Below are 41401 nucleotides of genomic sequence, written 5' to 3'. Positions count from 1 at the left end.
AAGTTGTCTCCAACTTCTGGGGGTCAGTTCACACGCGGGAGAGGGAGTACACAAACGGTTTGTCCGGAGTCCGCAGCACTTGCCAGCCTGGCGAACGTTCGACCGGCTTGCCACCAGCCTGCTAAGCGCGGCTGAACATCGACTTCCTGATAATGGCATGCACTCCCCAGTTGCCATTCACCACCTGCGTGATGCCAAAATCCACCGCAACAGAGATCAGCGCGACCGCCTCGTCCTCACTCAGCCCCTTGACCGACATAAGGAAGCGGCGTGTCTTGCGGAAGGCGTCGCGCATGGCGTCGTCCAGGGTGGACTTCAGGTAGATGTGGCTCTGCGCCATCTGGCCCAGTTCAGCCAGGTGGTTCGGCGAGCTGAAGCCATGCAGGATCCATTCGTCGGCGGTTTCCACCAGCGGGTAGCTCAGGTCGGCGAAGGGAGCGTCGCGATCGATCATGGTGCTCTTGTGCAGGATGAGCTGGAAGTCACCGGTGAGTGAGCATTCGATGGCCGTGCCGCACAGCTCGGAGTCTCCCTGCGAGGCATGGGGATCGCCAATTGACAGCAGGGCGCCCGGTACGGCCACCCTGAGATAGACGCTGGCGCCCCGGGTGACGCGCCAGTTGTCCAGGTTGCCGGCGAAGCTGGAGGGCGGGATGGAGTCGATCAGGCCGTCCTGCGCCGGCGCCACGGCGATGACGCCGAAGTGGGGGCGGACCGGTATCTCGATATCGCGCAGCACGTCGTAGTTCTTGACGATGGTGTCGTGGTCGACTGGCACGCCGGGATAGTCGATGGTCGGGTGCAGCACGCCGAACGGATCGCGCTGCGGCGTCCAGCGGAAGTTGTAGACCGCGCGCGCACGGCTGTCGGCGCGTTCGCAATCGATCTCGAAGACGGTGACCACTTCGCGCTCGCGCGGCTCGGTCAGCATGTCGCGATAATGAAAGCCCCACCAGGTCGCAGCGTTGCTGCCGAAGGCCCTGCCGGCAAAGCGCGGGTTGCAGCACGGGCGCGGGCGCACGTCCAGGATGCGCACCTCCAGCACATCGCCGGGCATGGCGCCGCGCACCGCGACCGGGCCGGTGCAGATATGCACGCCAAAGCCTTCGCCGGCGCCGCGGCCATAGACCGAGGCGTCGATGGGGCCCGCGCCGCGCCGGTTGACGTTCTTCTGATCTGCGGTCCAGTGAAAGACGCTTTCGGCGCCGGCGTCGCCGTCGATCATGCGTTCCCGGTCGTCAGAGGCGTGCTGCGTCAGTGTTTCGATGGTGACGGTGTCGCCGGGCATGACCTCGAGCACAGGCGGCAGGTCGTGGCTGAGATAGCCCCAGTGCACGGTCTTGTCCGTGGCCTGCAGCCAGTGGTGCCGGCCTTCCGGGCGGGCGGCATGCGAGCGCGCCTGGGTGATGGGGACGATGGTGGGCGCCGCTTGCAGGCGCGCAGCAGAGCCATCGTTCGCGGGCGCGCCAGGGCTGGCGGGAGCGCGTTTCGCATGGGCCGGAAGCCCTCGGGAGACATTCTGCGGTGGGCGATGCTCGGGCGTGTTCGCCGTCTGCTCACGGTAGGCGCGGGGCGAAATCCCGAACTGTTCGCGAAACGCGTGGCTGAAGTGCGAAGGGTCGTTGAAGCCCCAGCGATAGCAGATGTCGGAGACCGAGAGCTTGTCGTATTGGTGGTTCGCCAGGTCGGCCCGGCATCGCTCGAGCCGGCTGGTGCGCAGGTAGGCGGAAAAGCTGCTGCCGGATTTCTCAAAGAGCTTCTGCAGGTAGCGGGCCGACATGCGCTCGTCCGCGGCGATGGCGGCGAGGCTGAGTTCCGGCTCGGCAAGGCGTGCGTCGATGCGGCTGCAGACGCGCGCAAAGACGGCCGCGCGCGAGGGCGTCATGTCAGGCGGTGCGCTGGGCTGGCTGTCGGCCAGCGCGGCGTCAAGGCAGGCAGTGATGGTGTTGTCGAAGGGCTGGATGGCCTTGGCGTTTGCGGACACGATGGTGTCGAAGCTGGCCGCCATGGACTGGAGCAGGCGGGCAAACAGTTCCGCGGCGTCGCCGCTCAGCACCAGCGCGGAGCGAGGCAAGGGGGCCGTGATGCGTGCGCTGAGCAATGCCTGGCCGATATGCACGATCAGCATCCGGAAGCTGGTGGCCAGGGCCAGCCTGCGGGCGGCGTGTTCCGGCACGCAGACCACCTGCCCCGGCCGCAGCGGTTCACGCAGTTCCGGCGCGGCGAGGTGCGCTTCGCCTTCGGTCAGCATCAGCAGCATCAGGCCGCGGCCGTCGCCGCTGGTGATGGCCAGCGTCTGGGGGACCGATGCAATGCAGGTCAGCTCGATGCCCGCGGGGGTGGTCCGCGATTCGATCGTGCCGTGCAGGGTGTGATCGGCGCACAGGCTTTCGCAATGCAGGCGTGCGGCGCGCAGTTCGTCACGCCAGGCTGCGCCGCGCCGGTTGCGTGGATAGGCTTCGGTGGAAAAACGCAAAAGGTGCAATTGAGCCTCCCTGGCATCACGCTGCAACAGCGAAAACGGGCGGACATTGCTGTCCGCCGCTCATCCAAAGCATTTCCTGCGAAGGCCAGGCCCTCCGCTAGCCGAACAGCAACTGCCCCCGCATCGCGGCCACCAGTACGAATCCGGCGAACGTGCCAAAGATGGCGAAGATCCCGCCGAGCACGTTCGGGGCCGGTATCGGCGCACGTACCGCAGTGTAGATAACGCCAGTCACCAAGCCAACGGCTGCGGCCTGCAGCTCGGTGCTGCCCAATGCAATTTCCACCATGGCATTCCCCAATCTCATGAATTGCGCGTGATTCAGCGGCTTTCCGGCGGCCGCCCGAAGGCGATGGTCCTGCGCCATGCGTGCACGATCAGATAGCCGATGTAGGTGAAGAGGATGGCGCAGATCCCGCCGGTGACGTTTGGCGCGGGGATCGGCAGGTTCAGCCAGGAATACAGCGTGCCGGTGACCAGGCCGACAATCAGTGCAACCAGTTCGTTGCGTCCTATGTAGACGTATTGCATGCGGCGCTCTCCCTTTGTATTGAGTTGATGGCTCAGCCCTTGTCCTTGGGCGGGAAGATCGAGCGCGGCATGGTGCAATGGATGCCCTGGGTGCCATCGACGACCTGCGTCACGCCGAAGTCAGCCGAGACGCTCATGAGCGAATAGGCATCGTCGCGCGAGAGTCCCTGTTGCTCGGTCAGCAGGTGGATCATGTCGCGGGCCGCGTTCTTGCCGGCTTCATCCAGGTCCTCATGGAAGCCATGGACGACCCAGCAATCCGGCGTTTCCAGCAGCGGCGACGGGAAGTGGAAGTCCTTGCGCAGCACGATCTGGAACAGGACGTTCAATGAGGCCTCGATGGCGGTGCCGCTGATCTCGCCGTCGCCTTGCGAGATATGCGGGTCGCCGATCGAGAACAGCGCGCCATCCACCTGCACCGGGTAGTACATGGTGGCGCCCGCGCCGATGCGCCAGTTGTCGATATTGCCGCCATGCAGGCCAGGCTCGACGGTGGTGACGCGGCCGCGCGCGTCGGGCGCGACGCCAGCGGTGCCCAGGTGCGGGCGCACGGGAACGCGCACACCGGCCAGCGCGGGCTGCCGGCAGCATTCCCGGTCATCCACGAGCTTGCCGGGGATGGTCATCTTGCCGGGGTAGTCGAAGGCGTACAGGGCATGCGCGGTGTTGGAGCGCTGGTCCAGTTCATAGATGGTGACCCGCTCCTTCTCGAACTCTTTGTACAGCTGGCCCCAGTGGGCCGCGGCATTCGCCCCGAAACGGAAGCGCGGAATCATCTGCAGGTAGCGCACCTCCAGCACGTCGCCGGGCTTGGCGTCTTCGACATAGATGGGGCCGGTCATGATGTGCACGCCGGGGTTGCGGTCGTCGTGGGGAATCGCCCGGAAGATCTCGCGAATGGCGTCGTCCATCATCAGGTCGGGGGCATCGCCGGCATGGTGGGTCACCGCTTCGGCGCGAATGAGGTCGCCGCTTTTCACGGTCAGGGCGGGCGCCTTGGCGGCATCGAAGTAGCCCCAATGGACGGTCTCGGGGCGGGCGGGCAGGTCGTGCAGCATGTTGTCTCCTATGTTTTCTTGCAGCCGTGTCCGCAGCCGTTCACCCGGTGAGCGGCTGGATTCGATGAGGTAATCAGGGACACTGGCTATGCGTGGCAGGCGGGGTATGCCTGGTACCGCGCGGCAGTCCTGCTGGCGCCGCGCGGTGAGTCAATACTAGGGACAGGGCGTTGCGGGGCAGTAGGGCGATTCACCCCAAACTCTTGTGTTGCTGCGTACTAAGGTAAACCCGCTGCACGATGCCGGGTCGCGGCGGACTGTTAATTCGAAGTTGACATCGTGTCAACGATCTATGGAATTGTCGACAACACCTTGACAGTGCGGAAGCCCGGCAGAGCCTGGGGCCGATGCTGAGGATGGCAGGCGCCCTGGGTATGGATGCCGCGCAGGTTGCGGGGCTGAAGGCCGCCGGGGGTGGTGCAAGTGGCTGTGCGGGGCCGGCGCAATGCCGGCGCCTGCTATTGCTATTGCGATGGCGCCTCGGGCCATTTCCCCTTGCGGGGGAAGCGCATATCGAACTCGGTGAACACGTGCTCCTCGGAGCGGCAGCTGATGCTTGCCCCCCAGCTGTTCAGCACCTTCTGGCAAAACGCCAGTCCGATGCCGGTGCCGCGATGCGCCGGGTAAGAGAAGAAGGGCTGGAACATCCGGGCCAGCACTTGCGGCGGCACGCCCGTGGCGGTGTCGCGGAACATTACATGGACGGCGTCGGGCCGGACCTCGCAACGGATATGGATGGTGCCCTTGCCGGCCCGCTTGGTCGCTTCCAGTGCGTTCTTCAGCAAGTTGGTCGTGACCAGCCCGAACAACTGGGCGTTGCCCATCACATAGGCGGGGCCAGGCAGGTCGACAGTGACCAGATCCAGGTCGCTGTGCTCGAACGGAAACCGGCCGACAGCGTCGCGGATCACGCCGCCCAGTTCGAACAGCTCCTGCGTGGCGTTGTCCGGGTTCTTGGAGTTGGCGACCAGCAGTTCAATGCTGTTGCTGATATGGGCCAGGTCTGACTCCATCCGGGCCACGGCCTGCATCAGGCCGTCGCGCTGCGGCGTGTCCTGGTCCAGGGCCGCCGGCAGCCGCGCCTTGAGGCCCCTGGCAGTCATGGCCAGGCTGGTCAGCGGCGTGCGCAATTCGTGCGCGACGGTGGCCAGCGCGGCGGCCATCCCGCGCCGCTTCTGTTCGGCCAGCAACTGGCGGTCCATCTTGATCACCACCAGCACCGCGATGACAAAGCCGATCACCGGCAGCTGCAGCAGTACCGGCTCCCACGGGATTACACCCATGGAGTTGCCCGCCAGCACGAACAGCGCGATGGCTGCGGCGGCCCCTGAGAACAAGGCAATGGTCGCGAACGCGGTGTTGAAGTGATACAGGATCACCACCGCGATGATGACCGATTCTGCCCACACCATGGAGCCGCCGTTCTCCAGGTAGAAGAAGATAAAGGCGAACGGCAGGCCTACGGTAATCGCAAAGAGCGCATAGGGCGGCAGCCAGCGCCGGTCCGAGAAGGCGGAGGCGAACAGCAACGGCACGAACAACGCGGTGCAGACCAGGCGCAGCCAGAGGTTTTCATAGGGCTGCGGGAAGATGTAGGACCAGATCACGTAGTACAGCGGGTGTCCGATCACGCCCAGCGCGCCCACCATCTGGATCCGGCGCAGCCGGATGACGCTCTCCTCGTCCAGCAGGGTGGCCCGCGCGGCGGTCTCGAACACGGTCTGCCACGCATGGCGGGCGACGCCGGCAAGTGAGGTGCGGCCGTCTTCCGCTTGCGCTACCTTTGCATCCATCTCCAGGACTACTCCTCGCGGGAGCCTGCCAGCGGCCCGCTTGTGGGATTTTGAGACTTGCGCCGGGCCCGGCGCGTCGAGGACCACTCATCCAGCCGGACTTCGTCGCGGATGCTGGCGAGCACGCCGACCAGGCGGTCGATTTCATTGGCGGCAAGTTTCGCATGCAGCGTAAGTCGCATCAATGCCCGATTCTTGGGTGTTGCCGGCGCACAGAATACCGCGCCGAAGATTCCGCGGCGCTGCAGCGCATCGCGCAGCACCTTGACTTGCGGCTCGGTTCCCGCCTCCAGGCCGATGATCTGCTCGGAGCCCTCGCTGATGTTGTAGCCCAGTTCGGCAATCGCAGCCCGGGTGTCGCGGGTGATGGCGTGCAGGCGCGCACGGCGCTCATCCGCCGTGGCGACGAAATCCGTCACGGCATCGAACCACGCAACCTCATGGCGCAGCAGCCCGGAACTGAAAATGGCCGGCCGGGACTCAACCGCGAAGAAGTCCTTGAAGTCGGTCGAACAGGCAACATAGCCGGCACGGCCGGCGAACGCCTTGGCCAGCGAGGCCGTGCGGAAGTGTACGCGCTCAGACAGCCCGAGCGCGCGCACCAGGCCGCCGCCAGACGGCCCATGGGTGCCGAGCGAGTGCGACTCGTCCACCACCAGCACGCAGCCCGATGCCTCCGCCAGGTCGACATAGTCCTCCAGCGGCGCCACGCTGCCGGTGGTGCTGTAGACCGAGTCCACCATGATCACGCCCGGGCCGAAGCGCTCAAGCTGGCGGCGCACGTGCTCGCAATCGTTGTGGCGCACCGGCACGGCCTGCGCGCCCGCGGCGATGATGCCCTCCCACAGGGAGGCATGCCCGTTCATGTCGATATAGACCGGAATGCCGGGGCCGGCAATGCACTGCACTAGGCCGACGTTGGCGGCCCAGCCGGACTGGGCGATCAGCCCGTCCTCGGCCTGCATCAGGTCTGCGATCTTGCGCTCGACCCGCCGCTGCGGGGTGTCGCCGTGCCGGAACACGGACGACATCAGCAACTCCGGCTCTTCATTGAGGAAGGCCCGCGCCTGCGCCTGTACCAGCGAGGATTCGCCGAGCAGGCAGAGATAGTCGTTGCTGCTCAGGTGCAGTGCATCGGGCCCGGGCGTGCGTCCGTGAAGCAGATGATCGCCGCCCCAGAGCTTGCCCATCCGCTCGTCGAAATGTTGTGCCATCCGCGCCGTGATCCATGGCGGCAGCGTGGGGGCTTTAGCGCGAGAGGCGTGGCGCATCGGGTGCGGAGGCTCGGCTTCGGAGAACATCGGCTTTCCTTCTACAGGTCGGGTAATTAGTGAGATCGGTGGCAAGGCTCTGCATGGCGGTTGCGGCAAAAGTTGCCGTCCGCGCGCGACGCGGCCGCACCCAGTCCTTCCGGCGAGGTGCCATTGCTGACAAGTCGGGGGAGTCCTGTTGACGTAGCGACCACTGTGCCAGCCTTACTCAGCGATTGTGACCGGACTTCCACCAATCCAACGTCCGTTTGGAGTGGGGGGTGCCGGGTTGAGACGGCCGCGTCGTGGCCACATCCTTCGCTGGTCGATTGGCCGATTTCTCACTAAAAAATGCCTTTTTCATCACTTATGTGATGCTTGCGCTACCTGTTGCGCCGGTCCTTGAGCCCGGACCGGGCGTGGCTTGCGCTTGGCGGGACCTTGTCAGGCCCGGGACTGCCGAATGCTCATCCTCAGTCTTGGTGAAGAACGTCCTTTTTGCACGCCCTGTTTACAGGCAGGCGGCCCCGGCAGCGCGCCATAGCCAGGAAGCGGTGCAACATTGGACTTGGCACCAAGGGCGGGAAACAAGGGGGACTGCCGGGTACGCAGGTTGCGGCCGGCGGCGATCGCCGCCAGCGTGAGGTGGCTGGCGGCGAGTGGGGGAGGGGATGGGGTGGCTTCGGAGAGGGGGCGCTGCCCATGGCGCTTCCAGGCTGGTGGCTTTGGCGCAGGGGTACAGGGCAGCAGCGTGCTGAGACGCTTGTGTCGGGGGCGCCTTACGCCTGGCCTGCCTCGTCGGTCAGCGCGGAAACGTCGACGATATACATCTGCCGCTCGGAGTCGTGGATCGAATCGATGCACACGTGCCGCCCGTCGCGGCTCCAGCGTGGATGCAGGTCGCAGCGGTTTTCCTTCTTCAGGTCCGGGCTGGTGTAGTAGCTGCCCAGGTCATGGCGCACACCCTGCGCCATGTCGAAGAGAAACAGCACGCGCTCGTTGGTGTGCGCGTCGGGATAGGTGTCGCTGAGCAGCCAGCGCTTGTTGGTGGGCGAGAAAGTCATGTGGCCGTTCTCGGTCAGGATGTCGTCGCCGATGACTTCAACCTTACCGCCGGGGCTGTCGTGGTAGAGGTGATAGTGGATGCTGCCCGCGTGCGGTCCCCACACGATGATGTGGCTGTCGTCCTGCCAGAGCGGATGGGAGATCTGGTACTCGGACTTCTCATAGTCGAAGGTGCCGACCGCGCTTGGATCGAAGTCTTCGGCCAGCTGCGGCAGCGGATGGTCGGAGCATTCGAGCAAACGCATGTCGCTGCCGTCCGGATTGATCGTGATCAGCCGGTGCAGGAAGCAGGTTTCGTCCTCGACCCGTTCGGTCCAGCGGTGCAGCAGCAGCACGCGCGAGGAGGACGGGTTGATTTCGATGTGGCTGACCCAATGGATGGCCTTGTCCATCGAGGCGCGCGGATGGAAATTGCGCAGGGCAGCGTAGCTCACGACCAGGCGCGTCTGGCCGGTGCGCAGGTCCATGTAGTGGATGCCGTCGTCGGCGGGAGCGTTGGCGAGCGCGGGCTGCGTGCCGTGGTCGCTGTAGCCGATGGTCTGGTGCGTGACGTAGAGGCGGCGGTAGTCCACGCACAGCGCGTAGCGGCTGTCCGGCGCGACCACATAGACGGGCATCGGCAGCTGGCGCGCTTCGCCGGTGTCGAGGTTGCAGATGGTGGCGCCCAGGTTGGGATAGAAGGCCTTCGCGTCCTGGGTGCGGCAGTTGTAGACAAGCTGGCGCTGCGCTTCGCCATCCAGCCATTGCAGCTGCGAGCCCATCTGCCAGTTCCACGCGGTGGTTTCCCCCACGCGATGGAAGCGGTCGTTGTCCTGCAGGTCGAAGTAGCCGATCTCTGCAACCAGGTCGGGGGTCAGGTCAGCATCGGCCACCGGCACGCGCTGCGCCAGCAGGTAGCGGCCCCTGCGGTCCCAGTTGGTCTTGTTGTAATAGCCGAAGAAGTGATGATGCTCGCCCGCGCCGACGCGGCGGCAGGGCAGCGGCGTGGCAATGATGCGTTCCGTTGACATGAAGCGTGTGTGTCCGTGTTGAAGCTGAAGTCTGGAAGGGTCAATGGCTGGCCGCGCGGCCAGCCATGAAGGGGAGTGTCCGTGCGCGGATGGAAGCCGCTTATTCGGCGGTGATCTTGCCCTTCTGGATCACCTGGTCCCAGCGCACTTTCTCCGCGGCGACGAACTTCTGCGCGGCATCGCGCGTATTGGCCACCGGGGTCATGCCCTGCTCTTGCAGTCCCTGCCGGAACTCCGGCGTGGCCACGATCTGGCGGATATCGGCGTTGAGCTTGTCCGCGATCGCATCCGGCACCCTGGCGCCAACCGCAACCGTGGTCCAGGAAGTCGCCACGAACGACGGGTAGCCGGCTTCGCTGGCAGTGGGCACATCGGGCAGCGCGGCCGAGCGGGTCTTGCCGGTCACCGCCAGCGCCTTGAGCTTGCCGGAGCGGATATAGGCCAGCGTGGTGGGCGGATTCTCGAACATCATGTCGATCTGGCCGCCGAGAAGATCCGTCATGGCCGCTGAGCTGCCCTTGTACGGCACGTGCGTGATCGGCGCATTGGCGTTGAGCCGGAACAGCTCGCCCATCATGTGCACCGAGGAACCGACGCCGGCCGAGCCGAAGGTTCGGGTATCTGGCTGCTGGCGCGCCAGGCTGGCCAGTTGCTGCAGGTTGTTCACCGCCAGCTTCGGGTTGACCACCACCACGTGCGGCATCTCCGCCAGCACCGTCACGACCTTGAGATCGGTGGCGGGGTTGTAGTTCAGCTTCTTGAAGGTGGCATAGGTGGCGTGCAGGCCCAGCGAGCCCAGCAGCAGCGTGTAGCCGTCGGGCGCCGCATCGACCACGGCCTTGCCCCCGATATGGCCACCGGCGCCGGGCCGGTTCTCGACCACCACCGATTGCTTGTAGAGCTTGCCCAGCCGGTCGGCCAGCATGCGTGCCTGCAGGTCCGAGCTGCCCCCCGCGCTGAACGGCACGATGATCCGGATCGTGTGGTCCGGATAACCCGGCTGGGCGAGCGCGCCGCCAGTGCCGGCGATGGCCAGCACGGCCGCAACGATCGCGCGTTTCCAAACATTCCGGGGCGAATGCCGCTTCATCACTTTTCTCCTTGGGTTCTGGTCCTGCCGTCTTGGAAGCGGCAATGCGAAGCGAGTGTAGAGGAGGGGTTGGCATTCTGAATAATTCTTTGTTCAATGCACCCTATGCAGATTTGATATACATTGCCCGACTCGCCCGTCCCTTGCCGATGCCATGTCCCGTCCCCTTAACTTCCGCCAGATCGAGGCGTTCCGCGCGGTCATGCTGACCGGAACCACGACCGCTGCCGCTGCCATGCTGCATACGACCCAGCCGTCGGTGAGCCGTTTACTGGCCCAGATGCAGGCGGCGACTGAGCTGAAGCTGTTCGATATCCAGAAAGGCCGGTTGCGGCCGACGCAGGAGGCGCGGCGCCTGTTCGACACGGTGCAGAACCACTTCCAGGGGCTGGCGCGCATCGAGCAGGACGTGGCGGTGCTGCGCAAGTCCGGCACCGGCGTGCTGCGTATCGGTTGCACGCCTTCACTCGGGCTGGGAGTGATGCCCAAGGTCATCCGGCCGTTCACCGAGCGCCACCCGGACGTGCATATCAGCCTGCAAACGGTCGGCGGGCACCAGTTGCGCGAAGGGTTGCTGCATGGCCTGTACGACCTGGTGCTGACCACCAGCGAGATCGATCATCCGCATCTCGATGTCAACGTGGTGCACCAGTCGGGGGCGGTGTGCGTCATGCACCCGGAACACGCGCTGGCAGCGCGCGACACCCTTCGCGTGCGCGACTTGCGCGGGCAGTTCCTGATCCTGCTGAACGCAGACGATGCGCTGCACCTGGCGGTGCAGCGGCTCATGCAAAAAGCCGGCGTCGAGCCGTCGGCGACCATCGAGACCACTTACTCAGGCACGATCTGCACGATGGCCGCCGAAGGGGCGGGCATAGGGATCGTCAATCCCTATGTCGCGGCTGTATTCGGACACGGCTTGCGCGTGGTGCCGCTCGCACCACGCTGCCCGGTGGAGGTGCGCATGGCGTTCTCCGGGCATTCCGCGCCATCGGAGATCGCAGAGGAATTCGCGGCGCTGCTGGCGGCGCATTTTCGCGTGCGCTCGCCGTTGGCGGAGAAGGCGGGGCGGGTGCGGGGCTGAAGGCGGCGGGCGGGTTGTAACGTCCCGGGCAGTCGTTCAGTCCAGCGACACGCCGAGCTTGCGGATCAGTTCGCCCCAGCGCGTACGCCCCGCGGCCAGCCATTGCGTTGCCGCTGCGCCGTTGCTCGTCTGCGGCCGCACGCCTTGTGCCAGCAGCTTCTTCTGGAAATCCGCGTCCGCGAAGACGGTCTTGAGCTGCTGCTCCCAGCGTGCACGGATGGCCGCGGGCGTGCCTGAGGGCAGGAACATGACGAAGGCGAACTCGGCATCGAAGTTGGCGATGCCGGTCTCTGCCACCGTCGGCACGTCCGGGAGCAAGGGGTCGCGCTTGAGGCCGGACACCGCAAGCGCGACCAGCTTGCCGCCCTTGATGTATTGCACGGCGGTCGGCGTGGCCAGGAATCCTGCCGGTACCTGACCCGCGAGCACGTCGCTCAGCGCTGGCGCATTGCCCTTGTAGGGGACATGGGTGCCCCGGATCTGCGTGCGTGCCTTCAGCATCTCGAACACAATATGGCCCGGCGATGCAACGCCAGCCGATGCATAGGACAGGTCTTTGTCCTTGCCGGCAGCCAGGAACTGCTTCAGGTCGCGGATTTTCAGGCCGGGATGCGTGACCAGCACCTGATTGAAGGTGCCGGCCAGGCCAACCGGCTCCAGGTCGCGGACCGGGTCGAACGACATCTTGCGATAGGCGAACGGGTTGACGGTGACCAGGGTGTCTGTCGACATCAGCAACGTGTAGCCGTCCGGCGTCGCATGCGCGACGGCTTCGGCACCGATATTGCCGCCGGCGCCGGAGCGGTTCTCCACCACGACGGGCTGCTTCAGGTCGCGCCCGGCACGCTCGGCAATGAGCCGTGCCACGGTGTCGAGCGGGCCACCTGCAGGAAAGTTGACGATCAGGCGGACCGGCTTGGCCGGGTAGGCATCCTGCGCGCAGGCGGGGGCCGCGGCCGCCAGCATGGCTGCGGCGATCAGCATTCGGAAGGGACGGCGTGTCATGGTTGTCTCCGTGGATATTGTTGTCATGGGGTGCTGCCGCTGGTGGTGCGGGCGGACCCGGTTCAGGCCAGCGCGGTCGGATTGGGGCTGGCGTCGCTGTGCGAGATCATCGTGGCCAGCAGCTGGTGCAGCAGCGCCTGGCGCGTGCCTGACAGCGCCGGCACATCCCACAGGTTGTGCGATTCGGTTGGGTCGCTTTCAAGGTCGTAGAGTTCGCCCCACGGCGCGCCTTCGTACACACTGAGCCGATAGCGCGCGGTTTGCAGCGTCCGCATGCGCGTGCGCATCGGGAAGCCGAACATGGTGCGCTGGTTCTCTTCCTCGATCAGCAGGGCTTCCCGCGGCAATGCCTCGCCGGCGATGGCGGGCAGCAGCGACAGGCCTTGCATGCCGTTGTAGGGCGCGCAGCCGGCGCGCGCGAGGATCGACGGCGCGATATCGATGCTCGAGCACAGTGCCTGGCTGCGCGCAGCGCCGGCATCGGTGGCCGTGCGCGCTGCGGGTTCCGACCAGATCAGCGGCGTGCGGATCAGGCCCTGGTAGTGCAGCGGCCCTTTCCAGAGCAGCTGGTGATCGCCGAAGAAGTCGCCATGGTCGCTGGTGAACAGGACCACAGTGTCGCGATCCAGGCCGAGCGCGGCCAGGTGCGTCATCACGCGGCCGATGGTGTCGTCGATATGCGCGATCGAGCCATAGTTCAGCGCCAGCGCTTCGCGGGCCTCGCGCGCCGTGCAGGCGAACATCGCCGGCGTATGCTTGACGGCGCGGCCGGCGTCGCGCTGCGCGTGCATCCAGCGCAGGTGCGGCGGCGCCAGCGCCGGATCGGCGTCGAACGAGGGTGGCAGGGCCATGTCCTCGGGCCGGTACATGTCCCAGAAGCGGCCGGGTGGCGTGAACGGGTGATGGGGATCCGGAAACGAACACTGGATCATGAAGGGGGCGTCCTCCTGCGCATATTGCCCGAGCAGGTCAATGGTGCGATCGCCGATCCATGCCGTGGTCGACAGCGTTTCCGGTACGCGCGTGCGCCAGGCCTGCCGCGCTTCGGCCAACACATAGCCAGGTGTCGGGATGGCATGCTCCTGGCCGCAGGCGCGCGCTACCTCGGGATGGCGCTGCTCCAGCCAGCGCCGGTAATGCCCGCCGGCCGTGTCGCCATGGTCGGTCACCAGCTGCACGTCGGCAAAGCCGTAATACGGCAGGGACATGGCGAAGTCAGGATCGTCGCGCCAGGCCGGTCCCCATTCCTGGTCGAAGCGCCCGCTTTCAGGCCGGCGCGCTTCGCCCTCCGTGCGCGGATCGCCGGGACGTGGCCAGACGGGCGCAAGGCCGGTCATGTTCTGCAGATGCGATTTGCCGACCAGGCCCGTGCGATAGCCGGCATCGCGCAGCCGCTCGACAAACGTCGTCTGTGACAGCGGCAAGGGAATGCCATTGTGGCGCGCGCCGTGTACCGACGGCATGCGCCCGGTCATCAGCGATGCGCGGTTCGGCATGCAGATCGGCGAGGCCACATAGCAGCGCTCTGCCACCCAGCCATGGCTGCCGAGCCGGTCGATATTGGGCGTCTGCACCACGGCGTTGCCATAGATGCCGAGATGGTCGGCGCGATGCTGGTCCGTGATGAACAGCAGGAAATTGGGGCGGGCGCTGGCGGGAATGCTGGACGGGGGCATGGCAATGGCGGCTTGCGGGGGATGGAAAAATTATTGCATCGTCCGCAATTCCATTGAAATGATTAATATGACCTCTGCTATAACCTGAAACTCATACCATGGATTGGACCCAACGGATGCGTATCCGCCAGCTGCATGTGCTGGTGGCGCTACATGAAACCCGCAATGTCAGCCGTACCGCTGCGCGCCTGAACATGACCCAGCCGGCCCTGTCGCGCTGGCTGGCCGAGCTGGAGAGTGAACTGGGGGTGGCGCTGTTCGAGCGGCATTCGCGCGGCCTGGTGCCGACCCGCTTCTGCGAAGCGCTGGTGGTGCATGCCCGTACCATCCTCAATGAGATCGAACGCACCCAGGCCACCATTCGCGTGATGGCAGAAGGCGCGGCTGGGCAACTGGCGATCGGCGCGACGCCAACCGTATCGGTCGATCTGCTGCCGTCGGCGATCAGCCGGTTCCGCGAGCGCTTTCCCGATGCCCACCTGACGCTGGCAGAGGGCACCGTCGAAGACATGCTGCCGGCCCTGCGCGAAGGGCGGCTGGACTTCGTCATGGGGCGTACCGAAGTGCAGGGCATCGACGGCGCGCTGCGCTGCGACCTGCTATATCCGGAGACCATCCGCGTGATCGCCGGCCCCACGCATCCGCTCGCGCGCAAGCGCAAGGTCGGGTGGGCGGATACGCGCGCCTACACCTGGGTGGGGCCGCCCGTGACCAGCCAGATCCGGCGCGAGCTGGACTACGAACTGGCACTGGCCGGCGAACCCGCGCCATGCGTGCGGATCGAGAGCGCGACGTTGCTTGCCAACGTGTCGCTGCTGCAGCAGGGAGAGCTGCTGGCCGTGATGTCAGGCCGGATGGCAGCATTCTTCAGTCGCCTGGGGCAGGTGGCGATATTGCGGCTGCCATACCGGCGCGAGGGCATGGTCGGCGTGCTCCGGCGCCGGGACACCGAGCAGACGCCGCTGCGGCAGGCGTTCATGGACGCGCTGGCTGCCAGCGCGCACGGATAGTCAGCTAGTCAGCAAGGACGCCATCCGGCTACCGCGCCGGTTGCCTCGCATCTGGCTCAGGTCCACTCCCCTCCAGCGCCGCCCCACGCGCCTCCATCGTCCTGCGCGCAATATTGAGCTGGTGGATCTGCGTCGTGCCTTCATACAGCCGGAACAACCGCACATCGCGATAGAAGCGCTCGGCCACGGTGCGTGCCATATACCCGCTGCCGCCGAACACCTGCACCGCGCGGTCGGCCACGCGGCCGGACATTTCAGAGGCGAACAGCTTGCACATCGACGCCTCCATGGTCACGTCCTCGCCGGCGTCGCGTTTGCGCGCGGTGTCGAGCACCAGTGCGCGGGCGGCGTGCAGTTCCGTATTGCTGTCGGCAATCATCTGCTGCACCAGCTGGTAGTCCGCGATCGGCTTGCCGAACTGCCGGCGCTGCGCCGCGTAGCGGACCATCTCGTCGACCAGCCGGATGGCGGGCCCCACGCACAGGCCGGCCAGGTTGATGCGCTGCTTGTTGAGCGCCTTCATCGCCGTCTTGAAGCCGACATTGGGTTTGCCGCCGACGATGGCGCTGGCCGGCACGCGGCAGTCCTTCAGGTAGACATCGCCAACGGGCGAGCCGTGCTGTCCCATCTTGCATTCCGGTTCGCTGGTGCTGAGGCCCGGGGTGCCGCGCTCGATCAGGAAGGCGCTGATGCCATGCGCGCCGGGCGTATCGGGCTCGGTGCGGGCGAACACGGTGAACAGGTCCGCGATCGGGGCATTGGTGATAAAGCACTTGCTGCCGTTCAGCACGTAGTGATCGCCGTCTTGCCTTGCGGTGGTTTGCAGCGATGTCGCATCGGAGCCGGCTTCCGGTTCGGTCAGAGCAAAGCAGCCGGTCACTTTGCCGGAGGCCAGTTGCGGCAGGTAGCGCTGCCGCTGTGCTTCGGTGCCGTCGGCCACCAGCGATTCGGAGGCGATGCCGGTATTGCCGCCGAAGCGGGCACGGAACACGGTGGCGGCCTGCGAGACCTCGATGTTCACCAGCGCCAGCTCCTCGGTGGTCAGTCCTGCGCCACCGTACGCTTCAGGGATGCTGTGGCCGAACAGGCCGAGGCGGCGCATCTGCTCGACCACGGGCTCGGGGATGACATCGGTGCGGTCGATCTCCGCCTCTAGCGGGATGCAGGTTTCGAGCACGAAGCGGCGGATATCGGCAAGCAGCGCTTGCTGGCGGGCGGAGTCGCGGATCATGGGATGTTTCCGGTAGGTTGGATGAGCGTGTGCGGCTACTGTGCCGTGATGCCGGCGGTCTTCAGCACGCCGGTCCATTTCTTGGTTTCCGTGTCCAGGAAGCGGTCGAATGCGGCGGTGGATTGCGGTGTCAGTTCCATGCCGAGCTCGGCCAGGCGGTGAGCCGTGGCGGGGTCGGAGGTTGCCTGCGCGGCGGCCTCGGCCAGCTTGCGCACCACCGCGTCCGGCGTGCCCTGCGGCGCGACCAGGCCGAACCACCCGCCCACTTCATAGCCGGGCAGGCGCGCGGCCTCGGCCACGGTGGGCACGTCGGGCATCACGGCCGAGCGTCTTGCCGAAGTCACCGCCAGCGCGCGCAGCTTGCCGCTTTGCACCTGCTGGCGGGCAATGGCCGAGGTCAGCGCCATCATCGAGACGCGCGCGCCCAGCAGGTCGCTCATGGCCTCGGGCTGGCCCTTGTAGGGCACGTGGGTGAGCTTCACTTGCGTCATCTGCGCCAGCAGTTCGGCCGAGAGATGGTTCGAGGTGCCGACGCCCGCGCTGGCGTAGGTCAGCGTGCCGGGCTTGCTGCGCGCGGCGTCGAGCAGTTCAGGCAGCGTGCGCAGCGGCGACGAAGCCGGCACCACGATCACGTTGGGTACGGCACCAATGCCCGCCACCGCGCGGAAGTCCTTGCCGCCCTTGCCCTGGATCGACGGGTTCAGCAGCGGCCCGACCACATAGCTGGGGCTGACCGCCAGCAGCGTATAGCCGTCGGCGGGTGACCGGGCGACGAAGTCCGCGCCGATGGCGCCGCCGGCGCCGGTCTTGTTCTCGACGATGACGGGCTGCTTCAGCACCTTGGCCATGTTCTCCGCGGTGATGCGGGTGACGGAGTCGACCACGCCGCCCGCCGAGAACGGCACGATGATCCGTATCGGGCGGTCCGGGAAGCGCGCCGCATTGTCAGGGGCGGCCAGCGCTGGCAGCGGCATCAGCGCGGCGCAGGCCAGCATGCCGGCAGCGAGCCGGCGCAACGGTTGGATGGCATCCATCTTGTCTCCTTGGGTTGCCTGCGCCGGGGGATTTCCCGCGGCGCGTTTTCATGCGGGCCTCTGGCGGGCCGCTTGTCATTGCCGGCGACATCGCCGGCAGACTGCATTGCTGCGTCCTGTCGCTTAGCGCGCGCAGCTCAGTTCGATCTGCCGCACCGCCTCGCGCAGCCTTGGCGCCACTTCGCGCTCGAGCATGTTGTCGCGGTTGCGCGATGCGGCGATGGTGCAGTTCAGCGCAAACGGGTCTTCGTGCAGCGACTGGCGCACGGGTGCCGCGATCGCGTGGATCTCCGGCCGCCACTCGCCGCGGCTCAGGCAGTAGCCGTGCGCGCGGAAGTGCTTCTGGTCGTCCGCCCACATCTGGCGCTCGACGTTGAAGCGCTCCGGATCGTCCACGCGCAGCCGGTTCAGCAGCGCCGTGCGCTCGTCGGCGCTGCAGGCCAGCAAGACTGCGCGGCCGATCGCGCTGGCCAGCAGCGGCCGGGTGCTGCCGATGTCCGGCTGGTAGAGGTTGCCGGGATCCAGCCGGCAACTGTCCACGTACACCACCGACAACCGCTCGCGCATGCCCAGGTTCACCGTGCAGCCGGTTTCCCGCGCAATGGCCTCCATATACGGCCGCGCCACCTGGCGGATCGCCAGCCCGGCCAGCATTGGGTAGGCCAGCGCCAGCACGCCGGCGCCGAGCCGGTACTTCTGGTTGCCGGGCACGCGGCTCAGGAAGCCGAGCAGCCCCAGCGTGTAGGTCAGCCGCGACACCGTCGCCTTGGGCAGTCCCGTGCGCGCCACGATGTCCTGGTTGCCCAGCACCGGGCTGGACGGCGTGAAGGCACGCAGCACCTCCAGCCCGCGCGCCAGGTTGGTGGCGAACTGGCGGTCGGTGGCCAGTGCATCCTCGCTGGCCAGGCCTGGCAAGGGCAGGTGTTCCGGGTTGCGGTCCATGCTGTGCGGTGGTTGCTTGGGTTCCATGCTGGGATCCGGAGATGGGGGCGTCAATGTTGTAGCACGACCGTTCCGCACAGCGAAACCGTGCTTGCATCCGGGCCAGCCGCCTGCCACCTTGCAGCAGACGCCAATGCCGCCGGAGGCCCGCCATGCAAGACCAGGACACACACGCTGTATCGCCAGACGCACACTGCACGGGCCCGCTGGGCGGACTGCGCATCCTCGACATGGCCACCGTGGTGGCCGGCCCGTTTTCCGCCACGCTGTGTGCCGACATGGGCGCCGATGTGGTCAAGCTAGAACTGCCCGACGGCAGCGATCCGCTGCGCGGGCTGGAGCCGGTTACCGATGACCACGCCCTGTACTGGAAGGTGACCAACCGCGGCAAGCGCGGCATCTCGCTCGACGTGCGCACGCCGCGCGGCCGCGAAATCTTCCTGCGCTTGCTGCCCCAGTTCGATGTGCTGGTCGAGAACTTCCGCACCGGCACGCTGGCGCGCTGGGGGCTGGATCTCGACACCCTGCATGCGGCCAACCCGAAGCTGATCGTGCTGCGGCTGACCGGCTTCGGCCAGACCGGGCCCGATGCGGCGCGGCCGGGCTTCGCCCGCATCTTTGAAGCCAGGAGCGGCTTCACCAACCTGGCGGGCACCGCGCAGAGCGGGCCGATGCATATGAACTACCCGGTGGGGGACATGATCGCGGGGCTGTTCGGCGCCTTTGCGATTGCCACTGCGGTGGCAGAGCAGCGCGCCAGGCCTGGCCTGCCGGGCCGCGAAATCGATCTGGCAGCCACGGAGGCGCTGTTCCGCCTGCTGGACCCGCTGGCCATCGAGTATGAACAACTGGGGCATGTGCGCCAGCGCGCCGGCAATCGCACCACCTATGCGGCGCCGTCCAATATGTACCGCACCGCGGACGACGTCTGGGTCACGGTGGTGGCCTCCTCCGACGCCACCTTCCGCCGGCTGGCCGAGGCCATGGGCGTGCCGCAACTGGCGCAGGCGCCGGAATACGCCACCAACGCCGGGCGCGTGCGCAACATCGAAGCGCTGGACGGCAGCATTGCCGAGTGGTTTGCGGCGCAGCCCTATGCTGCCGTGGCGGCCCGGCTGGAGCAGTGCCAGGTGCCGTTCAGCAAGGTGTTCAGCATCGCCGATATCGTCGACGATCCGCAGATGGCGGCGCGCCAGGCCATCGTGCGGCTGCCCGATCCGGACCTGGGCTCGGTGCCGGCGCCATGCGTGGTGCCGCGCTTCTCGGGCTATGCACCGCCGTCACCGCGTACCGGGCCGGATGTGGGCGAACACAATGCCGAGGTCTATGGGCGGCTTGGTATCGGGGATGAGGAGCTGGCCCGGCTGCGGGCGGAGGGCGTGGTCTGATCGGCGCTCGGCGAGTTCAGCGGCGCGGACCGTTTCACTGCAGCGCCGCGCGCAACTGCATTTCCGCCTTCCGGACTTCCTCAAGCACCAACCCGGCCACCCATGTGCGCCTGGTCTTGTTCATCCGGGACATCACCGAGGCGACACTCAAGGCGGCGTAGTGCCCCTGGCTGATCTCGAACGCGGCGCCAACCCCACCGGCGCCCGCGGTCACCAGGTTTTCGCTTTCCGAATAGCCCTGGCGCCGCGTGCGCTCCACCAGTTCGAGCAGGCGCAGCCGCGTCAGGCCGGCGGCGTCGTATTCGTCGCGATGGCGCCGGTATAGCGCGTCGATCTCCGCATCGGACAGCCTGGCCAGCAAGGCCAGCCCGGCGGTGCCGATCCCCAGCAGGCGCAGGCTGCCGACCATCAGGGTATGGGCCTTGATCGGGTAGCTGCCTTCCTCCATATGCAGGCAGTGTCCGTAGTCGCCGTTGCGGATGACCAGGAACACCGTGTCCTCGGTCTGGCGGGCCAGCGACTGCAGCATCGGGCGGCAACTGACCAGCACCGGCGCCCGGCTCATCGCAGTCAGGCCAAGCTGCATGGATTCGATGCCGAGGCGGTACTTCTTGGTGTCTGCCTCGCGCTCGACAAAGCCCGCATGCACCAGCCCCGACACCAGCCGGAACGCGGTACTGCGGTCCAGCCCGGTTGCCACCAGCAGTTCCGCCAGTTCGATGCCGCGCTCATGGGCGGCGCCGATGCACTTGAGCAGCGCCAGTGCGCGCGACAGGCTCTGGGTGCCTGCCACGCCGGTTTCCGCCGGCCCCTTGGCAGCCTGATTTTTGGTCATGATCACAATGTAATCAGATTAATCAAAATTGCTTGTAGTGTAATCGACGTTCCGCTGGAATAGAAAACAGAGACCACGGCCAGCGTCCGGGAGCCGCGCCCGGCACCGGGACGCCAGTGGCCACCATTCCAGAGGAGACGACATGACCCAGTACAAGTACGTGCACGCCCCCCATGCCCGGCCGGTGGAGGGTGCTGCAACCCGGCGTACCGCGCGCTGGCAGCAGCGGCCCGAGCAATCCAACTGGGGCGATTTCGGACCCGACGACCAGCTGGGCCGCCTCAACCTGATCACACCTGAAAAGGTCAGGCAGGGCGCGGCGGAGGTCAGGGAAGGGCTGCGCTTCTGCCTGAGCCTGCCGCTGGACTTCCCGGGCGGCAATGCGCTGAACCCGCGGCGCCACCCGCCCGTCATCAAGCCGACGCCGCGCGCGCTGGGGCTGGGCATGAACTTCGCGCTGGCGCGCGAAAACGCCGACCTCACCGACGTGGTCTGCGACGACTGCGTGCACATGTTCCTGCAGTACTCGACGCAATGGGATGCGCTGGCGCACGTGGGCGGGCATTTCGATGCCGATGGCGACGGTGTCAGCGAAATGGTCTACTACAACGGCTTCCGGGCGGGCGTCGACGTGCAGGGGCCGGACGATGATCCGGCGCTGGACGGCCAGTCGCGCGCACTGGCGCTTGGCATCGAGAAGATCGCCGAGCACGGCGTGCAGGGCCGCGCGGTAATGGTGGACCTGCGCGCGCACCTTGGCGACGGGCATACCCTCGTTGGCTACCGGCAACTGGCGCAGATCATGCGCGACGATGGCGTGACGGTCGAGCCGGGCGACATCCTTTGCCTGCACACGGGGTTTGCGCAACTGCTGCTGGAGCGCAACCGCCAGCCTGAGCCGGACATGGCCGAGCGTTTCGGCGCGGCGCTTGACGGGCGCGACCCGGAACTGCACCAGTGGATCATCGACAGCGGGATCGCCGCCATCGTGGCTGACAACTACGGCGTGGAGGCCATCCCCGCGCGCCCGCAGGCGGGCCCGTGCGCCTTCCTGCCGCTGCATGAGCTGTGCCTGTTCAAGCTGGGAATGCCGTTTGGAGAGCTGTGGTACCTGACACCCCTGGCGCAATGGCTGCGCGCCAACGGGCGCAACCGCTTCCTGTTGACCGCGCCGCCGCTGCGGCTGCCTGGCGCAGTGGGCTCGCCGGTGACACCGGTTGGCACGGTCTGAGCGGGGGCGACCATGGCGGAACGTACCTTGTTCGACTTGCTCGACGCCGCGCCTGCCGATGCGGTAGCGCTGCGCTTCGAGGGCAGCACGATCACGTACGGCGCGCTGCGCGAGCGCGCCTTGCGCATCGCCGGCGGCCTGCGCCGGCATGGCATCGGCCACGGCGATGTGGTGGGCCTGTGGCTGCCGAACGTGCCGGACTGGCTTTGCGTTGCCTTTGCCTGCGCCCGCATCGGCGCCAGCGTCATGAGCCTGAACATGCGGTATGGCGCAAAGGAAGCCGGCGACTTCATCCGCCGTGCCCGCTGCAAGGCGCTGGTCTACATGCCGGCGTACCGGGGCAAGGACTATGACGCCCTGATGGGCGCGGTGGAGCCGCACAGCCTGGCCACGCTTGCGCTTGCGGTGCCATTGCTGCAGGCGCCGGTGCATGCGCCATCGGACCGCGCCGGCGCGGTGGCGCACCCGTGGCCACGGGTGGCGCGCGTTGACCTGGATGAACTGGCTGGCGCTGCGCCAGATGCTGTTGCAGGCGGCGAGCCCGGCGATGCGTGCATCATCCTGTCCTCGTCCGGCACCACCAGCCAGCCCAAGCTGATCGTCCATGGCCAGGGCCGGGTGGCGCGGCACGCGGGCGACGTGGCGGCCGCCCTTGCCATGCAGGGCGGCGACGCCAGGCTGCTGCTGGCGATCCCGCTGTGCGGCGCCTTCGGCTACACCGTTGCCATGACCGCGCTGGCCGCCCGGGCGCCGCTGACGCTGGTCGAGAACTTCGAGCCGGCCGAGACCGCGCGCCTGCTGGTGGCGGACGGCATCACGCACATGTTCGGCACCAACGACATGCTGGACAAGCTGCTGGACGTGGGCGGCCCGGAATGGAAGCCGCAGGCGCTGCGCATATACGGGCATGCCAACTTCACGCCGGGGCTGACGGCTTTGCCGCAGCGGGCGCAGCAGCGCGGCATTGCCATGCGCGGCTGCTATGGCCTGAGTGAAACCCTGGCGCTGTTCGCCAGCCAGCCGGCACAAGCCTCGCTGGCGCGGCGCGAGCAATCGGGCGGCGTGCCGCTGGCGCCGGCGGCGCGCGTGCGCGTGCGCTCGCTGGAGACCCGCGAGTGCCTGCCGCCGGGTGAATCCGGTGAACTCGAGCTGCTCACCCCCGACGTCATGCTTGGCTATCTCGATGACGCTGCGGCTACTGCCGCCGCCTTTACCGACGACGGCTACCTGCGTACCGGCGACCTGGCCTACCTGAACGGCGATGGCGGCTTCACGCACCTGTCGCGCATCGGCGATGTGCTTCGCATCGGCGGCTACCTGGTCAATCCGCTGGAGATCGAAGAGGTGGTGCTGTCGGCCAGCGGCGCCGCTGCGTGCCAGGTGGTCGCCGTGGAGGCCCACGGCAGCGCCCGGCCGGTGGCCTTCGTCATGGGCGGCAGCGGCTATACCCATGCCGAGGCTGCGGTGCTGGCCGCATGCAAGGCGCAGCTGGCGGTGTTCAAGGTGCCGATCCGCGTGTTCCGGGTCGATGCCTTTCCGGTGACCCCGAGCCCGAACGGCGAAAAGGTCCGCAAGAACGAACTGCGCACGATGGCCCAGCAGATGCTGGCGGCCGAGGAGACTGCACGATGCTGAAATGGACCCACTGGGATCTTCCCTTCTTCGACGCCAGCCATGCCGCCCTGGCGCGCGAACTCGATGACTGGCAGCAGCGCCAGGCCGCGCTGGCGCCGGAACTGGAAACCCTGCCGCTGCCGGCCCAGTGCCGCCGCCTGGCCGCCGAGCTGGGCCAGGCCGGGCTGCTGCGCTACTCGGTGCCGACGCTGCAGGGTGACGCACGCCCGGCGCTGGACCTGCGCTCGGTTTGCATGGTGCGCGAAGCCTTGTCGTATGGCTCGGCGCTGGCGGATTTTGTGTTCTCGATGCAAGGCATCGGTGCCGCCCCACTGTGGCTGCATGGCAGCGCAGCCTTGCGCGAGCGCTTTCTGGACGGCTGCCGGCAAGGCGGGCAGATCGCGGCCTTTGCGCTGACTGAGCCCGAGGGCGGATCGGATGTGGCCGCTACCGCGACCACTGCCACGCGGCGCGGCGATGTCTATGTGCTGGACGGCGCCAAGACGTATATCTCCAACGGCGGCATTGCCGACTACTACGTGATCGTGGCGCGCTCCGAACAGGCGCCCGGCGCCAAGGGGCTGTCCGCCTTCCTGGTCGAAGCCGGCACCCCCGGGCTGACCATCGACACCAGCCTGGAGATCGTCGCGCCGCACCCTCTGGCCACGCTGCACCTGCGCCATTGCGAAGTGCCGGCCGCCCACCTGCTGGGTGCGCCGGGCGACGGCTTCAAGGTGGCGATGTCGGTGCTGGACATCTTCCGCTCGTCGGTCGGCGCCGCCGCCGTCGGGATCGCGCGCCGCGCGCTGGACGAGACCGTGGCGCGCATGGGCAGCCGCTCGCTGTTCGGCAAGCCCATGGCCGAGATGGACACGGTGCGCATGCGCGTGGCCGACATGGCGCTGGACATGGAAGCCGCCGCGCTGCTGGTCTATCGCGCCGCGTGGCTGCGCGACGTGCGCCAGGCCACCATCACCCGCGAGGCCGCGATGGCCAAGCTGGGCGGGACCGAGGCCGCGTTCCGCGTGGTGGACAGCGCCGTACAGCTGTTCGGCGCGCTCGGGATCACGCAAGGGTGCGTGATCGAGCAGCTGTTCCGCGACGTGCGGCCGATGCGCATCTACGAAGGGGCTTCGGAGATCCAGAAGCTGATCATCGGACGCAAGGTGCTGGGCGCACAGCGCTAGGGACCGCACCGCATTTCTTAATACAAGGAGTATCGATGGCTACAAGACGACGCGTGCTGGTCACCGGCGCGAGCAAGGGCATCGGGCGCGCCACGCTGGCGCGCCTGCGCGAGGACGGTTATGAGGCCATTGGCCTGGCACGGACCCGGCCGGCAGACCTGGCTGACGACCCGGCCTTTCATTGCTGCGACCTGAATGACCTGGCGCAGACGCGGGCGCTGGTGTCGCGGCTGGCCGCGCAGGGGCCGTTCTATGCGCTTGTCAACAACGCGGCGATGGCGCCGACCACCTCGCTGGCCGACGCCTCGCTCGCCGACATGGACGACGCGATGCGCGTCAATGTCAATGCGCCGCTGGTGTGCGCCCAGGCGCTGCTGCCGGGCATGCGCGCGCAGGGCGCCGGGCGCATCGTCAACCTGTCGTCGCGCGCGGCGCTGGGCAAGGTGAATCGCACGGCGTACAGCGCGAGCAAGGCCGCGGTGATCGGCATGAGCCGCACCTGGGCGCTGGAACTGGCGGCGTCCGGCATCACGGTGAACGTGATCGCCCCCGGGCCGATCGCCACCGAGCTGTTCCGCACGGCCAGCCCGCCGGACGACCCCAAGACCCGGGCGCTGATGGCGGCGGTGCCGGTTCAGCGCGTGGGCGCGCCGGAAGAGATCGCGCATGCGATCGCCTTCCTGCTGGACGAGCGTTCCGGGTTCATGACGGGGCAGACGCTGCATATCGACGGCGGCCTTACGGTCAGCGCGGTCCGGGTCTGAGCCGGGCCGGGCGCCAGTGATTTCCCGACGCCGGCACTGAACCGTGCGCGGGCCACGCAAAGAGAGGAGACACGACATGAAAGTGCTGGATGCAGAGGGCGGCGGCCAAGGCGGCGCCGACACGGGTGGCGATCATGATGTGGGCGCCGCGAGCGGCAAGGGGAGCGCGCGGGAGCGCGGTGTGTCAGCGCGGCGGCGCAGCGTGCTGCGCGGCCTGTCGGCAGGCCTGCTGGCGCCGCTGGGCTGGCCGGCCACGTCGGCGCTGGCCACGACCGGAGCCGGCGCCTATCCGAACCGGCCGGTGCGCCTGGTCGTTCCGTTCGCCCCCGGTGGCGCCACCGACACGCTGGGCCGGCTGCTCGGCCGCGCCATGGAGTCCTCGCTGGCCCAGCCGATGGTGGTGGACAACCGCGTTGGTGCGGCGGGGGCCATCGGGGCCACGGCCGTGGCCAAGAGCCCGGCTGACGGCTATTCCGTGCTGCTGGGGGGCGTGGGCACCAACATCGTGCTGGCCTACACGCAGCCGTCGCTGCCGTATGACCCGGTGCGGGACCTGATGCCGGTGGCCTACCTCTGCAATGTCGACTATGTGCTGACGGTCGCCGCCGGCAGCCCGTACCGCTCGCTCGACGATCTGCTTGCGGCGGCGCGCAAGCGGCCGCGGGCGGTTTCCTACATGTCCACCGGCATGCTTGGTCCGCTGCATGTCGCGCTCGAATACCTGAGCAAGCGCGCTGGCGTATCGATGGTGCACGTGCCGTACAAGGGCGAAAGCCCGGCGCTGGCCGACCTGCTGGAAGGCCGCATCGACGTGGCCGTGATGACCGTGCCATTCACGCGCCCGCTGGTGCAGGACGGCCGCGTGCGCGTGCTTGCCACCATCAGCGCCGAGCGCACGGCCAGCATGCCCGACGTGCCGACCGTGGCGGAACTGGGCTTTCCCGGCTATGCCGTGCCGATCTGGAACGGCCTGTTCGTGCCGGCCGGGACGCCGGCGCCAGTCGCCGAGCGCCTGCACGCGGCGGCGGCAGCGGCCATCGGCGCGCCCGCGATGCGCGAGCGCATGGTAGCGCTGGGGGTCACGCCCACCGGCGGCACCATTGCCGGCTATGCCAGGTTCCTGCAGTCCGAGCGCGAGCGCTGGACCGCAATGATCCGCGACACCGGACTGATGGCCGGGTAGCCGACCGCACCAGCGACGCAAGACGTTGCCACCCCATCGCAAGACCCGACAACGCCGCATCGTACGGCGAGGAGACAGCTATGCAACTTCAATGGCAGGGCCTGGCACGCGCGCGCCGATTTGCCGCGGCATGTGTATGCGTCGCGGCATGGTCCGCGCTGGGCCTGGCGGCGCAGCCCGCGCGCGCCGCCGAGACCATCAAGATCGGCCTGATCCTGGACATGAGCGGCGTCTACGCCGACATCTCCGGCAAGGGCACCGCCACGGCGGCCCAGCTTGCGATTGCCGACTTCGGCGGCAAGGTGCTGGGGCGCGACGTGGAGCTGGTGGTGGCCGACCACCAGGGCCGCGCCGACATTGCCGCCAGCAAGGCGCGCGAATGGTTCGACGTGCGCAAGGTCGACGCCATCCATGACGTGACGGGCTCGTCGACGGCGCTGGCCGTGCTCAACGTCGCCCGCGAGAAGGGTAAGGTGCTGGTGCTCAGCGGTCCGGCCTCGGACCGGTTGACCGGCGACCTGTGCTCGGCCACTTCCGTGCATTACGCCTACGACTCCTATGCGCTGGCCAACTCGGTCGCACGTACCGTGGCCAGGCAGGGCGGCAAGCGCTGGTACTTCATCACGGCCGACTACGCTGGCGGCCATGACATCGTCAATGCGGCCCGGGCCGCGCTGGAGCAGGAGGGCGGCAGCGTGGCCGGCGAGGTACGCCACCCGCTGGGCGCGTCCGACTTTTCGTCCGCGGTGGTGCGGGCGCAAGGCAGCGATGCAGGCGTGATCGGCCTGGCCAGCTTTGGCGGCGACCTGGTCAACGTCATCAAGTCGGCACGCGAGTTCGGTATCCGTGCCGGCGGCAAGCAGCGGCTGGCCAGCCTGCTGATGTATATCAACGACGTCCATGCCATCGGCCTGCAGACCGCACAGGGCATGGTCCTGTCCGAAGCGTTCTACTGGGATATGAACGCGCAGACGCGGGCCTTCTCGCGGCGCTATTTCGACAAAGTCAGGGCCATGCCGAACATGAGCCAGGCGGCCGTCTACTCGTCCGTGCTGCACTACCTGAAGGCCGTGCAGGCCGCCGGTTCGACCGAGGCCCCGGAGGTGATGCGCAAGATGCGCGAGCTGCCCGTGGCGGACTTCTACGCGAAGAACGGCCGCATCCGCGACGATGGGCTGATGGTGCATGACATGTACCTGTTCGAGGTGAAGCGCCCGTCCGAATCGAAGTACCCGTGGGACTACTACAAGCTGCTGGCCACCATTCCGGGCGACAAGGCCTTCAAGCCGCTGGCGGCATCGGGCTGTCCGCTGGTGCGTCGCTGAACGGGCGCAAGGCTGCCCAAGGAGATCGTGATGAATGCAAACCTGTATGGGAACGCTGCCCGCCTTGCGTGGCTGCGCATGGCAGGCATCGCCTTGCTGGCGATGCTCAGCAGCGGCGTGACGCACGCTGCCGGCTACCCCGACCGTCCGGTCACGCTGATCGTGCCAGGACCGCCTGGCGGCAGCGGCGACATCACCGCGCGGCTGCTTGCCAAGGAACTGGCTGGCAGCTGGGGCCAGCCGGTGCTGGTCGAGAACCGGCCCGGCGGCGGTGGCATTGTCGGCGCCCAGGCGCTGATGCGGGCCCCGGCGGACGGCTACACGCTGATGATGGGCAATACCGGCGTCAATGCCATCAACTACAGCCTGTACCCCAAGCTTCCGTACACGCCCGCCGACATGGCCGGCATTGCCGACGTGCTGGTGTTTTCCAATGTGCTGGTGGTCAAGGCCGACTCGCCGGTGCGCAACGTCGCGGACCTGAAGCGGCTGGCGTCGGCGCAGCCGGGGCGCCTCACCTTCAGCTCATCCGGCATCGGCCAGACTACGCACCTGTCGGGCGAACTGTTCAAGCTGCGCACCGGCATCGACGCGCTGCACGTGCCGTACAAGGGCGCCAACCTGGGCCTGGCGGCGGTGATGTCGGGAGAGGTGGCGTTCATGTTCGACAACCTGCCGTCGGCGGAGGGTCAGCTGCGCGCGGGCACCGTCAGGGCCCTGGCGGTGACGGGCACGGAGCGCGTGCCCGGGCTGCCGCAGGTGCCGACCATGGCGCAGGCAGGCGTGGACGACTTCGTGGTCACCGGGTGGTTCGGCCTGGTGGCGCGCGCTGGCACGCCGCAGCCGCTGATCGATGCGGTCCACCGGTCGGTGGCCGCCATCCTTGCCCGCAAGGAGTTTGCCCAGCGGCTGCAACAGCTGGGTGGCCGTCCGGGCGTGCTGGGGCCGGCAGCCTTCGATGCCTTCATGCGCAGCGAGCGCGACCAGTGGGGCAAGGCGGTGAAGGCCTCCGGCGCAACGGCGGAGTAGGGCCTACTCCCCGGTCATCAGCGCCGAGAAATCCGCCACGATCTGCCGCAGCAGCCGTGCCGCCGGCGGCGACAACACCCGGCCCTGGCTCGACACGGTCTGGATTTCCCCCTGGTAAAGCAGGGGGTTTTTCATTGGCAGCGATACCACGGGGGCCTCATTCAACTGGTTCCCCAGGGCCAGCCGTGTACACAGAACATAGCCAAGCCCCGCCGCCGCGAAATGCCCCAGCGCATTGAATGACGAGGTGGTCAGCAGCGACTGCAGGCGCACGCCCTCGCTGATCTCTGCGGCCTCGATGTGCTGGCGCACGCCGAAGGTCCGGTGCAGGGTGGCGCCAGGGTAGGGCAGCAGGTCCTGCAGGTCCAGCGGCCGGCCCAGCTGCGCCAGCGGGTGCGAGGCCAGCACCTGGGTCTGGATCGGCATCGGATGGGCGTGGTGGCAGCGCAGCCGCGCGTCCCTGGGCGGCTGGAACACCAGCCCGATATGGGCGCTGCCATCGACAATGCGCTGCACGATCTCGTCGGTGCTGCCCACCGACAGGTCCACCGTGATGCCCGGGTGGGCCAGCATGAAGGTGCGCAGGCTATGGCGCATCAGCCATTCGACGAAACCTTCGCCCGCCACGATGTCGATATGGCCGCGCGCCACCTTCTGGATGCTGTCGAGTTCGGCCAGCAACTGCTGCTTCTGGTTGTTCTGGTTGCGCACGTAGGCGGCCAGCAGATCGCCCGCCTCGGTGGCAGCCACGCCGCGGCCGTGCCGCTCCAGCAGGCGCGTGCCGCAGTCTTTCTCCAGCACGGCGATGGCCCGGCTGACGGCTGAGGGGTCCATGTCGAGGACTTCGGCGGCGCCGCGGACCGAGCCGCTGTCGAGCACCTGCATGAAGTAGCGCACGCGCCGCGTGTCCAGTTTGTCGTCCATCGAAAGCACGTGTCACTCCGCTTGAGCGTTGCATTGAATGCAACAAGTTTCCCATATCACGATCATTGATGAAACGCTCAGGGGCCGGAATACTAGCCCGATCCTTCTCGGTTAGCGGTCAACATCGAACCGGAATGCCGAAGAGGGCACGTTTGTGCGACATAAGCAGCCTTCCTGCGGAGACACTAATGACCAATCCCATTGCCCAGCCGGCGCTTGCGTCCGCTTCCCCGATTGCCGCCGTCACCGGCAGTGGCAAGGTACGACTGGCCGTTGTCACGCTGGCCGTGGTGGCGATTGCCGAAACCATTGGCGCGGTGCAGTTCAAGCTGGGGCCCGGCAAGGTCGTGCTGATGCCGATGCTGTGGGCGCTGCTGATGGCCGCGGCGTGGGGCATCGCGGCCAGGAACGTGCCGCGCGCGGTGCGCATCGACGCGCCGCTGCAATCGCTTGCCACCGGGCTGCTCAATGCCGGGCTGCTGCTGTTCGTGGTGAAGCTCGGCCTGACCGTGGGCGGCGCGCTGCCGCAGCTCAAGGGCGCAGGCTGGGCGCTGCTGTTCCAGGAGTTCGGGCACGCGCTCGGGACGCTGGCGCTGGGCCTGCCGCTGGCCTTGCTGCTCGGCATCAAGCGCGAGGCCGTCGGCGCGACCTTCTCGGTGGGGCGCGAGGGCAATATCGCCATCATCGGCGAGAAATACGGCATGGCGTCGCCGGAAGGCCGCGGCGTGCTGGCCGAGTACATCACCGGCACCGTGCTGGGCGCGCTCTTCATCGCGGTGCTGTCGGGGTTTGTCAGCAGCCTGGGTATCTTCGATCCGCGCTCGCTGGCCATGGGTGCCGGCGTGGGGTCGGGCAGCCTGATGGCGGCGGCCGTCGGCGCCATCGTCGCGCAGCACCCCGGGCAGGCTTCCGAGATCATGGCGATTGCCGCGGCGTCGAACCTGCTGACCTCGGTGGCCGGCTTCTATTTCACGCTGTTCCTGTCGCTGCCGCTGTGCTCATGGCTGTACGGCAAGCTGGAGCCGGTACTGGGCCGCTTCTCGCGCCGTGACGCCATGCGCGAGGTGCAGGACGTCAAGCTCGATGGCGCGCTGGCGCATGGCACCTCGGCGCGGGATGCCGCGCTGGGCTGGTTCGTGGTCGGCGCCGGCGTGCTGGTCGGCAACAAGCTGTCATACAACGTGCCGCTGTCGGTATCGCTCAAGGGCATCCTGGTGGCCATTGCCATCGTGGCGGCCTGCGACCTGCTCAAGCGCGTGTTCCCGCGCGTGCCGCTGCTGCTGACGATGTCGGTGGTGGTCACGCTGATCGGCGTGCCGGGGATGTTCCCGTTCTCCGATGCCGTCATCGCCATGACGGAAAAACTCAATTTCATGACCTTCACAACGCCGGTGCTGGCGCTGGGGGGCTTCTCGGTGGCCAAGGACCTGCCGGTGTTCCGGCTGCTTGGCTGGCGCATCGTGGTGGTGTCGCTGACGGCAACGGCCGGTACCTTCCTCGGCGCCACGCTGATTGCCGAGTTCTTCCACTGAACCCCACCCGTAGCAGGGATTACCCATGTACCGCGACCCCGACATTGCCGACGACATCCGCCAGGACATGCTGGCCTGGCGCCGCGACATCCACGCTGTTCCGGAAACCGCATTCGAAGAACACCGCACCGCCGGCATCGTGGCGCAGGCGCTGGGTTTGATGGACATCGACGTGCGGCGGGGGCTGGCGACGACGGGCGTGGTCGGCACCCTGCGCAACGGCGACGGCCCCAGCATCGCGCTGCGCGCGGACCTGGATGCGCTGAACATGCAGGAACTGGGCAAGGCCGCCCACGCTTCCACCTGCGCGGGCAAGATGCACGCGTGCGGCCACGACGGCCATACCGCCATGCTGCTGGGCGCGGCCGCGCACCTGTCGCGCCACCGCGATGCCTTCCGCGGCACGGTGCATTTCGTGTTCCAGCCCGCCGAGGAGAATGAAGGCGGCGGCCGCGTGATGGTGGAAGAGGGCCTGTTCGACCAGTTCCCAGCCGATGCCGTCTATGGCATGCACAACTTCCCCCAGTTGCCGCGCGGCAAGTTCGCCATCCGCGCCGGCACCATGACCGCGTTCCTCGACAACTTCGAGATCGTCGTCACCGGCAAGGGCGCACATGGCGCCCAGCCGCACCACGGCATCGATTCCGTGGTCGTGTCCGCGCACCTGGTCACCGCGCTGCAGACCATTGCCAGCCGCCGCACCGATCCCACCGATTCGGTCGTGGTCAGCATCACGCAGATCCACGGCGGCGATACCTGGAACGTGCTGCCTGAGTCGGTGGTGCTGCGCGGCACCATCCGCACGCTGAACCCCGCGGTGCGCGACCGCACGCAGACCGCGATGCGGCAGATCTGCGAGGGCGTGGGCACGACCCACGGCGCGCGGATCGCGATTGACTACCGCCCCGGCTACCCCGGCGTGGTCAACACCCCCGCCGAAACCGACGCTGCCATTGCCGCCGCCGCCCAACTGGTGGGCGCCGACAACGTGAAGACCGAAATCAAGCCGGCAATGGGATCGGAGGACTTCGCCTTCATGCTGGAAAAGCGCCCCGGCGCCTATATCGGCATCGGCGCGGGTGAAAGCGCCGAGGATCCGCCGCTGCACAATCCCTACTACGACTTCAATGACAAGATCCTGCCGCTTGGCGCGGCGTATTGGGTAGCGCTGGTCGCGCAGCAATTGCCGGCCAGATGACCCGCGCCCGTCAGGGCATGCGGGCCGCTTGCGCGAACACATTCAGGAACCCCAGCGCGGGTTGTGCGCTGGCTTGCGCTTCGATGCTGGCAGCCAGCACCGGCGCCGGCAGCCAGGGATAGGGCAGTGCCGCCTGCAAGGCCGCCAGCGTGACTTCGCCGGGATCGGCGATCGTGTCCATCCGTTCGATATGGATATGCAGGCTGGCGATACGGTACGTGCCGTCATCGCCGGCGGTAAAGCCCCAGCGGTAATAGCCCTTGCCGACGCGCAAGGCGCTGGCCGCGGTTTCCCGCATCACCACCAGCCAGGGGATCGTCATGGCGTTGCCGTCCAGCGCCGCCGCAACGTCGCCGATGTAGTAGGTCCGGCAGCGGTCGAACGTCTTCGCAAACTCGCTGACCAGCGTCGCGGCAATGGCATCCGCGCCTTCGGCCTTGGGCGGGAAGCTGATGGAGTCGGTATCGATCGAGAAGGTCAGCGACGCATCCGGAGCGAAGGCTTCGTGGATCAGCGACGGACGATTGTTGTCCTTGGCCTCGACGTATTGGGCCAGCCGGGCTTTGGCGGTGGCGAGCGGGATTGTGTTCATGCTGGACTCGGGGGTATGGGTTGAAAGGCGCGGGGGGGGGCGGGGTGTTGCGGCGAGTTTGTTAGAATTTGGCACAAAGCTTGTATCAAAAGCTAAGTGGACATACCGCCGATGGCAACGACTCCTGCAAATAAGAACCTGACCGTAACGCATTCGGCGTGCCTGGTCGACGGCTCGGACCGTGAATTCCGGCACCTGGTGAATGGCCTGCTGCCATTTGCCGCGCGCCTGCTGTCCGTGCGCGACGGCTTTGGCAGCCTGATCGGCCTGACGGGGGTCCAGTACTCGCTGATCCGCTCGATCCTGCACCTGTCGCAGCAAGGCGAGGTGACGGTCAACCAGCTCGCCGACCATCTGCACCTGAGCGGCCCGTTCATCACCATCGAGACCGGCAAGCTCAAGAAGCTGGGGCTGATCGACAAGAAGGCCCATCCCGAAGACAAGCGCAAGATGCGTCTGACCATCACCGCCGCCGGGACGCGTCTGCTCAATGAACTGCTGCCAGTGCAGCAGCAGATCAACGACGTATTGTTCGACGGCGTTTCCCGCACCGAATTCAAGGTGCTGTGTTCGGTGGTCGACCGGCTGGTCGCCAACGGCGATCGCGCCGCGCTGGATCTCGAACATCTGCAGGCGCGCCGGCAGAAGGGCTAGTGCGCGGCCCACTGCACCGTGCCGACATCGATGCCCTCCTGGTGCATCTCCCATAGCGGGCTCAGTTCACGCAGGCGGGTAACGGTCTCGCTGACCTGCCGGATGACCTCGTCCACCTCTGCCTCGGTGGTGTAGCGCCCAAGCGTAAAGCGGATCGAGCTATGTGCCAGCTCGTCGCTGCGGCCCAGCGCCCGCAGCACGAACGAGGGCTCCAGTGAAGCCGAGGTGCAGGCCGAGCCCGACGACACCGCCACGTCCTTGATGCCCATGATCAGGGACTCGCCTTCGACATAGTTGAAGCTGATGTTCAGGTTGTGCGGGATACGGTGCGCCAGGCTGCCGTTGACGTAGACCTCGTCCAGCCGCGACAGCCCCGCCAGCAACCGGTCGCGCAACGCGCCCACGCGGCGTGCTTCCTCCGCAAGTTCCAGCTTTGCCAGCCTGAAGGCCTCGCCCATGCCCACGATCTGGTGCGTTGGCAGGGTGCCTGAGCGCATGCCGCGCTCATGCCCGCCGCCGTGGATCTGCGCCTCGATGCGGATGCGCGGCTTGCGCCGCACGTAGAGCGCGCCGATGCCTTTCGGGCCATAGACCTTGTGCGCCGTCACGGTGAGCAGGTCGATCTTCAGGGTATCCAGGTCGATGGCGATCTTGCCGGCGGCCTGCACCGCATCGCAATGGAACACCACCCCCGCCGCGCGGCATAGCTCGCCGATCTGCGCAACTGGCTGGATCACGCCGATCTCATTGTTGACCATCATCACCGAAACCAGGATGGTGTCCGGCCGCATGGCCGCTCGCAGCGCGTCAAGGTCGACCAGGCCGTCGGTGCCGACGTCGAGATAGGTCACCTCAAAGCCCTGCCGTTCCAGCTCGCGGCAGGTATCGAGCACGGCCTTGTGCTCGGTTTTGACGGTGATGATGTGGTTGCCCTTGCCGCGATAGAAATGCGCCGCGCCCTTGATCGCCAGGTTGTTGCCCTCGGTCGCGCCGGAGGTCCAGATGATCTCGCGCGGGTCCGCATTCAGCAGCGCCGCCACATGCGCGCGCGCGGCCTCGACTGCCTCTTCCGCCTGCCAGCCGTAGTAATGGCTGCGCGATGCGGGGTTGCCGAACTGCTGGTGCAGGTAGGGAACCATCTTCTCGACGACCCGGGTGTCGACCGGTGTCGTCGCGCTGTAGTCCATGTAGATCGGAAGGGTCTTCGGCTCGGATTGCATAGCGCTCATTCCTGGAGGCGGATGTGGGGACGACCGTGGGCAAAGCGTACCCGCTGGTCAAGGAAAGTGGGGCCGAGTCTAGCACCGGGTAGCGGCCGTTCGCGGCAGCGCCATGCTGCCGGTAGGGTTGCTTGACGCGCGGACAGCTGCAATTCCGGCCGCGTGGCGCCACCTGTTCGCTAGCCGGAAAGCCTTGTCCAGAAAGGGTTTCCGGACTTCATTGAGTCGCCTCGGGAGGCTGTTCGGCTCCGCCCTCTAGGGTTTCCACCAGCTTGAATGGCGTTGTTTTATAGCATTCAATAAAACCTAAGTTTCAAAGGTAAATAAACAAAGTAACAGGTTTGGTGAGAACACTTGTGTAGGAGTCGTGATGGCTGAGTCATCTGTTGGTCAGGGCGTCAAAGCGGACGCCGAAGCGGACGCAGAAGCGCACCGCCGCTTCAGGAATGCGTTGGCGATGTTTGCAACAGGCGTTGCCGTGATTACCGCGCCGCGCGAAGAAGGGCTGCCGGTCGGCATCACGGTGGCGTCGTTCAACTCGGTATCGCTGGACCCGCCGCTGGTGCTGTTCTCGGTGGACCGCCGCTGCCTGAGCCTGGGCGACCTGCGCAGCGCGCGGCGCTATGCCGTCAACGTGCTGGCCGAGGCGCAGCAGGATATCTCGAACCGCTTTTCGCGGGCGAACTCCGGCAAGTGGGAGGGAATCGAGTTCGGCAACCACGAAGGCGAAAGCCACGTGCTGCTTCCCGATGCGCTGGCCACCTTCGAGTGCGAGCCCTATGCCATACACGACGGCGGCGACCACGTGATCTTTATCGGGCGGGTGGTCCGTCACCAGGCCCGCCAGGACGGCCGGCCCCTCATCTTCTTTGGCGGCAAGTACCGGGCACTGGAAGACAGCCCGGCCGCCGCCTGAATCCACAAGAACAGACAGTCAGCACAGGAGAACGACATGATCAAGACCGGTAATCAGCACATTGTCATGCTGCGCGATGGGCGCGAGGTGTACCTGGACGGCAAGCGGGTGACGGATGTCACCAGCCACCCGGCCTTCCGCAACTCGATCCGCAGCTACGCCAACCTCTACGACTTCCAGGCGCAGCCCGGCAATGTCGACAAGATGACCTTCCAGCCAGCGGGCACCGACCGGCGCGTCAGCCGGATCTGGGAGCTGCCGACCAGCTACAACGAACTGGTCGAACGCCGCCAGATGCTGGAAGCCTGGACCGAGCTGCACTACGGCTTCATGGGCCGCTCGCCCGACCACGTGGCCTCTTGCATCTCGGGCATGTACATGGGCATCGATGTCTTCGAGCAGGCCGATCCGGCACGTGCCGGCGCGCTGCGCGACTACTACCGCTATGCCCGCGACAATGACCTGTTCCTCACCTATGTGATCGTCAACCCGCAGGCCAACCAGTCCAAGTCCGCGCACGAGCAGGAAGACAAGTACCTGGCCGTGGGCATCGTCGACCAGGACGCGGAAGGCATCACCGTGCGCGGCGCCAAGATGCTGGCCACCAGCGGCATCATGGCCAACGAGGTCTTCTGCAGCTGCATCCAGCCGCTGCGCGAGGGCGACGAGATGTATGCGCTGTCCTTCGCGGTGCCGATGAACACCAAGGGGCTGAAGGTGATGTCGCGCAAGTCGTATGAAGCTAATGCCACCTCGGTGTTCGACAACCCGCTGGCCAGCCGCTTTGACGAGAACGACGCGGTGATCTATTTCGACGACGTCAAGGTGCCGTGGGAGCGCATCTTCGTCGCGGGCGACGTGGGCTTGTGCGCCAGGCAATTCCACGCCACGCCGGCGCACGTCTACCAGAACTACCAGTGCCAGGTGCGGCTGATGGTGAAGCTGCGCTTCCTGGTGGGCCTGGCGCACCGCATCACCGAGATCAACGGCACCAGCAGCTTCCCGCAGGTCAGGGAAATGCTGGGCCAGCTGGCCGCAGAGGCGGGCATGGTCGAGGCCTGGGTCTACGGGATGGAAGCCAAGGGCCAGGTCGGCAAGCACGGCTACTTCGCGCCGGACCGCAGCATGCTGTACGGCTCGCAGGTGGTGACCCAGCAGCTCTACGGCAAGGTGCTGGCCACGCTGCGCGAGCTGGCCGGCGGCGGCATGATCATGCTGCCGTCGAGCATCGAGGATTTCGCCAATCCGTCCCTCGCCGGGATCATCGCCAAGACGCAGAAGTCGCCGGTGTGCAGCCCGGAAGAGCGCGTCAAGTTCTTCAAGCTCGCCTGGGACGCGGTCGGCTCCGAGTTTGCGTCGCGCCACAACCAGTACGAGATGTTCTATGCCGGCGCCACCTTCGTCACCAAGGGCCATGCCTATCGCACCTACGACTGGCAGAACGCATCCGGCCTGGTCGACAACATGCTCGGCAGCTATTCCCTTGAAAGCGAACTGGCCAAGCTGCCGCAGGCCGCCTGACTTCCCGCACCTTTCCCAATTCCCGCATCGAACACGGAGATCGACATGGCAATCACCAAACTTCACGACGAGTTCCACACCCTGGACCTGGAGTCCGGCTGGGAGGTCCCCCACGGCTATCCGTCGGGCATCCAGCAGAAGATCCTGTCCGGCTCGCTGGACGAGAACGGCCGCAGCGGCAGCCGTACGCGCCTGCTGCGCTTCCAGCCCGGCGTGTTCACCACCTCGCCCTTCGTGCATGAGTACTGGGAAGAGGTCTACCTGCTCAGCGGCGACCTGACTGTCGGCAACGACGCCAATGGCAAGGGCGGCGAAGCCTTCGTCCCCAACACCTACGCCTGCCGCCCGCCCGGCGCCTTCCACGGCCCGTTCAAGTCCGACGGCGGCTGCATGCTGCTGGAGATCCACTACTACGACCCGGCCTGATCATGGAAGCGACCATCGCAACCGCGCAGCGCCAGCTTGCCGCGGGCAGTGCCAACGCGCTGTCCCTGCTGGCGTCATGCGTCGAACGTATCTGCAATCCCGGCAGCGAAGGCGCGCGCGTATTCCCGCATGGCGTGAGCATGGCGGCGCGCAAGCAGGCCCAGGCCAGCGACATGCTGCGCGAGCAAGGCGTGGCCGGGCCGCTGGCGGGCGTGCCGGTATCCGTCAAGGACCTGTTCGACGTGCAGGGCGACGTGACCCGCGCCGGCGCACGTGTGCTGCCGGAGCGTGCGGCCAGTGCCGACGCGCCGGCCATCGCGCGCTTGCGTGCGGCGGGGGCGGTGTTTGTCGGACGCACCAATATGACCGAGTTCGCCTACTCGGGCGTCGGCATCAATCCGCACTACGGCACCCCACGCAATCCCTACGACCGGCGAGCCGGCCGCATTCCGGGCGGCTCGTCGTCAGGCGCTGCGGTGTCGGTGACCGACGGCATGGCCCTGGCGGCGATCGGCTCGGACACCGGCGGTTCGTGCCGGATCCCGGCGGCATTGTGCGGCATCGCTGGCTTCAAGCCCACGGCGCGGCGCGTGCCGCTGCAGGGCACGGTGCCGCTGTCGCCCAGCTATGACTCGGTGGGCTGCCTGGCCAACACCGTGGCGTGCTGCGCCGCCATTGATGCCGTGATGGCAGGCGAGGCGCCGCCCGCGGGGCCGGCGCCGCTGGCCGGGCTGCGCCTGGCGGTGCCCAGCGGGCTGGTGCTGGAAGGCACGTCGGACGAGGTGGCCGAGGTCTTCAGCCGCACGCTGCGCCGGCTGTCCGCGGCGGGCGCGCTGCTGCAGGACGTGAGCTTCGACAGCTGGGACCAGCTGGCCGGCATTGGCGCGAACGGCGGCCTGGTCGCAGCGGAAGCCAGTGCCTGGCACGGCAGCCTGCTGGCTGAGCAGGCCGATCGCTATGACCCGCGCGTGCTGTCGCGCATCCGGCTGGCTGACGGGCAGCGTGCCGCCGACTACCTGCGCATGCTGCAGCGCAGGGGCGAGCTGTGCCGGCAGGCCGATGCCGAGCTGGCGGGCTTCGACGCCGTGGTCCTGCCCACCGTGCCGGTCGTGGCGCCGCGCATCGCGAACCTGGACGACGACGAAGCCTTCTTCAGCACCAACCGGCTGCTGCTGCGCAACCCGGCCATCGCCAACATGCTCGACCTGTGCGCGCTGTCGGTCCCGTGCCATCGCCTGGGCGACGCACCGGTGGGACTGATGCTGTTCGGGCGCCACCTGTCCGACCGCAGGCTGCTGGCCATCGGCATGGGCATCGAGGCGGCATTGAGGCACGAGCGGGGCTGAGCCCCCGCAGCACTACAGAAGTACCCATAACTACAGTGGAGACAACAATGCCTGATATCCGTACCGGCGCCGCCGTACTGGCCTGCGCCACCCTGTTCGCGGCGACTGCTTCCGCAGCCGACCCGGCCCCCATCAGCGACGGCGTGGTCAAGATCGGTGTGCTGACCGACATGTCGTCGATCTTCTCCGACATCGGCGGCAAGGGCTCGGTGGTGGCCGCGCAGATGGCCGTGGACGATTTCGGCGGCAAGGTGCTGGGCGCCCCCATCCAGGTGGTCAGCGCCGACCATCAGAACAAGACCGACGTCGCCGCCACGCTGGCGCGCGGCTGGCTCGACAACCAGAAGGTCGACGTGATCCAGGACGCGCTGCCGTCCTCGGTCGCGCTGGCCGTGTCCAACCTGGGAAAGCTCAAGCACAAGATCGTCATCGCTAGCGGTGCCGGCACCACGCGCCTGAGCAATGAAGACTGCTCGCCCTACACCATCCAGTATTCGTACGATACGTACGCCTTTGCCGCCAACACGGTCAAGGCGCTGGCCCGGCGCGGCGACAACAGCTGGTACTTCCTGACGGTCGACTACGCCCTGGGCGCGTCGCTGGAGAAGGACGGCACCGAGGCGCTGTCCAGTGTCGGCGGCACCCTGAAGGGCAAGGCCAGGCATCCGATCAACTCCGCCGACCTGTCGTCCTACCTGCTGCAGGGACAGTCCTCGGGCGCGAAGGTGATCGGGCTGGCCAACGCAGGCGCCGACACGGTCAATGCGATCAAGACCGCTGCCGACTTCGGCATCAACACCGCGGGCAAGCAGAAACTGGCCGGGCTGCACATGTTTATCAGCGACATCCACAGCCTGGGGCTGCAAGCCGCGCAGGGCATGACGCTGACGACATCGTTCTACTGGGATCGCGACGACGCCACGCGCGCCTGGTCGCAGCGCTTCTTCGAGAAGACCGGACGCATGCCAACGCTTGTGCATGCCGGCGTGTACTCGTCGACCACTCACTATCTGAAAGCGATCCAGGCCGCGCGCACCGACGACAGCGATGCCGTGCTGGCGCGCATGCGAGAGACCCCGGTCAATGACTTCTTCGCGAAGAGCGGCACGATCCGCGCCGATGGCCTGATGGTGCACGACATGTACCTGGTCGAAGTGAAGCGGCCGCAGGAGTCGAAGCGGCCGTGGGACTACTACAAGATCAAGACCGTGATCCCCGCGAGCGAGGCGTTCCGCCCGCTCAGCGCCAGCGCCTGCCCGCTGGTCAGGAAGTAAGCCCATATCCCTCACCGAGGTCGGCATTCCAGCCGGCGCTCCACCCCATTGCAGAGAGCAACCGATCATGAAGACCCTTACCTTTGAACTCGACAGCCGCCAGGGCAAGTCGCAACGCACCGTCACCATCCACCAGCTCATCGTGGCGGGCTGGACCGGCCGCGACGTCGAAGCCATGGAAGCCCACATCCGGGAACTGGAAGAACTGGGCGTCAAGCGCCCGCCCTATACCCCGGTGTTCTACCGTGTGGCTGCGCAACGCCTGGGGCCGGCCCCGGAGATCCAGGTCAGCGGCGAGGCCAGCAGCGGCGAAGCCGAGTTCCTGCTGGTCCGGGACGGCGATGACATCCTGGTGGGCATTGCCTCGGACCATACCGACCGCGAAGCCGAGACCTACGGCATCACCGTGTCCAAGCAGATGTGCGAGAAGCCCTGTGCATCGGCCTTGTGGCGCCTTTCCGAGGTGGAAGGCCACTGGGACCAACTGGTGCTGCGCTCCTACGCCACCATCGACGGCGAGCGCGTGCTGTACCAGGAAGGCCCGGTGACCGCCATGCGCTCCCCGGCGGACCTGCTGCAGCGCTTCTGCGGCCATGGCGGCGAGTTCGGCGAAGGCTCTGCGATGCTGTGCGGAACACTGCCCGCGATCGGCGGCATCCGCCCGGCCGAGCGCTTCGAGATCGAGCTGGAAGACCCGGTGCTGGGGCGCACGCTGCGCCACGCCTACGCGGTCGCTGCGCTGCCCGTGGCGGGCTGAGCATGCCGCGCCATCCCCACTGCCACGGCAGCGCCACGGAGTCACGGCCATGCACCACGACCTGATACTAGAGACCCGCAACCTCGGCAAGGCCTTCCGCGGCTTTACCGCGGTGAGCGACGTCAACCTGCGGGTACGCCGCGGGTCGATCCATGCCTTAATCGGCCCCAACGGCGCCGGCAAGACGACTTGCTTCAACCTGCTCACCAAGTTCCTGGAGC

General features: G+C 67.1%; 37 protein-coding genes. 20 read left to right on the top strand and 17 right to left on the bottom strand.

The window, feature by feature from the left end; all coding sequences use genetic code 11:
* Positions 1-121: 121 nt before the first annotated feature.
* The 8 genes from CF68_RS33015 to CF68_RS32980 all read right to left on the bottom strand — a co-directional run bounded on the left by CF68_RS33015 (position 122) and on the right by CF68_RS32980 (position 10282).
* A complete protein-coding gene (locus CF68_RS33015) occupies positions 122-2485 on the bottom strand; it encodes an acetamidase/formamidase family protein (RefSeq protein ID WP_035827383.1) in 2364 nt (787 codons plus the stop codon).
* Between the two features lie 97 nt (positions 2486-2582).
* A complete protein-coding gene (locus CF68_RS33010) occupies positions 2583-2774 on the bottom strand; it encodes a DUF1427 family protein (protein WP_010812533.1) in 192 nt (63 codons plus the stop codon).
* Between the two features lie 32 nt (positions 2775-2806).
* Complete coding sequence (locus CF68_RS33005) at positions 2807-3016, bottom strand: XapX domain-containing protein (protein ID WP_010812532.1); 210 nt, start codon at positions 3014-3016, stop codon at positions 2807-2809.
* Positions 3017-3048: 32 nt separating this feature from the next.
* Positions 3049-4074, bottom strand: coding sequence for an acetamidase/formamidase family protein (locus CF68_RS33000; RefSeq protein WP_035827381.1), 1026 nt, complete (start codon positions 4072-4074; stop codon positions 3049-3051).
* Positions 4075-4538: 464 nt separating this feature from the next.
* Entirely contained in the window at positions 4539-5867 is a 1329-nt protein-coding gene (locus CF68_RS32995) for a HAMP domain-containing sensor histidine kinase (protein WP_035827374.1), read from the bottom strand.
* Between the two features lie 8 nt (positions 5868-5875).
* On the bottom strand, positions 5876-7168 hold the full coding sequence (cqsA, locus tag CF68_RS32990; RefSeq protein ID WP_035827373.1) for an alpha-hydroxyketone-type quorum-sensing autoinducer synthase: 1293 nt from the start codon (positions 7166-7168) through the stop codon (positions 5876-5878).
* Between the two features lie 728 nt (positions 7169-7896).
* On the bottom strand, positions 7897-9192 hold the full coding sequence (locus tag CF68_RS32985) for a hypothetical protein (RefSeq protein ID WP_035827372.1): 1296 nt from the start codon (positions 9190-9192) through the stop codon (positions 7897-7899).
* A gap of 100 nt (positions 9193-9292) precedes the next feature.
* On the bottom strand, positions 9293-10282 hold the full coding sequence (locus CF68_RS32980; protein WP_152548595.1) for a tripartite tricarboxylate transporter substrate binding protein: 990 nt from the start codon (positions 10280-10282) through the stop codon (positions 9293-9295).
* Positions 10283-10436: 154 nt separating this feature from the next.
* Between CF68_RS32980 and CF68_RS32975 the strand changes: the two genes are divergently transcribed.
* Entirely contained in the window at positions 10437-11366 is a 930-nt protein-coding gene (locus CF68_RS32975) for a LysR substrate-binding domain-containing protein (protein ID WP_035827368.1), read from the top strand.
* Between the two features lie 36 nt (positions 11367-11402).
* On the opposite strand, the gene CF68_RS32970 is transcribed toward CF68_RS32975, so the two are convergent.
* Entirely contained in the window at positions 11403-12371 is a 969-nt protein-coding gene (locus CF68_RS32970) for a tripartite tricarboxylate transporter substrate binding protein (RefSeq protein WP_035827366.1), read from the bottom strand.
* 62 nt (positions 12372-12433) lie between these two features.
* The gene (locus CF68_RS32965; protein ID WP_035827362.1) at positions 12434-14047 is read right to left on the bottom strand and encodes a sulfatase; all 1614 of its coding nucleotides are present in this window, start codon (positions 14045-14047) and stop codon (positions 12434-12436) included.
* Between the two features lie 98 nt (positions 14048-14145).
* On the opposite strand from CF68_RS32965, the gene CF68_RS32960 reads away from it, so the two are divergent.
* The gene (locus CF68_RS32960) at positions 14146-15057 is read left to right on the top strand and encodes a LysR family transcriptional regulator (protein ID WP_035827359.1); all 912 of its coding nucleotides are present in this window, start codon (positions 14146-14148) and stop codon (positions 15055-15057) included.
* A gap of 28 nt (positions 15058-15085) precedes the next feature.
* Here the strand turns inward: CF68_RS32960 and CF68_RS32955 are convergent, their stop codons facing one another.
* The 3 genes from CF68_RS32955 to CF68_RS32945 all read right to left on the bottom strand — a co-directional run bounded on the left by CF68_RS32955 (position 15086) and on the right by CF68_RS32945 (position 18291).
* Positions 15086-16288: an acyl-CoA dehydrogenase family protein gene (locus tag CF68_RS32955; protein WP_035827357.1), complete on the bottom strand. Its 1203-nt coding sequence runs from the start codon at positions 16286-16288 to the stop codon at positions 15086-15088.
* A gap of 35 nt (positions 16289-16323) precedes the next feature.
* Positions 16324-17322 carry a tripartite tricarboxylate transporter substrate binding protein gene (locus CF68_RS32950; RefSeq protein ID WP_035827356.1) on the bottom strand — a complete coding sequence of 333 codons (999 nt, stop codon included), beginning with the start codon at positions 17320-17322 and terminating at the stop codon, positions 16324-16326.
* A 123-nt stretch (positions 17323-17445) separates the two neighbouring features.
* Complete coding sequence (locus CF68_RS32945; RefSeq protein WP_013952140.1) at positions 17446-18291, bottom strand: IclR family transcriptional regulator; 846 nt, start codon at positions 18289-18291, stop codon at positions 17446-17448.
* A 125-nt stretch (positions 18292-18416) separates the two neighbouring features.
* On the opposite strand from CF68_RS32945, the gene CF68_RS32940 reads away from it, so the two are divergent.
* Entirely contained in the window at positions 18417-19652 is a 1236-nt protein-coding gene (locus CF68_RS32940) for a CaiB/BaiF CoA-transferase family protein (RefSeq protein WP_035827353.1), read from the top strand.
* Between the two features lie 34 nt (positions 19653-19686).
* Here the strand turns inward: CF68_RS32940 and CF68_RS32935 are convergent, their stop codons facing one another.
* The gene (locus tag CF68_RS32935; protein WP_051591804.1) at positions 19687-20487 is read right to left on the bottom strand and encodes an IclR family transcriptional regulator; all 801 of its coding nucleotides are present in this window, start codon (positions 20485-20487) and stop codon (positions 19687-19689) included.
* A gap of 142 nt (positions 20488-20629) precedes the next feature.
* Here CF68_RS32935 and CF68_RS32930 point away from each other — a divergent pair, with 142 nt between their 5' ends.
* The 7 genes from CF68_RS32930 to CF68_RS32900 all read left to right on the top strand — a co-directional run bounded on the left by CF68_RS32930 (position 20630) and on the right by CF68_RS32900 (position 28820).
* Positions 20630-21718, top strand: coding sequence for a cyclase family protein (locus tag CF68_RS32930; RefSeq protein ID WP_084187583.1), 1089 nt, complete (start codon positions 20630-20632; stop codon positions 21716-21718).
* Positions 21719-21730: 12 nt separating this feature from the next.
* Positions 21731-23353, top strand: coding sequence for an AMP-binding protein (locus tag CF68_RS32925; protein WP_035827348.1), 1623 nt, complete (start codon positions 21731-21733; stop codon positions 23351-23353).
* Positions 23347-24519: an acyl-CoA dehydrogenase family protein gene (locus tag CF68_RS32920; protein WP_035827346.1), complete on the top strand. Its 1173-nt coding sequence runs from the start codon at positions 23347-23349 to the stop codon at positions 24517-24519. The genes CF68_RS32925 and CF68_RS32920 overlap by 7 nt, the downstream gene beginning before the upstream one ends.
* Positions 24520-24554: 35 nt before the next feature.
* Positions 24555-25283: an SDR family oxidoreductase gene (locus CF68_RS32915; RefSeq protein WP_035827343.1), complete on the top strand. Its 729-nt coding sequence runs from the start codon at positions 24555-24557 to the stop codon at positions 25281-25283.
* Positions 25284-25359: 76 nt separating this feature from the next.
* The gene (locus tag CF68_RS32910) at positions 25360-26466 is read left to right on the top strand and encodes a tripartite tricarboxylate transporter substrate binding protein (protein ID WP_051591803.1); all 1107 of its coding nucleotides are present in this window, start codon (positions 25360-25362) and stop codon (positions 26464-26466) included.
* 80 nt (positions 26467-26546) lie between these two features.
* The gene (locus tag CF68_RS32905) at positions 26547-27791 is read left to right on the top strand and encodes an ABC transporter substrate-binding protein (RefSeq protein ID WP_035827337.1); all 1245 of its coding nucleotides are present in this window, start codon (positions 26547-26549) and stop codon (positions 27789-27791) included.
* 30 nt (positions 27792-27821) lie between these two features.
* A complete protein-coding gene (locus tag CF68_RS32900) occupies positions 27822-28820 on the top strand; it encodes a tripartite tricarboxylate transporter substrate binding protein (protein WP_035827335.1) in 999 nt (332 codons plus the stop codon).
* A gap of 3 nt (positions 28821-28823) precedes the next feature.
* Here CF68_RS32900 and CF68_RS32895 read toward each other — a convergent pair whose 3' ends face one another.
* Complete coding sequence (locus tag CF68_RS32895) at positions 28824-29744, bottom strand: LysR family transcriptional regulator (RefSeq protein WP_035827334.1); 921 nt, start codon at positions 29742-29744, stop codon at positions 28824-28826.
* Positions 29745-29932: 188 nt separating this feature from the next.
* On the opposite strand from CF68_RS32895, the gene CF68_RS32890 reads away from it, so the two are divergent.
* Together CF68_RS32890 and CF68_RS32885 are read left to right on the top strand one after the other, a co-directional pair.
* Positions 29933-31276 carry a DUF3100 domain-containing protein gene (locus tag CF68_RS32890; RefSeq protein ID WP_035827332.1) on the top strand — a complete coding sequence of 448 codons (1344 nt, stop codon included), beginning with the start codon at positions 29933-29935 and terminating at the stop codon, positions 31274-31276.
* A gap of 25 nt (positions 31277-31301) precedes the next feature.
* Entirely contained in the window at positions 31302-32474 is a 1173-nt protein-coding gene (locus tag CF68_RS32885) for a M20 aminoacylase family protein (protein ID WP_035827329.1), read from the top strand.
* Positions 32475-32484: 10 nt separating this feature from the next.
* Here CF68_RS32885 and CF68_RS32880 read toward each other — a convergent pair whose 3' ends face one another.
* Complete coding sequence (locus CF68_RS32880) at positions 32485-33066, bottom strand: nuclear transport factor 2 family protein (protein WP_035827321.1); 582 nt, start codon at positions 33064-33066, stop codon at positions 32485-32487.
* 111 nt (positions 33067-33177) lie between these two features.
* On the opposite strand from CF68_RS32880, the gene CF68_RS32875 reads away from it, so the two are divergent.
* On the top strand, positions 33178-33720 hold the full coding sequence (locus tag CF68_RS32875; protein WP_035827318.1) for a MarR family winged helix-turn-helix transcriptional regulator: 543 nt from the start codon (positions 33178-33180) through the stop codon (positions 33718-33720).
* Here CF68_RS32875 and CF68_RS32870 read toward each other — a convergent pair.
* The gene (locus CF68_RS32870; RefSeq protein ID WP_035827316.1) at positions 33717-34940 is read right to left on the bottom strand and encodes an IscS subfamily cysteine desulfurase; all 1224 of its coding nucleotides are present in this window, start codon (positions 34938-34940) and stop codon (positions 33717-33719) included. The genes CF68_RS32875 and CF68_RS32870 overlap by 4 nt on opposite strands.
* 370 nt (positions 34941-35310) lie before the next feature.
* On the opposite strand from CF68_RS32870, the gene CF68_RS32865 reads away from it, so the two are divergent.
* The 7 genes from CF68_RS32865 to CF68_RS32835 form a co-directional block, all read left to right on the top strand.
* On the top strand, positions 35311-35856 hold the full coding sequence (locus CF68_RS32865) for a flavin reductase family protein (protein ID WP_035827314.1): 546 nt from the start codon (positions 35311-35313) through the stop codon (positions 35854-35856).
* 36 nt (positions 35857-35892) lie between these two features.
* On the top strand, positions 35893-37377 hold the full coding sequence (locus tag CF68_RS32860) for a 4-hydroxyphenylacetate 3-hydroxylase family protein (protein WP_035827311.1): 1485 nt from the start codon (positions 35893-35895) through the stop codon (positions 37375-37377).
* Positions 37378-37422: 45 nt separating this feature from the next.
* Complete coding sequence (locus CF68_RS32855; protein ID WP_010812510.1) at positions 37423-37803, top strand: cupin; 381 nt, start codon at positions 37423-37425, stop codon at positions 37801-37803.
* A 2-nt stretch (positions 37804-37805) separates the two neighbouring features.
* On the top strand, positions 37806-39149 hold the full coding sequence (locus CF68_RS32850; RefSeq protein ID WP_035827308.1) for an amidase: 1344 nt from the start codon (positions 37806-37808) through the stop codon (positions 39147-39149).
* A 47-nt stretch (positions 39150-39196) separates the two neighbouring features.
* Complete coding sequence (locus CF68_RS32845) at positions 39197-40423, top strand: ABC transporter substrate-binding protein (RefSeq protein ID WP_051591802.1); 1227 nt, start codon at positions 39197-39199, stop codon at positions 40421-40423.
* A 67-nt stretch (positions 40424-40490) separates the two neighbouring features.
* A complete protein-coding gene (locus tag CF68_RS32840; RefSeq protein WP_013952149.1) occupies positions 40491-41180 on the top strand; it encodes a DUF2848 domain-containing protein in 690 nt (229 codons plus the stop codon).
* 49 nt (positions 41181-41229) lie between these two features.
* Positions 41230-41401 (top strand): ATP-binding cassette domain-containing protein (locus CF68_RS32835; protein WP_035827305.1); only part of this gene is annotated, 172 nt, incomplete at its 3' end.

Origin of the sequence: Cupriavidus sp. SK-4 (assembly GCF_000611125.1) — a bacterium.
Lineage (GTDB): Bacteria > Pseudomonadota > Gammaproteobacteria > Burkholderiales > Burkholderiaceae > Cupriavidus > Cupriavidus necator.
This window is presented reverse-complemented; position numbering and strand designations above follow the sequence as displayed.

Bases quoted from the DNA above. Each gene is read 5' to 3' on its own strand.
- CF68_RS32890 (WP_035827332.1), top strand. From the start codon at position 29,933: ATGACCAATCCCATTGCCCAGCCGGCGCTTGCGTCCGCTTCCCCGATT.
- CF68_RS32955 (WP_035827357.1), bottom strand. From the start codon at position 16,288: ATGATCCGCGACTCCGCCCGCCAGCAAGCGCTGCTTGCCGATATCCGC.
- CF68_RS32965 (WP_035827362.1), bottom strand. From the start codon at position 14,047: ATGCCCCCGTCCAGCATTCCCGCCAGCGCCCGCCCCAATTTCCTGCTG.
- CF68_RS32960 (WP_035827359.1), top strand. From the start codon at position 14,146: ATGGATTGGACCCAACGGATGCGTATCCGCCAGCTGCATGTGCTGGTG.
- CF68_RS32845 (WP_051591802.1), top strand. From the start codon at position 39,197: ATGCCTGATATCCGTACCGGCGCCGCCGTACTGGCCTGCGCCACCCTG.
- CF68_RS32855 (WP_010812510.1), top strand. From the start codon at position 37,423: ATGGCAATCACCAAACTTCACGACGAGTTCCACACCCTGGACCTGGAG.
- CF68_RS32865 (WP_035827314.1), top strand. From the start codon at position 35,311: ATGGCTGAGTCATCTGTTGGTCAGGGCGTCAAAGCGGACGCCGAAGCG.
- CF68_RS32985 (WP_035827372.1), bottom strand. From the start codon at position 9,192: ATGTCAACGGAACGCATCATTGCCACGCCGCTGCCCTGCCGCCGCGTC.
- CF68_RS32840 (WP_013952149.1), top strand. From the start codon at position 40,491: ATGAAGACCCTTACCTTTGAACTCGACAGCCGCCAGGGCAAGTCGCAA.
- CF68_RS32900 (WP_035827335.1), top strand. From the start codon at position 27,822: ATGAATGCAAACCTGTATGGGAACGCTGCCCGCCTTGCGTGGCTGCGC.
- CF68_RS32870 (WP_035827316.1), bottom strand. From the start codon at position 34,940: ATGCAATCCGAGCCGAAGACCCTTCCGATCTACATGGACTACAGCGCG.
- cqsA (WP_035827373.1), bottom strand. From the start codon at position 7,168: ATGTTCTCCGAAGCCGAGCCTCCGCACCCGATGCGCCACGCCTCTCGC.
- CF68_RS32905 (WP_035827337.1), top strand. From the start codon at position 26,547: ATGCAACTTCAATGGCAGGGCCTGGCACGCGCGCGCCGATTTGCCGCG.
- CF68_RS33005 (WP_010812532.1), bottom strand. From the start codon at position 3,016: ATGCAATACGTCTACATAGGACGCAACGAACTGGTTGCACTGATTGTC.
- CF68_RS32875 (WP_035827318.1), top strand. From the start codon at position 33,178: ATGGCAACGACTCCTGCAAATAAGAACCTGACCGTAACGCATTCGGCG.
- CF68_RS32980 (WP_152548595.1), bottom strand. From the start codon at position 10,282: ATGAAGCGGCATTCGCCCCGGAATGTTTGGAAACGCGCGATCGTTGCG.
- CF68_RS32880 (WP_035827321.1), bottom strand. From the start codon at position 33,066: ATGAACACAATCCCGCTCGCCACCGCCAAAGCCCGGCTGGCCCAATAC.
- CF68_RS32930 (WP_084187583.1), top strand. From the start codon at position 20,630: ATGACCCAGTACAAGTACGTGCACGCCCCCCATGCCCGGCCGGTGGAG.
- CF68_RS32925 (WP_035827348.1), top strand. From the start codon at position 21,731: ATGGCGGAACGTACCTTGTTCGACTTGCTCGACGCCGCGCCTGCCGAT.
- CF68_RS32920 (WP_035827346.1), top strand. From the start codon at position 23,347: ATGCTGAAATGGACCCACTGGGATCTTCCCTTCTTCGACGCCAGCCAT.
- CF68_RS32940 (WP_035827353.1), top strand. From the start codon at position 18,417: ATGCAAGACCAGGACACACACGCTGTATCGCCAGACGCACACTGCACG.
- CF68_RS32850 (WP_035827308.1), top strand. From the start codon at position 37,806: ATGGAAGCGACCATCGCAACCGCGCAGCGCCAGCTTGCCGCGGGCAGT.
- CF68_RS32995 (WP_035827374.1), bottom strand. From the start codon at position 5,867: ATGGATGCAAAGGTAGCGCAAGCGGAAGACGGCCGCACCTCACTTGCC.
- CF68_RS32970 (WP_035827366.1), bottom strand. From the start codon at position 12,371: ATGACACGCCGTCCCTTCCGAATGCTGATCGCCGCAGCCATGCTGGCG.
- CF68_RS32910 (WP_051591803.1), top strand. From the start codon at position 25,360: ATGAAAGTGCTGGATGCAGAGGGCGGCGGCCAAGGCGGCGCCGACACG.
- CF68_RS32945 (WP_013952140.1), bottom strand. From the start codon at position 18,291: ATGGAACCCAAGCAACCACCGCACAGCATGGACCGCAACCCGGAACAC.
- CF68_RS32950 (WP_035827356.1), bottom strand. From the start codon at position 17,322: ATGGATGCCATCCAACCGTTGCGCCGGCTCGCTGCCGGCATGCTGGCC.
- CF68_RS32975 (WP_035827368.1), top strand. From the start codon at position 10,437: ATGTCCCGTCCCCTTAACTTCCGCCAGATCGAGGCGTTCCGCGCGGTC.
- CF68_RS32935 (WP_051591804.1), bottom strand. From the start codon at position 20,487: ATGACCAAAAATCAGGCTGCCAAGGGGCCGGCGGAAACCGGCGTGGCA.
- CF68_RS32860 (WP_035827311.1), top strand. From the start codon at position 35,893: ATGATCAAGACCGGTAATCAGCACATTGTCATGCTGCGCGATGGGCGC.
- CF68_RS32915 (WP_035827343.1), top strand. From the start codon at position 24,555: ATGGCTACAAGACGACGCGTGCTGGTCACCGGCGCGAGCAAGGGCATC.
- CF68_RS32895 (WP_035827334.1), bottom strand. From the start codon at position 29,744: ATGGACGACAAACTGGACACGCGGCGCGTGCGCTACTTCATGCAGGTG.
- CF68_RS33000 (WP_035827381.1), bottom strand. From the start codon at position 4,074: ATGCTGCACGACCTGCCCGCCCGCCCCGAGACCGTCCATTGGGGCTAC.
- CF68_RS33010 (WP_010812533.1), bottom strand. From the start codon at position 2,774: ATGGTGGAAATTGCATTGGGCAGCACCGAGCTGCAGGCCGCAGCCGTT.
- CF68_RS32885 (WP_035827329.1), top strand. From the start codon at position 31,302: ATGTACCGCGACCCCGACATTGCCGACGACATCCGCCAGGACATGCTG.